The sequence below is a fragment of the Micromonospora sp. NPDC006766 genome (genome assembly GCF_040636055.1).
Classification (GTDB): domain Bacteria; phylum Actinomycetota; class Actinomycetes; order Mycobacteriales; family Micromonosporaceae; genus Micromonospora.
The window spans coordinates 211,518-266,951 of record NZ_JBEYIX010000001.1; the positions used below are offsets into that span (position 1 = coordinate 211,518).

General features: G+C 70.7%; 56 protein-coding genes, 1 tRNA gene, 4 pseudogenes and 1 riboswitch (2 of these 62 running past the window's edge). Of the genes and pseudogenes, 34 read left to right on the forward strand and 27 right to left on the reverse strand.

The features are described 5' to 3' along the window. The 17 genes from ABZ671_RS01585 to ABZ671_RS01665 form a co-directional block, all read left to right on the forward strand. Positions 1 to 455: the 3' end of a DUF6884 domain-containing protein gene (locus tag ABZ671_RS01585; RefSeq protein ID WP_357849451.1), read on the forward strand. Its footprint begins 802 nt before the window's first position; the window shows 455 of its 1,257 coding nt (coding positions 803-1,257); the start codon falls outside the window, past its left edge; it ends in the stop codon at positions 453 to 455. Between the two features lie 136 nt (positions 456 to 591). Further along, a complete protein-coding gene (locus ABZ671_RS01590; protein ID WP_357849454.1) occupies positions 592 to 1,086 on the forward strand; it encodes a hypothetical protein in 495 nt (164 codons plus the stop codon). A gap of 9 nt (positions 1,087 to 1,095) precedes the next feature. Further along, the gene (locus tag ABZ671_RS01595; RefSeq protein WP_357849457.1) at positions 1,096 to 1,395 is read left to right on the forward strand and encodes a hypothetical protein; all 300 of its coding nucleotides are present in this window, start codon (positions 1,096 to 1,098) and stop codon (positions 1,393 to 1,395) included. Further along, the gene (locus tag ABZ671_RS01600; RefSeq protein ID WP_357849460.1) at positions 1,392 to 1,877 is read left to right on the forward strand and encodes a hypothetical protein; all 486 of its coding nucleotides are present in this window, start codon (positions 1,392 to 1,394) and stop codon (positions 1,875 to 1,877) included. Before ABZ671_RS01595 ends, ABZ671_RS01600 begins: the two co-directional genes overlap by 4 nt. Continuing rightward, entirely contained in the window at positions 1,874 to 2,395 is a 522-nt protein-coding gene (locus ABZ671_RS01605) for an AAA family ATPase (protein WP_357849462.1), read from the forward strand. The genes ABZ671_RS01600 and ABZ671_RS01605 overlap by 4 nt, the downstream gene beginning before the upstream one ends. 40 nt (positions 2,396 to 2,435) lie before the next feature. After that, entirely contained in the window at positions 2,436 to 2,822 is a 387-nt protein-coding gene (locus tag ABZ671_RS01610) for a hypothetical protein (protein ID WP_357849465.1), read from the forward strand. Next, the gene (locus tag ABZ671_RS01615; RefSeq protein WP_357849468.1) at positions 2,819 to 3,046 is read left to right on the forward strand and encodes a hypothetical protein; all 228 of its coding nucleotides are present in this window, start codon (positions 2,819 to 2,821) and stop codon (positions 3,044 to 3,046) included. Before ABZ671_RS01610 ends, ABZ671_RS01615 begins: the two co-directional genes overlap by 4 nt. A 7-nt stretch (positions 3,047 to 3,053) precedes the next feature. Then, positions 3,054 to 3,584, forward strand: coding sequence for a hypothetical protein (locus tag ABZ671_RS01620; protein ID WP_357849471.1), 531 nt, complete (start codon positions 3,054 to 3,056; stop codon positions 3,582 to 3,584). Further along, positions 3,581 to 4,135: a hypothetical protein gene (locus tag ABZ671_RS01625; protein ID WP_357849473.1), complete on the forward strand. Its 555-nt coding sequence runs from the start codon at positions 3,581 to 3,583 to the stop codon at positions 4,133 to 4,135. The genes ABZ671_RS01620 and ABZ671_RS01625 overlap by 4 nt, the downstream gene beginning before the upstream one ends. Then, positions 4,132 to 4,527 (forward strand): hypothetical protein, encoded by a 396-nt coding sequence (locus ABZ671_RS01630; RefSeq protein WP_357849476.1) that lies wholly within the window; start codon positions 4,132 to 4,134, stop codon positions 4,525 to 4,527. The genes ABZ671_RS01625 and ABZ671_RS01630 overlap by 4 nt, the downstream gene beginning before the upstream one ends. Next, a complete protein-coding gene (locus tag ABZ671_RS01635) occupies positions 4,524 to 5,255 on the forward strand; it encodes a nucleotidyltransferase domain-containing protein (RefSeq protein WP_357849479.1) in 732 nt (243 codons plus the stop codon). Before ABZ671_RS01630 ends, ABZ671_RS01635 begins: the two co-directional genes overlap by 4 nt. Further along, positions 5,252 to 5,464 carry a hypothetical protein gene (locus ABZ671_RS01640; protein WP_357849482.1) on the forward strand — a complete coding sequence of 71 codons (213 nt, stop codon included), beginning with the start codon at positions 5,252 to 5,254 and terminating at the stop codon, positions 5,462 to 5,464. The genes ABZ671_RS01635 and ABZ671_RS01640 overlap by 4 nt, the downstream gene beginning before the upstream one ends. Further along, complete coding sequence (locus tag ABZ671_RS01645) at positions 5,461 to 5,625, forward strand: hypothetical protein (protein ID WP_357849485.1); 165 nt, start codon at positions 5,461 to 5,463, stop codon at positions 5,623 to 5,625. The genes ABZ671_RS01640 and ABZ671_RS01645 overlap by 4 nt, the downstream gene beginning before the upstream one ends. Positions 5,626 to 5,645: 20 nt before the next feature. Beyond that, positions 5,646 to 6,008, forward strand: coding sequence for a hypothetical protein (locus tag ABZ671_RS01650; RefSeq protein WP_357849488.1), 363 nt, complete (start codon positions 5,646 to 5,648; stop codon positions 6,006 to 6,008). Next, entirely contained in the window at positions 6,008 to 6,334 is a 327-nt protein-coding gene (locus ABZ671_RS01655; protein ID WP_357849491.1) for a hypothetical protein, read from the forward strand. The genes ABZ671_RS01650 and ABZ671_RS01655 overlap by 1 nt, the downstream gene beginning before the upstream one ends. Before the next feature lie 657 nt (positions 6,335 to 6,991). Further along, the gene (locus tag ABZ671_RS01660; protein WP_357849494.1) at positions 6,992 to 7,921 is read left to right on the forward strand and encodes a hypothetical protein; all 930 of its coding nucleotides are present in this window, start codon (positions 6,992 to 6,994) and stop codon (positions 7,919 to 7,921) included. 162 nt (positions 7,922 to 8,083) lie between these two features. After that, positions 8,084 to 8,509, forward strand: a complete 426-nt coding sequence (locus ABZ671_RS01665; RefSeq protein WP_357849497.1) for a hypothetical protein — start codon at positions 8,084 to 8,086, stop codon at positions 8,507 to 8,509. Positions 8,510 to 8,634: 125 nt separating this feature from the next. Here the strand turns inward: ABZ671_RS01665 and ABZ671_RS01670 are convergent. The 3 genes and pseudogenes from ABZ671_RS01670 to ABZ671_RS01680 all read right to left on the reverse strand — a co-directional run bounded on the left by ABZ671_RS01670 (position 8,635) and on the right by ABZ671_RS01680 (position 9,381). Beyond that, positions 8,635 to 8,707: transfer RNA gene (locus tag ABZ671_RS01670), tRNA-Arg, on the reverse strand. A gap of 91 nt (positions 8,708 to 8,798) precedes the next feature. Further along, the gene (locus tag ABZ671_RS01675) at positions 8,799 to 9,068 is read right to left on the reverse strand and encodes a hypothetical protein (RefSeq protein WP_357849500.1); all 270 of its coding nucleotides are present in this window, start codon (positions 9,066 to 9,068) and stop codon (positions 8,799 to 8,801) included. Between the two features lie 5 nt (positions 9,069 to 9,073). Further along, positions 9,074 to 9,381, reverse strand: a pseudogene (locus tag ABZ671_RS01680) (DivIVA domain-containing protein). Positions 9,382 to 9,654: 273 nt separating this feature from the next. Between ABZ671_RS01680 and ABZ671_RS01685 the strand changes: the two are divergent. The 3 genes from ABZ671_RS01685 (at position 9,655) to ABZ671_RS01695 (ending at position 14,448) form a co-directional block, all read left to right on the forward strand. Then, on the forward strand, positions 9,655 to 10,491 hold the full coding sequence (locus ABZ671_RS01685) for a helix-turn-helix transcriptional regulator (protein WP_357849502.1): 837 nt from the start codon (positions 9,655 to 9,657) through the stop codon (positions 10,489 to 10,491). Between the two features lie 13 nt (positions 10,492 to 10,504). Next, the gene (locus ABZ671_RS01690) at positions 10,505 to 10,711 is read left to right on the forward strand and encodes a DUF397 domain-containing protein (protein ID WP_357849505.1); all 207 of its coding nucleotides are present in this window, start codon (positions 10,505 to 10,507) and stop codon (positions 10,709 to 10,711) included. 713 nt (positions 10,712 to 11,424) lie between these two features. Further along, on the forward strand, positions 11,425 to 14,448 hold the full coding sequence (locus ABZ671_RS01695) for an ExeM/NucH family extracellular endonuclease (RefSeq protein WP_357849508.1): 3,024 nt from the start codon (positions 11,425 to 11,427) through the stop codon (positions 14,446 to 14,448). 57 nt (positions 14,449 to 14,505) lie between these two features. On the opposite strand, the gene ABZ671_RS01700 is transcribed toward ABZ671_RS01695, so the two are convergent. Further along, a complete protein-coding gene (locus tag ABZ671_RS01700) occupies positions 14,506 to 15,594 on the reverse strand; it encodes a glycoside hydrolase family 11 protein (RefSeq protein WP_357849511.1) in 1,089 nt (362 codons plus the stop codon). 16 nt (positions 15,595 to 15,610) lie between these two features. Next, positions 15,611 to 16,105 carry a hypothetical protein gene (locus ABZ671_RS01705; RefSeq protein ID WP_357849513.1) on the reverse strand — a complete coding sequence of 165 codons (495 nt, stop codon included), beginning with the start codon at positions 16,103 to 16,105 and terminating at the stop codon, positions 15,611 to 15,613. A 14-nt stretch (positions 16,106 to 16,119) separates the two neighbouring features. Here ABZ671_RS01705 and ABZ671_RS01710 point away from each other — a divergent pair, with 14 nt between their 5' ends. After that, on the forward strand, positions 16,120 to 17,538 hold the full coding sequence (locus ABZ671_RS01710; RefSeq protein ID WP_357849516.1) for a M14 family zinc carboxypeptidase: 1,419 nt from the start codon (positions 16,120 to 16,122) through the stop codon (positions 17,536 to 17,538). A 76-nt stretch (positions 17,539 to 17,614) separates the two neighbouring features. Here the strand turns inward: ABZ671_RS01710 and ABZ671_RS01715 are convergent, their stop codons facing one another. From ABZ671_RS01715 to ABZ671_RS01735, 5 genes are all read right to left on the reverse strand, one after another. Next, positions 17,615 to 18,475: a hypothetical protein gene (locus ABZ671_RS01715; RefSeq protein WP_357849519.1), complete on the reverse strand. Its 861-nt coding sequence runs from the start codon at positions 18,473 to 18,475 to the stop codon at positions 17,615 to 17,617. A gap of 178 nt (positions 18,476 to 18,653) precedes the next feature. Further along, positions 18,654 to 19,511 (reverse strand): hypothetical protein, encoded by an 858-nt coding sequence (locus ABZ671_RS01720; protein ID WP_357849522.1) that lies wholly within the window; start codon positions 19,509 to 19,511, stop codon positions 18,654 to 18,656. A 62-nt stretch (positions 19,512 to 19,573) separates the two neighbouring features. After that, positions 19,574 to 20,653: a DUF916 domain-containing protein gene (locus tag ABZ671_RS01725; RefSeq protein ID WP_357849525.1), complete on the reverse strand. Its 1,080-nt coding sequence runs from the start codon at positions 20,651 to 20,653 to the stop codon at positions 19,574 to 19,576. A 92-nt stretch (positions 20,654 to 20,745) separates the two neighbouring features. Further along, the gene (locus ABZ671_RS01730; protein WP_357849528.1) at positions 20,746 to 22,722 is read right to left on the reverse strand and encodes an FN3 domain-containing metallophosphoesterase family protein; all 1,977 of its coding nucleotides are present in this window, start codon (positions 22,720 to 22,722) and stop codon (positions 20,746 to 20,748) included. A 124-nt stretch (positions 22,723 to 22,846) separates the two neighbouring features. Then, positions 22,847 to 24,064, reverse strand: coding sequence for a HupE/UreJ family protein (locus tag ABZ671_RS01735; RefSeq protein ID WP_357849531.1), 1,218 nt, complete (start codon positions 24,062 to 24,064; stop codon positions 22,847 to 22,849). Positions 24,065 to 24,238: 174 nt separating this feature from the next. On the opposite strand from ABZ671_RS01735, the gene ABZ671_RS01740 reads away from it, so the two are divergent. Then, positions 24,239 to 24,910 carry a hypothetical protein gene (locus ABZ671_RS01740; protein WP_357849534.1) on the forward strand — a complete coding sequence of 224 codons (672 nt, stop codon included), beginning with the start codon at positions 24,239 to 24,241 and terminating at the stop codon, positions 24,908 to 24,910. A 99-nt stretch (positions 24,911 to 25,009) separates the two neighbouring features. Here the strand turns inward: ABZ671_RS01740 and ABZ671_RS01745 are convergent, their stop codons facing one another. The 3 genes and pseudogenes from ABZ671_RS01745 to ABZ671_RS01755 all read right to left on the reverse strand — a co-directional run. Continuing rightward, the gene (locus ABZ671_RS01745; protein ID WP_357849537.1) at positions 25,010 to 28,900 is read right to left on the reverse strand and encodes an ExeM/NucH family extracellular endonuclease; all 3,891 of its coding nucleotides are present in this window, start codon (positions 28,898 to 28,900) and stop codon (positions 25,010 to 25,012) included. 260 nt (positions 28,901 to 29,160) lie between these two features. Next, positions 29,161 to 29,340 (reverse strand): hypothetical protein, encoded by a 180-nt coding sequence (locus ABZ671_RS01750; protein WP_357850657.1) that lies wholly within the window; start codon positions 29,338 to 29,340, stop codon positions 29,161 to 29,163. 190 nt (positions 29,341 to 29,530) lie between these two features. Further along, positions 29,531 to 29,822: pseudogene (locus ABZ671_RS01755) on the reverse strand (ATP-binding cassette domain-containing protein); the annotation flags it as partial. A gap of 163 nt (positions 29,823 to 29,985) precedes the next feature. On the opposite strand from ABZ671_RS01755, the gene ABZ671_RS01760 reads away from it, so the two are divergent. The 3 genes from ABZ671_RS01760 (at position 29,986) to ABZ671_RS01770 (ending at position 31,900) form a co-directional block, all read left to right on the forward strand. After that, positions 29,986 to 30,552 (forward strand): sigma-70 family RNA polymerase sigma factor, encoded by a 567-nt coding sequence (locus tag ABZ671_RS01760; protein ID WP_357849540.1) that lies wholly within the window; start codon positions 29,986 to 29,988, stop codon positions 30,550 to 30,552. An 87-nt stretch (positions 30,553 to 30,639) separates the two neighbouring features. Next, positions 30,640 to 31,398, forward strand: a complete 759-nt coding sequence (locus ABZ671_RS01765) for a zf-HC2 domain-containing protein (RefSeq protein WP_357849543.1) — start codon at positions 30,640 to 30,642, stop codon at positions 31,396 to 31,398. Positions 31,399 to 31,474: 76 nt separating this feature from the next. Beyond that, positions 31,475 to 31,900 carry an ATP-binding protein gene (locus ABZ671_RS01770; RefSeq protein ID WP_357849546.1) on the forward strand — a complete coding sequence of 142 codons (426 nt, stop codon included), beginning with the start codon at positions 31,475 to 31,477 and terminating at the stop codon, positions 31,898 to 31,900. Between the two features lie 26 nt (positions 31,901 to 31,926). On the opposite strand, the gene ABZ671_RS01775 is transcribed toward ABZ671_RS01770, so the two are convergent. Further along, positions 31,927 to 32,718 carry a DUF3152 domain-containing protein gene (locus ABZ671_RS01775; protein WP_357850581.1) on the reverse strand — a complete coding sequence of 264 codons (792 nt, stop codon included), beginning with the start codon at positions 32,716 to 32,718 and terminating at the stop codon, positions 31,927 to 31,929. Between the two features lie 338 nt (positions 32,719 to 33,056). Here ABZ671_RS01775 and ABZ671_RS01780 point away from each other — a divergent pair, with 338 nt between their 5' ends. Beyond that, complete coding sequence (locus ABZ671_RS01780; protein WP_357849549.1) at positions 33,057 to 34,283, forward strand: DUF2786 domain-containing protein; 1,227 nt, start codon at positions 33,057 to 33,059, stop codon at positions 34,281 to 34,283. 21 nt (positions 34,284 to 34,304) lie between these two features. Further along, positions 34,305 to 35,010 (forward strand): annotated as a pseudogene (locus tag ABZ671_RS01785) (DUF6596 domain-containing protein); the annotation flags it as partial. A gap of 129 nt (positions 35,011 to 35,139) precedes the next feature. Here ABZ671_RS01785 and ABZ671_RS01790 read toward each other — a convergent pair. From ABZ671_RS01790 to ABZ671_RS01800, 3 genes and pseudogenes are all read right to left on the reverse strand, one after another. Then, a pseudogene (locus tag ABZ671_RS01790) lies at positions 35,140 to 35,364 on the reverse strand (YbaB/EbfC family nucleoid-associated protein); the annotation flags it as partial. Positions 35,365 to 35,480: 116 nt separating this feature from the next. Beyond that, entirely contained in the window at positions 35,481 to 35,654 is a 174-nt protein-coding gene (locus tag ABZ671_RS01795; RefSeq protein WP_357849552.1) for a CsbD family protein, read from the reverse strand. A gap of 290 nt (positions 35,655 to 35,944) precedes the next feature. After that, on the reverse strand, positions 35,945 to 36,094 hold the full coding sequence (locus tag ABZ671_RS01800; RefSeq protein WP_357849554.1) for a hypothetical protein: 150 nt from the start codon (positions 36,092 to 36,094) through the stop codon (positions 35,945 to 35,947). Between the two features lie 78 nt (positions 36,095 to 36,172). Here ABZ671_RS01800 and ABZ671_RS01805 point away from each other — a divergent pair, with 78 nt between their 5' ends. After that, complete coding sequence (locus tag ABZ671_RS01805) at positions 36,173 to 36,727, forward strand: DUF5753 domain-containing protein (RefSeq protein WP_357849557.1); 555 nt, start codon at positions 36,173 to 36,175, stop codon at positions 36,725 to 36,727. Between the two features lie 196 nt (positions 36,728 to 36,923). Here the strand turns inward: ABZ671_RS01805 and ABZ671_RS01810 are convergent, their stop codons facing one another. Further along, complete coding sequence (locus ABZ671_RS01810; protein WP_357849559.1) at positions 36,924 to 39,182, reverse strand: heavy metal translocating P-type ATPase; 2,259 nt, start codon at positions 39,180 to 39,182, stop codon at positions 36,924 to 36,926. A gap of 44 nt (positions 39,183 to 39,226) precedes the next feature. Then, positions 39,227 to 39,430 (reverse strand): cation transporter, encoded by a 204-nt coding sequence (locus ABZ671_RS01815; RefSeq protein ID WP_357849562.1) that lies wholly within the window; start codon positions 39,428 to 39,430, stop codon positions 39,227 to 39,229. Between the two features lie 83 nt (positions 39,431 to 39,513). Between ABZ671_RS01815 and ABZ671_RS01820 the strand changes: the two genes are divergently transcribed. Both ABZ671_RS01820 and ABZ671_RS01825 read left to right on the forward strand, forming a co-directional pair. Then, positions 39,514 to 39,813 (forward strand): metal-sensitive transcriptional regulator, encoded by a 300-nt coding sequence (locus tag ABZ671_RS01820; protein ID WP_357539804.1) that lies wholly within the window; start codon positions 39,514 to 39,516, stop codon positions 39,811 to 39,813. A 206-nt stretch (positions 39,814 to 40,019) separates the two neighbouring features. Then, a riboswitch (cyclic di-AMP (ydaO/yuaA leader) is annotated at positions 40,020 to 40,151 on the forward strand. Positions 40,152 to 40,154: 3 nt separating this feature from the next. Then, complete coding sequence (locus tag ABZ671_RS01825; protein ID WP_357849565.1) at positions 40,155 to 41,174, forward strand: hypothetical protein; 1,020 nt, start codon at positions 40,155 to 40,157, stop codon at positions 41,172 to 41,174. On the opposite strand, the gene ABZ671_RS01830 is transcribed toward ABZ671_RS01825, so the two are convergent. Continuing rightward, positions 41,171 to 41,788 (reverse strand): carbonic anhydrase, encoded by a 618-nt coding sequence (locus tag ABZ671_RS01830; protein WP_357849568.1) that lies wholly within the window; start codon positions 41,786 to 41,788, stop codon positions 41,171 to 41,173. The two genes, ABZ671_RS01825 and ABZ671_RS01830, sit on opposite strands and share 4 nt — an antisense overlap. Before the next feature lie 178 nt (positions 41,789 to 41,966). Here ABZ671_RS01830 and ABZ671_RS01835 point away from each other — a divergent pair, with 178 nt between their 5' ends. Together ABZ671_RS01835 and mycP (ABZ671_RS01840) are read left to right on the forward strand one after the other, a co-directional pair. Beyond that, on the forward strand, positions 41,967 to 42,299 hold the full coding sequence (locus ABZ671_RS01835) for a helix-turn-helix domain-containing protein (protein WP_357849571.1): 333 nt from the start codon (positions 41,967 to 41,969) through the stop codon (positions 42,297 to 42,299). 64 nt (positions 42,300 to 42,363) lie between these two features. Beyond that, on the forward strand, positions 42,364 to 43,596 hold the full coding sequence (gene mycP, locus ABZ671_RS01840; protein ID WP_357849574.1) for a type VII secretion-associated serine protease mycosin: 1,233 nt from the start codon (positions 42,364 to 42,366) through the stop codon (positions 43,594 to 43,596). Between the two features lie 255 nt (positions 43,597 to 43,851). On the opposite strand, the gene ABZ671_RS01845 is transcribed toward mycP (ABZ671_RS01840), so the two are convergent. The 6 genes from ABZ671_RS01845 to eccCa form a co-directional block, all read right to left on the reverse strand. Continuing rightward, entirely contained in the window at positions 43,852 to 45,198 is a 1,347-nt protein-coding gene (locus ABZ671_RS01845; protein WP_357849576.1) for a hypothetical protein, read from the reverse strand. A gap of 17 nt (positions 45,199 to 45,215) precedes the next feature. Continuing rightward, positions 45,216 to 45,779 (reverse strand): hypothetical protein, encoded by a 564-nt coding sequence (locus ABZ671_RS01850; protein ID WP_357849579.1) that lies wholly within the window; start codon positions 45,777 to 45,779, stop codon positions 45,216 to 45,218. Between the two features lie 40 nt (positions 45,780 to 45,819). Then, the gene (gene mycP, locus ABZ671_RS01855) at positions 45,820 to 47,289 is read right to left on the reverse strand and encodes a type VII secretion-associated serine protease mycosin (RefSeq protein ID WP_357849582.1); all 1,470 of its coding nucleotides are present in this window, start codon (positions 47,287 to 47,289) and stop codon (positions 45,820 to 45,822) included. A 76-nt stretch (positions 47,290 to 47,365) separates the two neighbouring features. Beyond that, positions 47,366 to 47,644, reverse strand: coding sequence for a WXG100 family type VII secretion target (locus ABZ671_RS01860; RefSeq protein ID WP_357539820.1), 279 nt, complete (start codon positions 47,642 to 47,644; stop codon positions 47,366 to 47,368). Between the two features lie 28 nt (positions 47,645 to 47,672). Beyond that, a complete protein-coding gene (locus ABZ671_RS01865; RefSeq protein ID WP_357849585.1) occupies positions 47,673 to 47,981 on the reverse strand; it encodes a WXG100 family type VII secretion target in 309 nt (102 codons plus the stop codon). Positions 47,982 to 48,265: 284 nt separating this feature from the next. Continuing rightward, positions 48,266 to 52,231 (reverse strand): type VII secretion protein EccCa, encoded by a 3,966-nt coding sequence (eccCa, locus tag ABZ671_RS01870; protein WP_357849588.1) that lies wholly within the window; start codon positions 52,229 to 52,231, stop codon positions 48,266 to 48,268. Between the two features lie 169 nt (positions 52,232 to 52,400). On the opposite strand from eccCa, the gene eccD reads away from it, so the two are divergent. Beyond that, complete coding sequence (eccD, locus tag ABZ671_RS01875) at positions 52,401 to 53,798, forward strand: type VII secretion integral membrane protein EccD (RefSeq protein WP_357849591.1); 1,398 nt, start codon at positions 52,401 to 52,403, stop codon at positions 53,796 to 53,798. Here the strand turns inward: eccD and ABZ671_RS01880 are convergent. Continuing rightward, positions 53,782 to 54,954 (reverse strand): type VII secretion protein EccE, encoded by a 1,173-nt coding sequence (locus ABZ671_RS01880; protein WP_357849593.1) that lies wholly within the window; start codon positions 54,952 to 54,954, stop codon positions 53,782 to 53,784. The two genes, eccD and ABZ671_RS01880, sit on opposite strands and share 17 nt — an antisense overlap. A 163-nt stretch (positions 54,955 to 55,117) precedes the next feature. Here ABZ671_RS01880 and eccB point away from each other — a divergent pair, with 163 nt between their 5' ends. Continuing rightward, on the forward strand, positions 55,118 to 55,434 hold the 5' portion of the coding sequence (gene eccB, locus ABZ671_RS01885) for a type VII secretion protein EccB (protein WP_357849596.1). Its footprint extends 1,150 nt past the window's final position; 317 of the gene's 1,467 nt are visible here — the first part of the coding sequence; its start codon is at positions 55,118 to 55,120; the stop codon falls past the right edge of the window.

The window sequence follows — 55,434 nt, forward strand, 5'->3', positions numbered from 1 at the left end:
TCGCGTCGGTGGAGGAGCTGCGGGCCGCCGACACGGGGGTGCACATCGCTGCCCTGCTGACCGGTACAACACCGGACGGGTATCTGCGGCACGCCGACATGTACGCCCGCGCGGGTATCGACCTGCGGGCGGAACCGGTGGAGGCGGTGGGTGCGCTGCTGCGCCGCCCGGTCACCGAGGCGGCCGAGATTGTGCGGCTGTTGCACGCGGCCGGGCTGACCCGGCTGCACACCCTGGGCGGGAAAGGCCCGCTGCTGGATTTGGTGGGCGGGTTGATCGCCTCGACGGATTCGGCGGACTGGTCGGGCAACGCACGCCGGCATGTTGGTCGCTGCCCGCATGGCCTGGTCGCGTGGGAGGCGAACTGTCCGGTGGCGGCGCGGGAGTGGGGTGTGCGACAGCGGGAGCGGGCGGCCCGGTCTGTGGTGCAGCCGATGTTGCCGTTGGCGTGTTGAGGCGAATTTGGTAGATGTCGTGGACGGCGGGGTGCCCGTGGCCTACATTAGTAGATGTAACCGCTACCAAAATTCAGGGGGATGACATGACAAACCCGGTCCGGCAGGCCAAGAAGCCGAACAGCGTGGCATCCCGGTGAGCCTCCCCACCTTCCCGACCATCCAGCTCGGCGACCTCACCGACACCGACCTGTCCACCCTCGCCGAATGGCTCACCACCTCAGCCGCCACCATCGCCGCCGAGCAGGCACGCCGCGCCGCCGTCCGCGACCGGGCACTACGCGCCGCCGCTTGGAAGATCACCGCCGCCGGACCGGACGACCCCCGATGGACGCCACAGGACTGGGACGCCGCGCGGATCGCCGCCGGCCCGAACATCGGCAAACGCGGGTTCATCGTCGGCCGCTGCCGCGACGGCTGCGAGCAGGTCGACGGGCGTCCCCGCTGGGAGTTGTACGGGGTCGGCGGCGGCCCCGTCTGGACGTGCCTGGCCCGCGAGCACCTGCGGCCGGTGCCGGCCGTCCGCCGAGCCGGGTTCGGGCGTGCCCGCTGCGACTACGACTGCCTGTGCTGCATGGGCGACCCCCGCCGACACCTGACCACCACCGGCGGCACGCCGGCCAACCACTGAGGAGCCGCCATGTACTACGACGATCTGCCTGACGCCGGCCCAACCGACGCCGACTACATCCACTGGAACGAGGCCAACGACCACGCCGACGACTACGACCCGGCCGATGGCGAGCTGGACGAGATGGGCCAGGCCATCGCCGCCGTCTACGAGCGGGTCGCCCCGGAACTGGCCGCCTGTGAGGCCGCAGCGAAGCGTGCCCGGGACACCGCCAACTCCGGCAGCGACTACGAGCTGGCCGTCCGCTTCGACGCCCTGCACGCCAAGCTGCGGGAGGTCACCCACCAGACGGCCGGGGCGGACGGGTGAGCGTCTTGCGTGGGATGCGGGAGCTTGCCGTCCTCCTCAACCGCACCCCGGTTCCGGCGCCCCACGGCATCCACGCCGCCTACCCGCCCAGGGATGAGGAGTTGGTCCGCAGGCTCGCCGCTGATAAGGACATCGCCGGGAGGGTCGGGTTGACTCCACGCCTGGCTGTCGGCGCGGCCCGCACCGGTGAGGGGGTCGACGTGCGCCTGTCGTGGCTCAACGGCGAGGAGCCGATCGGCCGGCGGCGGGCCGCCCTCGCGGTACGGACTCTGTACGACCTGGCGACAGCGGGGGTCATGCCGGAACCGTGCCGGGTGAACGTCTTGTGCGCGCTGCGGGAGATCGGCGACCCCGCCCGGCTGCTGGTAGGGCAGGCCGCCACGCTGCTCGGCGTCCGGCCGGTCGAGGTGGATGGGCAGGTGTTGGTGACACGGGATGTCGGGCCGGGGGTGTCGTACACCGTGCACGGGTTCCTCTCATGAGCGACGACCTGGTGATGTGGGCGACCCGCGGCCTTCCCGGCTGCGGGAAGACGACGTGGGCTCGGGGGTGGGTGGACATCGACCCGGCGTGGCGGGCGCGGGTGTCCCGCGACGATGAGCGGAAGGCGATGCACGGCCGCCGGCTGGGCACCCCAGGGCAGGAGCGGTTGGTGACGATCGCCTGCCACGGGAAGATCCTCGACCTGCTGCGGGCCGGGGTGTCGGTGGTGGAGGACGGCACGAACCTGCCGGATGAGCACCTGGTGGCGTTGTGGGATATCGCCGACCGGGCGGGGGCACGGTTCCGGGTCGCGGACTTCACTCGGGTCCCGTTCAAGACGTGTGTGGCTCGGGACGTGGGCCGTGAGGGTGAGGCGCGGTTGGGTCGTGAGCGGATTTTGGCGATGCATCAGGAGTTTGTGCAGGGGAGGCGTACCCCGTTGCGGTTGCCGACGATGGCCGGGATGCGTCGGGGGAATTCGGTAGAAGTCGTGGACATGGCCCGACTCTTGAAGTAGGTTGATAGTTGTAACCGCTATCGAGATGCCGGAGGGTGTCATGAGCACCGAAACCCTGACCCGCACCACCAGCGGTGTTGCCCTAAACCTCACGTACGCCTACCCGCTCGACGACGGCAGGTTCGCCGTCACCAAGGTCCCCGGCGGCTTCTGGGCGGTCAAACTCCGCCAACGCGGCAGCCAGTGGATCGCCTTCGCAGTCCCCCGCCACACCACGCCCGGCGACCCGTTCCTCATCGCCGTAGGCGACGACCAGGACGCCGTCCGCTCGGTCGGGATCCGCTGGCGGGACCAGGCCGTCACCCTCGCCGGCCGCTACGACCGCGTCGTGTACGCCGGGGTCGGCAACGCCACCCACGAACGCCTCAACCCCGGCGACACCGACGGCCAGCGGCCCACCATCGACACCCAGGAGCGCCGCTCATGACCGGCCTGACCCCGGCGCAGCCCCGGGTGCTACGGCTGCGTCACAACACCGCCCCACCGCCGAACGGCTGCCGCTGGTGCGGCTACCCCCTCCGCGAATCGCCCGACTACCCGGACGGACATCCGCAACGGTGGGTGCCCGGACACGGCTGGCACGGATGGACGGAGCCAACCCGCGCGCAGATCGCCGCCCGCCTGCGAGCCAAGCTCACTGCTAGGAGGTGAGGCAGCCATGACCAACACCGCCGCTGCCGACTTGCCGCCGGTGTGGCTGCTCGACGTGGACGGGGTTATCAACGCCTCCCGACCCGGCTGGTCCGCCGCCCCCTGGAAGGGCTACGCCTACGAGAACGCCACGGAATACAAGATCCGATGGGCGCCACAGTTGATCGCCCGCATCTACGAGCTGCACCGCAGCGGCCTGGTCGAAGTCCGCTGGTGCACCACCTGGTGCGCCTACGCCTGGCAGCTCGAACGGCTGTTCCGTCTCCCCCCGTTGGGTCGGGCGTTCAACGAGGACGTCCGAGGCCCCGCCGCGTCGGCCGTCAAACTCGCCGCCGCCCGGCAGGTACTCGCCGACGGGCGTCGGCTGATCTGGACCGACGACGACGAGGTCCCAACTGGTGGCCCGCTGCACGACGAGCTGACCGCCGGGCGGGCACTGCTCATCCGGCCGAACAGCAGCCGAGGGCTACGCCCCGAACACCTGGACGCCATCGAGGCGTTCGCCCGCAACCACACACCCACGCAGGAGACCCGATGACCAACCCCACCACCGGCGGGCTGATCGGCCCGCTGACCGCCGACGAATGGTGCTCGCTGCGCCTCGGCGACGACGATGACCCGTTGCAGTGCTGCGGGGAGACCTCCGACCTGCGGGACGCGATCTTCCACGTCCTGCGCATGGGCGCCCAGGAGCACGAAGGGATCGCCCTGCGGGCCGCCTGGCACATCGTGGAGGAACACGGTGACCTCGGCGACCACCCGATCCTGCGGAAGCTGCACGCCTTCTACGTGGAGGGCAAACCGGAGCTGGCACCGGATAGCGCGCTGGCCGAGATGATGGCCGTCACCCCGGAACACGCGGAGCTGTTCATCGCCGCGATCCCCGAGGCGTTCGAGCTGGACAGCGAAGAGGGCAGGATCGTCGCGCTCGGGCGGATCGCGCCGAGGGTCGCCCACGTGCTCGACCGCGACGAGCGGTGCCGGTTGACCGGGCTGCTGGCCGAGACGGTGCGCCTGGACGTGCAGCAGGTGGCGATCGTCGTGGACGCGTGGCGCGGCAACGTCGGTCTCCCGGTCATGCCGCGATGATCTGCCTGAGAGTCGTGGTCGGCTGCGCTGACTGCGAGTCCGACCCGCGAGCCGTCGCCCCGCACGTCTGCGACGACTGGTGCGCCACCGACGGAGAGAGTAAGCGCCGCAGCCCGGAGTACCACCAGCGCCGGCACCAGCCGCACCTGTGCGACCACTGCGGCGCGGTCCTCGACGACCGGCGCGGCAACAACTACGAGACCCGCCGGCTGTGCCCCTACCAGACCTGCACCATCCTGTACTGCCCCGGCTGCCGGCGAGAGACCTACAGCGTCGGCGTGGTCGGCTGCCCCGCCTGCAACGGGCCCGCCGGGCACGGCACCTACGGGGAGCTGCGCCGGCCCGGCGTCGGCCGGTTCGTCAAGCCATCGAAGCGAAGGAGACACCGTTGACCAGGAATGTGCTACTTGCGGGCATCGTCGGCTCAACCGCCTACGGGCTGGCTGGTCCGGACTCTGACGTGGACCGGCTTGGCGTCTTCGCCGCCCCCACCGAGGCGTTCCACGGGCTCACCCCGCCGGAGGAAACGAAGGTCACCAGCAAGCCCGACACCACCATCCACGAAGCAGCCAAGTACGCCAGGCTGGCCCTCGGCGGCAACCCGACTGTGTCCGAGCTGATGTGGCTGCCGGACGACCTGTTCGAGGTGCGCACCCCGCTCGGGGAGGAACTGATCGGCATCAGGTCGGCGTTCCTCAGCGCGAAGCGGGTCCGTGACGCCTACCTCGGTTACGCCACGCAGCAGTTCCGCCGGTTGGAGGCGCGCGGGGACGGCTCGTTCTCGGCGGATACGCGCAGGCGGACCGCGAAACACGCCCGGCATCTACTGAGGCTGTGCCACCAGGGGTTGAGGCTGTACGCGACGGGGGAGCTGGAAATTCGGCTCGCGAACCCGCAGCGGTTCGTCGACTTCGGGGAGCGGGTGGCGTCCGGGGACATCGAGCTGGCCCGAGCGTGGATGGCCGATTACGAGTCGCGGTTCGACGCGGCCCGGTCTGTGTTGCCGGTCGAGCCGGACCGGGCCGCGGTTGAGGCGTGGCTGTTGCGGGTGCGCCACGCCCACCTGGACGCCAATGTACGCCGGCGGTTCCTCGGCGTCCCCGTGGACGGCCCGGCGTGAGCGGGTTGGAGGCAGCGTCCACGGCGACGCTGAGGGTGATTGCCGGCAACCTGCGGCACGGCCTGGATGTGGTTGCCGCCCGGATCGCCGCCGGCACCTTCCACGAGGTCGGGCCGAAGGGCGCCGCACCGCCAGCCCAGTCTGGGCAGCTCACCCTGGCGCTGCTCGACGGCGTGGCGGCGGAGCTGACCCGCAGGGAGGCGTCGTGATCCTGCTGTGCCCCGACCCGTCCGGCTGCCCGGACCGGTTCGAGGTGTCCGAGGAAGACCCGGACGCCACCCTGTCCGACATCGGCTCGCACCTGATGCATCGCCATCGGCACACGCTTGCCGAGGCAATGCGGCTGCTCGCCAACGTCCGTGAAGCATGACCTGAAAGGAAAGGGAACCCGTGGACATCCCTGACTATCTGTTCGGCCTCGCCACCCTGCCTGCGGTCGCCGCCTCCGGTGTGGTCCTGTGGCAGGCTGGCCGGCTCGTGAACCGGGCCGGCGACGCCGTCGTGAAACGGCTACCGCTGACGAAGGTGGAGAACCGGGCCGGGTTCGCGGCCTTCGCCGCCTGTACCCGCCGCTGCCATGTGTTCACCTTTGCTGGGATCGTGGTTGCCGTGGCGGCCGGCTACGACGGCAGCCAGGCCCGGAAGGTGTATGACGTGGTGTACCCGGTGCTGGTCGAGCCGGCGCGGGTGAATCCGCGGTGGCGGGCGGCCGGGCCGCAAGACCCGGGCGTCGAGTTCGGGCCGGAGGACTGATGTCGGACTTCTGGCTCGGGGTGCTGTCTGTGTTCGCCGCCGTTGGCGGCCTGGGTGTGCTGCTCGGGCTCGGCTGGCTGGTGGTGGTGTTCCTGCCCGAAGGGGTGTGGTGGACGGTGAAGCGGTTGCCGCTGCATGACCAGTTCCGCCGGGACCGGGCGGCGGCGGTGTGCGCGTCGGCGCGGCGGGCGTACACGCTGCGTATCCCGTTCGGGGTGCGGCTGGTGTTGACGTTCGGGGAGCACCGTGACCGGGCGGACGAGGTCATGGCGTTGTTGGGGCGTGGCCGGGACCAGGCGGCCACCGAGCGGACGTCAGCCGAATGACTGCCCCCTCTGCCGTGTCTCGGCCGGGGGACCACACCCCCGGCGCTGTTTGTGCCGAGTTCGAGGGCTGGGACAGGGTGCCGCCGCACTGGGTGCGGATGGCCCGGCGTGGCTGCGCCGAGTGCGCCGAGTGGGATGCCGCCCGTGCTCGCTTGTTCGCTATCCACCGGGCCTACCGCCTGCGCGGTGCCCGCAGGAGACCGCGATGAGCGTGCCGAACCCTGGCCTTGACTGCGTCATCGGCCGGCATCTGTTCTTCGAGGTCTGCGACGGCACCTCGCACGTTGGTGGTTGGTGCGTGTGGTGCGGTACCGGCGTTTACGACGGTGACCGGATCACCGACGACGGTCAGGCGGTCGGGTTCACCCCCGTGTATGAGCTGCGCGTGCCGGACGGGTTCCACCGCGACGCGGGGCCTTGGAGGGCGCGGCGAGCGTGCTCGTGTCAGCGCTGTGAGTAGTGAGGGTTGGGGTAGCCGGATGGTTGAACGTCGGTAACGAATTGGTGACCCTGTCGATACGGGCCGTCGCGCGTTTTTCACTATCTGACGGATCGTCGCCGTGGAAGTTGCATATAACATCGACTCCGGCACGATCGACTACTCAACGGAACAACATCAACTACTTACAGCCACAAGATCCAATGGGGAGGATCGAGATGGCTCACCCGACACAGCAGCACGCCACAACCGCAACACGACGCGCGCTGCTGCTACTCGGACTCGCCGCAGCCAGCACCGGCGCCGCCCTGCTGGCCACCAGCGGCCACGCCCACGCGGCCGACCGGCAACCATCCGGGCTGCTCGGCGCCGTCACCGGGACGATCACCGGCACCGTCGAGCAGGTCACCGACACCATCACCCCCGCCCGTGGCAACGGCAAAACCCCGGTGCGGGACCTGCTCAACGACACCACCACCGCCGTCGACACCACCCTCACCGGCGTCGGCCGCACCGTCGAGCAGGTCACCGACACCATCGACCACGTCACCGCGCCCATCCCGGTCGTCGGCGGCGCTGTAGACACGGTCACCGACGTCACTGACCGGCTCGTCGGCACCACCCCACCCACCCCATCCAAGCCGCCCGATCCTGCGCCGCCGCCGGTGACAGACGTGACCACTCCCCCTGACGGTGACGGCGGCACCGCCCCACCGGATACCTCCGCACCGAGTACGACGGTCCCCGAGACCGCGCCCGAGACTGCGCCCGAGACCACGCCCGGGGCGACGGATGAGCAGCCCCCACCCGCCGCCGCAGCCCCGGGCGCACCCATCTACGGCCCCGACACCCCGGGACGCCTAGACGCCCGGCCCGGCGCTAACCGGGCCGCCGCTGCCGGCCACACCAGCCCGCGCATGACGGCAGCCCACATCGACGGGGCGCAACCCCAACCCGCCCCCGGAAACCACCGCGCCACCTGGCCCGGCTGCGACACCGAGGCCACCAACACCATCCGCAGCATCAGCAAGAACCCCTGCGCCCATGCCGGCCGGTGGGCCCAGCAGCCCCGCCGGCAGCAGCGCGTCACCGTGCTTCTCGCCAGCCTCAGCAGCCGCGCCGAACGACCAGCCGCCCCGTCCGGCTAGCCCTGGCACGCCTCCCGCGCGCCTCACCCCACCATCCGTGGGGTGAGGCGCGACCGCCGCACACCCACCGGTCGGTGATGCTGGCGGGGAGACGCAGCCCCCGGCGAGGACACCCCGCCTGCGTCTCCGACCCCTCCCCACAGCAGGAGACGGAGCAAACCCTTGTACGACGACGAGACCAAAGCCCGGCGGACGCGGCGGCGGCAGGACGCCCCCCTCATCATCGCCGGCATCGCTGCGGCCACCCTCGCCATCCTGACCGCATTCGCCTGGGGGTCGATCTACACCGATGCCAGAGATGCAGACGGCGTGGAACCTGTGACGTTCGGAAGCGGGGCGGCTATCGGCTTCGCGATCCTGGTCGGCATTGCCGCAGTCGCCGCCTTCTTTAGCTGCCTGATCATCTGGGACGGGCGTAGCCGAGCTGCCGCCGAGTGTCAGCATCTGGAACAGGTGATCCGCGGGGCGGTCGCGGTGTGCTTCCGTGAGGGTGACGACGCGGCCCGCGAGTTTTTGGGCGATGCGCAGCGGCTCGTTGACGGTCAAGCAACGGGCTCGGTGCGTCCCCTCCGCGCCAGCCGGGGGTAACGCTGGACTACTGGAAATGGGGGGCCGCCGACACGCCCGGCGGCCCCCCATTTTTCGGGCCGGTGCCCCCACGGTGCCCCCAGGCCCCAAAACCAGCTAGATCGACTAGCGGTGTTTGTGCAGCGTGCCCCCGGCAGGATTCGAACCTGCGACACACGGTTTAGGAAACCGATGCTCTATCCCCTGAGCTACGAGGGCGCGAGGGCCTAGTCTAGCGACCCACGCGTTCACCCGGGGTGGCAGGGAGTGGCCTTCGTTGACCTGCGTTGTCGCGTTCGACTGGCCGGGTTCAGAACCACCACGCTCGGCGCGGCCGGAACCGGCGGGAGCACTCGCCGTCGTGGTCGGGCCGCAGCAGGCAGCGCCGGCCGCCGGGGAGGACCTGGTCGCAAAAGGCCCAGTGGCGTACGTTCTGGTCGTCCTCGGGTGAGACGGTGGTGCCGCCGGGTTCGGTCTGCGGCAGCACCTGCGTCCAGTGCGCCACCACCCGGGCCAGCCGCTGTGCGGCCAGCAGGTCATTGACGACCACCGGCAGGTGGATGACCCAGCGTTCACTCATTGCCACTAGCTCCGCTCGTTGCGGGCGCGAGCCTGCTCGGACTGCCAGCAGCGCAACGCGTCCTTGACCCGATCGGTCTCCCGCCGACTCTGCGCCAGCGCGTCGTACACGGCGGCCAGATCACCGGCGACCCGGTCGAGGAACTCCGACACCTCTCGCGGGTCGAGCCCGCGCCGTCCCAGCGGCGTGGACCGGAACCGTCGCCCCCGCGCACCTGCCACGGCCGCAGCGGATGGTAGGCCGCCGAGCGGTAGCAGGTCGGCCCGCTGGCCGACCGCTGCGGACGCTGGTTACGCCGAAAGAACACGCGCATGGCAGGACCTGCCTCTCACCGTCGAGATTGACCTGTGGAAGGGGCGGGCCCGTCGACCCGCCGCGCACCGGCGGACCCACCCCGGCACCTGCCACCGCAGCCTGACGATCAGCAGTACGACAGCAGGGCCGCTTCATCGACTTTCGGGCCGCCATGATCACTCAGACGATCCGTAGCCTCACTCATCGCGCAACGGTCTTATCCCTTTGCGCAACTCCCGATTTGGGTTGGGGTCATTGCGTGTCGCGTTCTCTTCGGTCCACACTGGTCACCATGGCTGGAAGCCCGACCGTCCGTCGGCGGCGTCTGGCCGCCGCCCTGCGCCGGCTGCGCGAGCAGACCGGACTGACCGCCGACCAGGCGGCGAAGGAAATCGGCATCTCGAAGTCCGCGCTGAGCCGGGTCGAGAATGCCCAGGTCTCCGTGCTGCCACCGGTCGCCCGCAGCCTCCTTGAGCTGTACGGCGTCGAGGGCGAGGAGGTCGCGGCCCTCGTCCAGGTGGCCCGGGACGCGCGCAAGCGCGGCTGGTGGCAGGCGTACGACGATGTGCTGCCGGACTGGTTCGAGGTCTACGTCGGGCTGGAGGCCGAGGCGTCGGAGATCCGCGCCTTCCAGCCGCAACTGGTCCCCGGCCTGCTTCAGACCGCCGACTACGCCCGTACGGTCATCCGGGCCGAACACCCAGACGCGCCGAAGGAGGAGGTCGAGCGCCGGGTCGAGCTACGGATGCGCCGCCAGACGAGCGACACGCCGCCGAAGCTCTGGGTGGTGTTGGACGAGGCGGCCCTGCGGCGGCCGGTCGGCGGAGTCGAGGCGTACAAGGCGCAGTTGAAGCGGCTGGCCGAGGAGTCGGAGCAGCCCCGCCGCACCATCCAGATCCTGACCTTCGGCGCTGGTGAGTATGGCTCGATGGGCAGCGCGTTCAGCGTGCTGGCCTTCCCGGAGCCGGCCGATCCGGGGATCGTCTACATCGAAACCCGCGCCGGTAGCCTCTATCTCGAAGGCCAACAGGTCAGGGAGTACAGCCGGGTTTTTGAGCACCTGGTCGCCACGGCGGCGAGCGCTCGGGAGTCGCGCGACCTGATCCAGGGGGCGATCGACGAGCTATGAGAGGACGGGCGCGGTGACGGAGCTCAGCACGACCCCCGTGACCTGGCGGAAGAGCACCCGCAGCAACGGATCCGGCGACTGCGTCGAGGTCGCGGACAACCTGGCCGGCAGGGTCGCTGTACGGGACAGCAAGGACGTGAGCGGCCCGGTCCTCGCGTTCAGCCAGGCGGCATGGTCACACTTCGTCAACGGCCTGAAGCACCAAACGTCAACCAACTGAGTTTCGGACCACGGGGTGCTGTCTCTTGTCGGACAGCACCCCGTGGTTCCCGGGAATCAGCGCGATGCATGGACAAGTTTCCTGACGGCGCGAGGATGACTTCTCCCGGCGGCTGGTGATCGGCGCGTCGGTCACCAACGCAGGGGCCCCACCGGTTCCGCCGGGTCGGCGCGCTGCTCGGCCGCCAACTCCCCCTCTACCGAACCGGGCGGAGGCCGGCGGGCCGGCGGCATCATCGTTGGACGCTACGAACTTGATGACGTCGATGCATCACCTGCCCGCTAGAGGACGCGCGCTCGCACCGGCGCAGCCTTCGGCGGACACAACACCGTGGACCGGCCATCGGTTGAGTCGTTCACGTCATCAAGTTCGTAGCAGCTGCACCACCCTCCGCCCGCCCAGCGCCGTCCGCCACCAGGCACGCCGCAGCCGGGGCCCGGCGTGCCCGTTCGCCGCCGTACAGGCCGGGCTGTGGTGCACGGTCTCCTCACGTAGGACCGCATCAATTCCGCGAAGGTGCCTGAGGCTGTCACCTGGCGTTCAGCCTCCATCCGCCGACGGGTCGCCGTCAGACGCCTAGCGTCCACGTGGGCCGACCCGCAGAATGTCGGAGCCGAATCACCACCCCTAGGAGGTCCACGCCCATGCCCCGTGCGGTCATACGGCGAGTCATCGTCGCCTTGTCGTTGTCCACAGCTGGCTTAGCCAGCCCATTGCTCGCCACCCCGGCATCCGCCAATCCGGACGGTACGGGTCTGGTCATCAGCGAGGCGTACGTCAACGGCGGCTCGGCTGGCGCGAGCCTCCTCAACAAGTTCATCGAGCTCTACAACCCGACGTCGAGGGCCATCTCCCTCACCGGCGACACCCTGCAGTATCGCGCGCCCACGAGCACGGTTGTGCCGAGTGGTGCGCAGGTGTTCGCGCTGTCGGGGACGGTGGCCGCGCACGGCCACTTCCTCATCCAGCTGCCGAGCAACGGCACCGGCGGCGAGGCGCTGCCGGCACCGGACCTGAGCACCGGCGGCAGCATCAACCCGGGCGCGGGCGGTGGCACGCTCTTCATCGCGGCCAGCACCTCGGGTGTGCTGCCCACCGACGCCTCCGTCATCGACAAGATCGGCTGGGGGAACAGCAACTCCCCGGAGGGGACCGCCGCGACCGGCAACTCGGTCGTTCTGAGCTATCAGCGCGCGGCCGGTACGGACACGGACAACAACGCCGCTGACTTCCGCGTCGCCACCCCGACGCCGCAGAACTCGACGTCCGACGGTGGCACGGCGGCCGTCACGGTGACGAACCCCGGCAGCCAGAACGCGACAGTCGGCGCCCCGATCCCGCCACTGACCCTCAGCGCCTCGGGCGGCACCACGCCGTACACGTGGACGGCGGCCGGACTGCCCGCGGGCCTGGCGATCTCCTCGGCCGGGGTCGTCTCCGGCACCCCGACCGCGGCCGGCACCTCCTCGGTGACGGTCACCGCGACCGACTCGACCGGCGCGAGCGGGTCGACGTCCTTCAGCTACTACGTCGTGGCCGTGACGAAGGTCCTGCCGATCGCCGAGATCCGGGGCACGAACACCGACACGTCGCCGTACCTCAACAGGACCGTGACGACCGACGGCGTCGTGACCGCTGTCTACGCCACCGGCGGGTTCAACGGCTTCTTCCTGCAGACCGGCGGCGCCGGCGGCACCGAGGCGGAGGACGCCACGCCGGGCGCCTCCGACGCGGTCTTCGTGTTCGGCTCCGACGCGGCCGGCAAGGTCAGCATCGGCGAGAGTGTCCAGGTCACCGGCACGGTGCAGGAGTACCAGGGCAAGACCGAGATCAGCTTCCCGACGGTCACGAAGCTCGCCACGGCGCTGCCCCCCGTCAAGCCGCTCGTGATCCCGTGGTCCCACCTCACGACGGATGCTCAGAAGGTGGCGCACGAGGGCGAGCTGATCGCGCCCCAGGGCAATTTCACCGTGGCGGACAACTACAACGCGAACTGGTACGGCACCTTCACCCTCGCCGCTGGTGACACCCCGCTGCGCCAGCCCACCGACGCCGGCCCCGCTGGCAGCGCCCAGGCGCACGCCGTGGTCGCCGACAACGCCGCCCGGATGGTCACCCTGGACGACGGCTCGAGCTGGAACTACAGCACCAGCACGTACACCGGCACGCCGCTGCCGTGGTTCACGCGGAACAACCCCGTCCGCATCGGTTCGAAGGTCACCTTCCACCAGCCGCTGATCCTCGACTACCGGTTTTCACTGTGGAACTTCCAGCCGACCCAGCAGGTGACCGATGACGGCCACGCGGTCGCGACCTTCAGTGACACCCGGGCCGAAAACCAGCGGCCGGCCGCCGTCGGTGGCAGCGTCCGCCTGGCGACGTTCAACGTCCAGAACTACTTCCCGACGACCGGGCAGGTGTACGTCGCCAAGGGGCTGGGCACCTGCACCTACTACACGGACCGGGCCGGCAACCGCATCACCGTGAAGACCTGCTCCGGCCCCGGCAACAGCGCCGGCCCGCGCGGCGCCGCCGACGACGCCAACTTCCAGCGGCAGCAGGCGAAGATCGTTGTCGGTATCGACCGGCTCGGTGCCAGCATCGTGTCGTTGGAGGAGGTCGAGAACTCCGTCAAGTTCGGCCAGCCGCGGGACACCGCGCTCGCCGGCCTCGTCGACGCGCTCAACGCCGCCGCCGGCTCGAACGTGTGGGCGTACGTGCCCTCCCCCGCCGACGACAAGCTGCCGCCGCTCTCCCAGCAGGACGTGATCCGTACGGCGTTCATCTACAAGCCGGCGGAGGTCGCGCTCGTCGGGTCGTCGGTGGTGCTCACCGGTGACTCGGGCCCCGGCCAGCCGTTCTCGATCGCTCGCCAGCCGCTGGCTCAGGGCTTCAAGAAGGTTGGTGCGACCGACACCGACGCGTTCGTGGTCGTCGCCAACCACTGGAAGTCCAAGGGCAGCGGGACCCCGCTGTACGACGGCGACGCCCAGGACACCTCCTCGCCGGCGGTGGACCAGGGTGCGTTCAATGCGACCCGGGTGCGCCAGGCGCAGGACACGAGCGCCTTCGCCGCGCAGGTGGCGGCGGGCCTGGGCACGAACCGGATCTTCCTGGTCGGCGACTTCAACGCCTACACCCAGGAGGACCCGATGCAGGTCCTGTACGCCAACGGCTACACCGACCTGGGCGCCACCTTCGACCCGTCGGAGGCGACCTACTCCTACAACGGCATGCAGGGCTCGCTCGACCACGTGTTGGCCAACCCGGCCGCCCGCGCGCTGGTCACCGGGGCCGACGTGTGGCAGATCAACGCCCAGGAGGCGGTGGCCTACGGCTACAGCCGCTACAACTACAACGCCACGCTGCTGTTCAACGGCAGCGACCCGTTCTCGGCGTCGGACCACAACCCGGTCGTCGTCGGGCTGAACCCGCCGGTGACGCCGACCGTGCCGGCCTGGGACAAGTCGAAGGTGTACAACACCGGCGACCAGGTTTCCTACCAGGGTTCCACCTGGCAGTCGCTCTGGTGGACCCAGAACCAGACCCCGGGCGACCCCTACGGCCCGTGGCAGGAGATGGCGACCGCCGCCGACGGCACCGCCGTCTGGACCGCGTCGCGCATCTTCGACACCGGGGACATCGTCGTCTACCAGGGCAAGAAGTACGTTGCCCAGTGGTGGACCCGCAACCAGGTCCCCGGCCAGCCCTACGGCCCGTGGAAGATCATCGGCTGATCCGACGGTAGAGCTATCGGGGCCGCCTTCTCCGCGAAGGCGGCCCCGATCGTTGTCTCAGCTGCAGGCGGTGCCGTTGAGGCTGAACCCGCTCGGCGCGGCGCCGTTGCCGTTATGGGTGGCTTGGAAGCCGATCTGCGTGGAGCCGCCCGGTGGTATGGCGGCGTTGTAGCTGACGTTGGTCGCGGTCACCTGGCCGCTGGTGGGCGAGTAGTTGGCGTTCCAGCCGGAGGTGATGTTCTGCCCGGACGCGAGGTTGAACTTCAGCGACCAGCCGTTGATGGCGGCCGTACCGGTGTTGGTGATGGTGATGTTGTCGGTGAGGCCGTTGTTCCACGCGTTGACGTCGTTTGTCACTCGGCAGGTCTTGCTGCCGCCCGACGGCGGGCTCGTCGTGGGCGGGGCCGGCGTGGTCGGGCCGCTCGACGGGCCACCGCCAGCGCCCTCACTCACGGTGATGTTGGAGCTCCCGCTGCTCTGGTAGCCCTCGGTGGCGAGGATCTGGTAGTTGTGGGTGCCGAGGTTCAGGCCGAGGCTGGCCCACGCGTTGAAGTGGTTGGCGGTGGTGATGGTGCCGCCGGTCCGCTTCTGCTGCCGGACACTCCAGTACTGGTAGAACGTCGCCGTGCCGATGATGGACGGCTGGTTGACGCGCTGGGTGCGGTAGATGTCGTACGTGCTGCCGTCGGTGGTGACGGAACCCAGCCGGGTGGCGCCTGAGCTGGGGTTGTAGCTGCCGAAGTTCTCGACGACGTAGTACTCGATGAGTGGGTTGGTCGTCCACCCGTACAGCGCCAGGTAGCCGTTGCCGTTCGGGCTGAAGCTGCCCGAATAGTTCACCGTGTGGCTGGAGCCGGGGTTCCAGCCCTTGCCGACGACCATGTTGTTCATGTTGCTCCACTGGACGCTGTACTGGCCGCCGGCACCCATGGTCATGGTGACGTTGCCGTTGTCCTTCCAGTACGAGTAGAAGTAGCCGTTGTGGGTGCCGGTCGAGTTCGAGGTGAGGGTCCGGTCGGCCTCGGCGTGGGCGGTGCCGGCCAGGGTCACCGAGGCGGCGGCCAGCACGACGGCGCAGGCGCTGCCGATGAGCATCCTGACGCGGTCGCGCCCGTGACGCTTCGGGCGGGTGAGGGATTCGTTCATGGGGCGCGTCCTCTCGTTAAGACCGGCCCGGGGGCCAGGACTGCGTGACAGGTGTGGGTTGCCAGCTCGCAGCCACATCGTCGTGGCCCGGCAGCGCCAGCCGTTGAGGCTCGTCGATGCTCGCAGTATTGGTCAGCCCCACCGGGCTGTCAACGATTTCCGGAAGGGCCGCGAAAGGGGCGATCGCGACCCACGCCTCCCTGATGACGCACCTGGCCTCGCACTTTGGGCCCACCATGTCGACAGTGATCGAGACATTCGCCGACGAACACTTCCCCCGCCGATCGAAATCCGCGGCGATGCCGTCGAAAATTTCGGGCCCGATCCGATACTGCTCACCGTCCGGATCGGACAGGCCGATCGCGTGCCGGCCAGACCACCCGCACCCGACCATCGGGAGGGGTGCGGCGCGGACGGGTGCCAGCACGATCGTCTCGACGTACGGCAGTAGATGTTGAAGTTCTTCGATGGTAGCCTGCGTCCACCCCAACCCGGGCACTACCTCCATCACAGGGAGATGGGCCGATGTCACTACACCGCAACGCACTAGCCACCACCGGGGCGACGGTGCTCCTCGCGGCAGGACTTCTCTTCGGCGTCACACCGCCCACGTCGGTGACAGCGGCCTCGCCGAAGCCGAGTCCCGCCGTGGTCTACCGCGTCAACGCGCCGCTGGGCGCAAGCACCACCAAGCTGCTCGACCTCGGCTTGGACGTGCTGGAGGGTCGCGACGGCAACGACCTCTTCGTGATGGGCGATCGCGAGGTCGGACGGACGCTGCGCAAGGCCGGCTTCACCGCCACGACCGAACAGGTGCTCGATGTCCCGCAGTGGGCGCCCGTCACCCGCCGGTGGCAGGCCGACGACCGGACGCTGGCCGCCGAGGCGGTCGCGCCGCTCGCGGCCGAGGAGACCTTCTACGGCGGCTACCGCACGGTCAACGCCCAGTACGCCCACCTGACAGCGGTCGCCACCGCCCACCCGGATCTCGCCAAGGTCTACACGTACGGGCAGTCGTGGCGCAAAACGATGAACCGCGGCGGGTACGACCTGAGGGTCATCTGCATCACGAAGCTCAACAATGGCGACTGCGCCCGAGCGACGAGCGCGCCCAAGCCGCGGTTCCTCCTCATGGCCCAGATCCATGCCCGCGAGATCACCACCGGCGAGATCGCATACCGGTGGATCGACTACCTGGTCAACGGCTACGGCGTGGACTCCACGATCACCAACCTGCTCAACACGACCGAGCTGTGGGTCATCCCGATCGCCAACCCCGACGGGGTCGACATCGTCCAGCAGGGTGGCAACTCGCCGTACTACCACCGCAAGAACGGTGACGACGTCGGCGGCACCGGCTGCGGCGAGACCTCATCCAGCCACTCGGGCGTCGACCTGAACCGCAACCACGGTTCGCACTACGGCGGCGCCAGCACGTCGACGAGCAAGTGCGCGCAGACGTACCGGGGGACCGCCGCGGACTCGGAGGTCGAGACCCAGGCCCTCGAGGCGCTGCAACGGCAGCTCTTCGCCGCGACGCGTGGCACCGGCGACACGGCGGCCGCCTCGGCCAACACCAAGGGCATGTTCGTCACGATGCATTCCTACGCCAACCTGGTGCTCTACCCGTGGGGCTTCAGCTCGAAGGTGAAGACGGGCAACGACGCCAAGCTGCGCGCCATGGGCCAGCAGATGGCGCAGCTCGCGGGCAGCGGCTGGCAGTACGGCCAGCCAGGACAGGTGCTCTACGACGCCTCGGGCACCAGCGACGACTGGCTCTACGACAAGCTCGGCACCCCCAGCTTCACCTGGGAGATCGGACCTAACAGCGGCAGCTGCAGCGGCTTCCTGCCCGCCTACTCGTGCCAGACCGGCACCTTCTGGCCCAAGCTCCAGCCGATGCTGATGTACGCGGCGAGCAAGGCAGCGGCACCGTACGCGTAAACCACGACCACCTGACCCGCCGCCCAGCCCGGGGCGGTGTCCACCACGGACGCCGCCCCGGCTGGGCACACAAGGACTACGCGCCGGTAGGCCCGGGGCAGCCCTTCACTCGCACCCGGGTGCCGAGGTTAGTGCTGTTGTAAAAAATCGGATCAGGAAGGGCCATGGTCCATCCGACGCCGCCCGACCCCTGACTCTTGTCGCAGCCGGTCACCTTGACCTTGACACTGACCACCCGGGTCTGCCCGACGGCGAGGTTTGCGATGTCGCAGGTGAACTTGCGACTGGTGGTGGTGCAACCGGTGCCGCCAACGAACTTCGTGCCGAGCTGAGCGTCGCCAAGAAGCGACAACCAGGGTTCCTTCGAGGGCCCGCGGTTGATCACCGTGTGCTTGATGGTGACCGTCTGCCCGATCCGCGCGACCGGCACCGTCGAGGTCATGGCCAGGTCAGCGACCTCGGACCACACGTAAACCGTGCCGCCGACGCTGCTGATGTTCGGCCGAGGGCTGGCGGTCAACTTGAGGCGTACGTTGCCCGCCCGAGTGCTGGGCGCACCCGCCTTTCCCCGCAGCGACAGCGAGGCACCGACCTTCCCGCCACCCTTTTTGATCTTCAACGTGCCGAAGTTGCAGGTGACCTTCGATCCGGACCGCTTGCAGGGCTTACTGACCCCGACGATGTCAACCCTCTTCGTGATCCCCGACAGGTCGACGGTGAGTTTCACGCCCTTCGCGGTGCCCTTGCCCCAGGTCATCACACCGATCGGGATGGTGGTGGTCCCGCTCTTGCCGACAGTGGTGGACATTGGGCCGCCGTACTGGATGAAGTATGGCGCAAGGCCCACCCCCGCCGCCTGCGCGACGCCGGGCATGGCGAACAAAGCGACGATTGCGCCGGTCACGATGCCCGCTAAACAACGGGAAATCAAAGACATGACCATCGATTGTACGGCCGCGGGTAGCGGATGGCAGCACGGCCAGCCGGGCAGTCATTGCTGATGTACGCGGCGAGCAAGGCAGCGGCACCGTACGCGTAAACCACGACCACCTGACCCGCCGCCCAGCCCGGGACGGTGTCCACCACGGACGCCGCCCCGGGCTGGCACACAAGGACTACGCGCCGGTAAGCCCGGGGCAGCCCTTCACTCGAACGCGGGTGCCGAACTTGTCGCTGTTGTAGAAGATCGGATCGGCCAGTGCCATGGTCCATCCGACGCTGCCCGCCATCTGCGTCTTGTCACAGCCGGTCACCTTGACCTTGACGCTGACCACCCGGCTTTGCCCAACCGCGAGGTTCGTGAAGTCGCAGGTGAACTTTCGACTGGTGGTGGTGCAGCCGGTGCCGCCGACATACTTCGTGCCGAGTTGGGCGTCGCCAAAGAGCGTCAGCCAGGACTCCTTCGAGGGCCCATGATTGACCACCTTGTGAGAGATGGTCACCGTCTGCCCGATTCGCGCGACCGGCACCGTCGAGGTGATGGCCAGGTCCGCGACCTCGGGCTGCACGTGGACCGTGCCACGGACGTTACTGTCGATCGACCGCGGGCTGGAGGCCAGTTTGAGACGGACGGTGCCCGCCCGGGCGATGGGCGCATCCGCCTTCCCCCGCAGCGACAACGTGACGCGGAGTTTCTTCGACCCCTTGACCTTTACCGTGCCGAACTTGCAGGTCACCTTCGACCCGGACCGCTTGCAGGGCTTACTGACCCCGAGGATGTCCACTCTCTTCGTGATCCCCGACAGGTCGATGGTGAGTTTCACGCCCTTCGCGGTGCCCCGGCCCCAGAGCAGCACGCCGGCAGGGATTTTGGTGGTCCCACTTTTACCAACAAAGGTGGACATGCCGTTGCCGTACTCGATGAAGTACGGCGCGATACCCACCCCCGCCGCCTGCGCGGCACCGGGCGTGGCGAACAAGACGATGAGTGTTCCGGTCAGAACGGCCGCGAGGCAGCGAGAGAGACGGGACATGACCATCGATTGTACGGCCGTGAATCGGTCGCTGCTAAATCAATTGGTGAGCCATTCGAAGGTCAGCGCGCCGACGTCTCCTGCTCCCGAAGCGCCTGCTCCACGGCCTGGTGCACGCGGGCGTCCTCGCGCTGCTTGCGCCGTACGCGGTTGCGACGGGCGAGCAGGAGCGCCCCGACGATGCCGGCGATCAGCACGGCGACCAGGAGCAACAGGGTCCACGGGAGGGCCCAGCCGTGCGCGGTGGCCGAGATCGGGTCGCGCGAGGTGGTGGAGCCGGAGGCGTCGGTGAGCAGGGGCGTGAGGGTCACGGTCGCGGCCAGCCTGAGTGCGGGCGCCACGTCGTGGACGGGCACCGTCACCTGCCAGCTCTCACCTGGGAGCAGTTCCGGCGGCGATGCGATCTCGCCGGCGTCGGCCCGCAGCCAGCCGAACGGCCCCGAGATCGACACCGCCTGCTGGCCGGACAGAATCGCGTTGCCGGTGTTGTGGATCCGGTACGTGATGGTGGCATCGCCCGTGCCGAACGGGTTGGCCGTGCCGGCGTAGTCGACGTGCAGGTCCTCGATCGCCAGATTCGGCTGGAGCGTGCCACCGACCCGCAGCTTGATCCGGATGCCGAGGCGTCGGTCCACGTTGATGCCCTCGGCCTCGTCGGCCTGGGTCAGCGAGGTGATGATGCCGCCCGCGTAGTCGCCGGGCGTGGCGTTGTCCGGGATGGTGGCTTCGAAGGGAACCTCAACGGTCTTCCCCGGCTGGAGCACCACGCGGTCGCGGTCGGCGTGGATCCAGGCGCCGATGCCGACGGATTTCTTGTCCCTGGTGAGCAGGTCGAGCTGACCCGTGTCGGTGGTGAAGCCGTCCGCGGTGTAGACGGCCAGGTCGAGTGGCACCGTGCCACGGTTGGCCACGATCAGGGCGTCCTTGACCGAGCCACCCGGGTTGATGGCGTAGCTGAAGCTCGATCGGTCGACGCCGTAGCTGTTCGACGCCGTCCGGACCGTCCAGGTGACGTCGCCACCCTGGGCCAGCGCGGGATCGGCGCCCAGTCCGACCGCCGCGACGGTGGCGAGCAGGGCCAGGACGGCGGTACGGACGAGAGCGACGGTGGTGTTCTTTCGGCGCGGTGTGGGCGCGTACATCACTGCTTCCTCAGGCGATCTGGGGCGGATCGGGAAGGCCCGACGGGGCGGGCACCCGAAGGCGCTCACCCCGTCGGGTGGAACGGGTCCGATCAGCTGCTCAGCGCAGTGATCGTGAGGGTGGCGCGGTAGCTGCCCTTGTCCACGCTGCCCGGGATCTTCAGGTCCAGGTCAGCGCCGAGCTTGGCCGTACCCCGGGGGTGGCCCTGGGCGGCCCAGCCGAGGCCGCGCGATACGGACAGGCCCGCACCGTGGTCGTCGTAGGCCGAGGACACTGCCCCGCTGGCCTGGGCCCCGGCACCGGCCTCCAGCACCGTCGGCGTCCAGCCGAGGTAGGCGCCGGAGAACGACTTGTCGCCGTCGCGGAAGTCACCCACGCTGGCCGAGATCGACCACGGGGCGAGCGAGCGGCGGCTGTCCGACACGGCGATCGGGTTGATCTGGCCGGTCGCCGAGAAGTAGTCGCCGTTGTGCTCCTCGGCGGTGCCGAGGTCCACCAGGCCGTTGTAGCCGTCGATCGTCCAGCCGAACTCGCCCGGAGCGGCGTTGGGCACGTTGACCTGGATGTTCTGGCCGTCACCCTGGTACGGGTGCACGGTGACCTTGTCGGTGATCGAGCCGACCGGCTGGCCGTCCGGCGTGTTGGTGCACTTGAGGCCCTTCTCCACGGCCGCGTTCGGCGCCGCGCAGGTGCCGCTGCGCACGTTCTCAACGACGAGCTTGTCGCTGCGCACCTGGACCTTGACGTAGCTGCGGACGTGCTCCTGGTTCTGCGACGAGTTGTACCAGTAGCTGTCCGGGTTCAACGGGTCGGCGCCGTTGCCGGTGCCGCTCGTGCCGCTGTTGTCCGGCTTGGTGATGTCGTAGTACTTCGAGCCGGAGGCCGAGTTGGCCGTCACGTAGAGCACGCCGCCCGGGCCGGCGACCACGTCAGCCGCACCGGGCTGCTCGTCCGGGTTCGCCTTCTCGCCGTTCTTGATCAGGTAGCTGCGGGAGTACGCGTGGTCGTGGCCCGCCATCACCATGTCAACGCCGAGGTTGGAGAAGACGGTCGGGAAGTCGACCCGGCGCACCTTGGCGTCGGAGTCCTTGGCGTGGCTGGCCGGCGAGTACATCGCGTGGTGGAAGACGAGCACCTTCCACTTGGCCTTGGCCCCGTGCTTGTTGATGACATCCGTGACGTAGGCGACGTGCGCCTCGTCACCGCCACCACCCGAGGCGGTGCGGTAGCTGTTGCTGTTGATGTCGATGAACAGCACGTCCTTGTAGATGAACCAGTAGTCACCGCCCGACGTGTTGGAGGCCGGGTCCCCGTTGGCGTACAGCGAGCCCGACCGGTCGGTGTTCGGGGTGAAGTGGTGCTGCTCGAAGGCCTTCGCGCCGACGTCGTGGTTGCCGATGGTCGCGGCGACCGGGACCTGACGCAGCTGGTCGGGAGCGAGGAACGCGTTCCACTGGGTCTCGGTGCCGGCGGTCTCGACGTGGTCGCCGCCCGACACCAGCAGCTCGGCGTTCGGGTTGGCCGCCGTGGCGACCTTCAGGGTCTCCTCCCAGCCGGCCTGGTCCTTCGGCACGTCGCCGGACGAGCCGATCTGCGGGTCACCGAAGAACAGGAAGTCGTAGTCGCCCTCGAAGTCCTGCGTCTTGAAGGAGTACGTCGGGGACCAGTTGCCCTCGGCGCCGACCCGGTAGGAGTATCCGGTGTGCTCCCGCAGGTTGGTGATCGTCGCGTGGCGGTTGAAGCCGCTGCTGGAGACGAAGTTCGCCCCGCCGGTGGCGGCGAAGGTGACGGCGTCGGCCGGGAACTCGCCGTTGACGAGCGAGGCGGTCGGGGCGAGCTGGACCATCTGCGCGGTGTCGGCCGAGGAGTACCAGGTCACGATGCGCTGGGACTCGTCAGCGCCCACGCCGAGGATGATGCCGGTGAGGGCACTGCTCTCGGCGGCGCTGGCGCTGACGGCCAGGCTGCTGCCGACGGCTGCGGCGAGGCCCAGGACCGCCGCCGTGGCCCCGGCGGCCACGCGACGTCGCACAAGCCCGGAGGCCTGCGCTGGGGTGCTCAATCTCATCGATTCCGTCCCTTTTCTGGAAGGAGAGGTGCGGACATGCGGACTCAAGGTGTCGTTGCCTGATGAACCGGCCGTGAATCCAACGGGGCGGGGTGGTTGCCCGTCCCGGAAACCTGCAGCTCTTTCAGGACTCGAGGACTCGCTGCACGAACCAGATCAGCCCCATGACGGAAACGGCCGCGGAAATCAGGCCAGTCGCCCAGAGCCCGACCTTCGGGGCGCGGTGTCGCAACACGACCAGCAGCGGGAACACGACCGCGATGATCGCCAACTGCACGGCCTCGAGCCCGACGTTGAACACCAGCAGGGACCACAGCAGGGTCCACGACCACGCCTCGTTGATCCCCAGCGCGCCGGCGAAGCCCAGGCCGTGCACGAGGCCGAAGCAAAACACCACCCCGAGGCGGGTCCAGCCCGCGCGGTCCAGGCGGAAGTGACCGCCGCCCGACGTCTCGAGGTCGGCCGCGTGGTCGCCGCGCCGCCAGAGCCGCCACAGGTACCAGCCGGCGACCACGGCGATCGACAGTGCGATCACCGGCTCCACGATCGCCGCCGACACGTCGACCAGGCCGAGCGCGGCGAGCATGAACGTCACCGAGTGCGCCAGGGTGAAGCTCGTGGCGGCGAGCACGACCTCGCGCAGGCGCCGTGACCCGGCGATGAGCGCCAGCAGGAACAGGATGTGGTCGAGCCCGGTCAGCAGGTGCTCCCCGCCCAGGCTGAAGAACTCCCAGAACCGCTCGTACCAGGCCTGGCCGGTCGAGAAGACCGGTCGGTCGGCGTCGAGCGCGGCGCTGCCCGACCGGCCGTCGATGTCGTAGGTGACGATCGTCTTGGTGCCCTTGACATAGCCCTCGGCGTCGGGGAACAGCTCGCTGCGCACCTCGTGCTCGTCGCCGCGCTCGGCGCAGGCCCAGTCGAGCAGCAGTTCGGCGTACGGCACGTCCTCCCGCTCGCCCATGATGAAGCCGCCGACCTGGCTCGCCGTGCAGGGCCGGCCGCCGGAGGTGACGTTGAAGCGCTCGGTGACGTACCCGATGGCCGACGTCGCGTGCGCGGTGAGCGCCGCGGCCTGCCCGGCGGTGTCACCAGCGTCGAAGGCGGCGATTCCCGCCTTGAAGAGGGGATCGTCGCGCTGATAGTCCGCGGCGGACACGACGAAGAGGTCGTACTCAAGCTCCAGCTTCGTCCGTACGCGACCCTCGTCACCCTCGGTGACGTGGACGTACACGGTCGACGTGAACCCGTGGGCGGACGCCGGCCCGGCGCTCAGGACGGCGGACACTGCCGCGATGACCCCGACCACGACGGCGACGGCGGCCCGGCGGACACGTGTTGACATGGCACTCCTTTGCTTGGCGAGTGCACCGTGCACGCCGGGGCTGAACATCGGTCGGACCGCCGGCGAACCGTTGAAGAACAGTCCGTCGAAACGAGGGCGAGCGGATTGACCTCGGCCGGAACTGGGATAGGAAGGAGCCGCCCACCACCTGCGAGCACCCGAAAGGACGATCGCTTGCGCCCCCCGCTGAGAGCCGTTGCCGTGCTGGCCACGGCCGCCGCGCTGGCCGCCGGATGCAGCTCCGGCGACGACTGGTCCCGGCCACACCCCAAGCCCATCGCCGTCGGCGCCCTCGGCCCGGGGTTCATCGACCCCGCCGCCCCGCCCACCCCGGAGGGGACCGTCACGCCCCGGCCCGGCTCCTGGGCCGGGGTCCGCCCGTCGAAGGGCTACCGGGTGGTGCTGCTCACCGAAGGTGACGACCGCCCGACCCGGGCGCTCGTAACCGCAGTGCAGGAGTGGGCCGAGCAGGAGCACGTCGACCTGAGGACGGTGGTCGCCGAAGACGGCCACGACCTCGTGCCCAGCATCATCCGGGCCATCGAGATGGGTCCGGACCTCATCGTCAGCGCGGGCAACGAGCTCGTCGACCCCCTCACGTTGGTCACCGCCAGCCACCTGTCGCAGCAGTTCCTGGTGGTGGGTGCGGAACTGGCCGAGCCCACCCACAACGTCACAGCGGTCGACTGGGCCGGCGCGTCGTTCCGTGGTGAAGGGCTCGGCATGTCCTCGACGTACGACCCCGACTCGTTCACCGCGGAACGCTGCGCGGCCGCCATCAGGGCCGGCGTCGCGGCCGTGCTCAACGACCTGACCGGCATCGTGATCTGGCTCGACCAGATCTGACGCGCGGTCGGCGGGCACACAGAAGATGACGGCCACCCAAAATGGGTCCGCGGCCGGAGCCTGTGAGGCTCCGGCCGCGGACCGGCATTCACATCCGGGCTACAGCTTCGCGCACTGACCCGAAGCCGGGCCCTTCACGCTGTTCGGCCGGCTCTCGTTCACCGGCGCCGGGGTGTTACCGGAGCAGGCCAGCGGCCCGCTGACGGTGTTCGCGGCGACGACCACCGGCTGGCTGCCGGTGTTGCCGGTGACGGTGACCGGACCACTGATGGTGACCGCGTCGATCCGAACCCCGCCGGTGCTGTTGGTGATCGACACCGGGCCGCTCACCTTGCCCTTGGTGATGCTCAGCCCGCCGGTCGCGCCGGTGACGGTGACCGGGCCGGAGACCGTGGTGCCGGCGAACTCGAAGAGCACCGGGCGGGTGGCGGACACCGGGCCGCTGATGGTGCCCCCGGTGACGACCAGCGAAGCACCCGGGTTGACCGTGACCGGGCCGGAGACCGTGGCGTTCTCCAGGCAGACCAGGCCCGCGCTGACCACCAGCGGCTTGCTGTACTTGCCGGTGATCGTCGTGGTGCACTGCGGCCCGGCCTGGCCGATGGTCGACCGCGGCTGAGCGTCCGGGGTGACCGGCGAGTTCGCCGCCAGGTAGCTCACCAGCATGGTGAGGTCGTTGTCGCCGGTGGTCGCCGGGTTCGTGCCCTTGCCGAGGGTGGTGAAGTTGTCACCACCGGCGGCGAGGAACGAGTTCATCGTGACCCGGTACGTGCCCGACAGGTTGAGCGGCGTGCCGTTGAGCTTCACCGAGGTAATCCGCGAACCCTTGGGCGCCTCGGGGTTGTAGGTGTAGCTGAACCCCTTCGACACACCCAGCCACAGCACCGGGCGGGACGCGCCCTCCGGCTGCCACTGCTCCTCCAGTACCTGCTTGATCTGGGCGCCGGTGTAGCTCTTGGTGACCACGTCGTTGGCGAACGGCTGGACCGCGAAGGCGTCGGCGTAGGTGACCGTGCCGTTGGTCCGGTAGAGCAGGTCCGACCGCAGGCCGCCGGCGTTCATGAACGCGATCTGCGCCCCGCCCCGGCCGGCGTCCTTGGTGCCGGCGAGCTGCACGTCGGCGATGAGGTTGCCCAGCGCCGACTCCTTGCCCCGGTCCTCGTTGCCGTTGGTGTAGGCCCGCGTGATGTCCGCGGTGATCGAACCGAGCTGCTGCTTGCCCAGCTCAGCCGCCGTGGCCTTGGCGGCGGTGACGATGTCGGCCACCGCCGGGTCCTGCGGCGCGCCGACCACGTCGAGCAGTTGCGCGTCGGCAGCGGTCACCGACTTCGTGTTCGCGTCGAAGGTGAGGTTGACCTTGCCCAGCCGCACGCCGTAGTCCTCGGCCTGCACCACCGGACGCAGCTTGCTCGTCCCGGGCACCGGCATCATGAAGGCGTACGGCTGGTGGGTGTGGCCGCTGAAGATCGCGTCGATGGTGGCGTCAACCCGGGTGTACTTGCCGAAGACCGGGTCGTTGGCCAGCGCCTCGGCGGAGGTGATGTTCTCCGTCGCGGCGCCCTCGTGCGCGAGCAGCACCACCACGTCGGCCTCGCCGTTGTCCGGGTTGCCGTCCTTGAGCTGGCGGGCCACCAGGTTGGCCTCGACCACCGGGTCGCGGAAGGTCAGGCCGGCGATGCCGTCCGGGCTGACCAGCGATCCGGTCTGCTCGGTCACCACGCCGACGAAGCCGACCCGGACCCCACCGATTGTGCTGACCGAGTACGCGGGCAGCGCCCGGTTGTTGCCGCGGTAGACGTTGGCACCCAGGTACGGGAACTTGGCGCGGTCGAACACCCGGCCGGTGAGGTCGGCGACGCCCTTGTCGAACTCGTGGTTACCCACCGCCGAGGCGACCAGACCCATCGCGTTCAACGCGTCGATCGTCGGGGTGTCCCCGTCGATCGCCGAGATGAAGGTGGACGCGCCGATGTTGTCACCGGCGGAGAAGAACGCGGTGTTCGGGTTCTGCGCCCGCAGCTGGCCGACCAGTCCGGCGAGCTGGGCGGCGCCGCCGACCGGCTTGCCGTCCACGGTGGCCGGGGACTCCAGCCGGCCGTGGAAGTCGTTGATGCCCAGCAGCTGCAGGTTGACCGGCTTCGCGCTGGTGCTGATGCCCACCACGACCGGGTTGTGGTCGCTGGCCCGGTAGGGGGTCGGCTCGTAGAAGGCGGCCAGCCCGTCGTACTCGAAGGCGAACGACTCGACCGCGTTGATCTGCCACACGTCGACCCCGGTGATCCGCGACGCCAGCGACGGCGAGGCGAGAGCGTGGTCGAGCGAGCCGGACTCGCCACCGAAGACGTAGGTGGCCTTGCCGGTGTTGTTCAGGTCCTTGAACGTGGCCTGGTAGAGGACCTGCATCGGGTCCTCCTGCGTGTAGGCGTTGAAGTCACCCAGCAGGAGCACGTCCTCGGAGCCGCTGTCGGCCTTGACCCGGTCGACGAAGGAGGTCAGCGCCTTGGCCTGCCGGACCCGGTCGCCGTTCCAGCTGCCCTGGCCGGTGTCGGCGTTGTCGCCGGTCCCGGTGCCGCTCTTGGACTTGAGGTGGTTGACGACCACGGTGAAGGTGATCTTCCCCGCGGTGAAGGTCTGCGCGATCGGCTCGCGGGCGTTGAACCAGACGGTCTCGTCGTTGACCGAGCGGCCCGGGCCCTTCGGCTGGACCTTTGCCGGCTTGAAGATGATCGCCGTGGTGATGAAGTCCTGCTCGGCGGGGCTGGGCAGCTCGGCCGGGGTGCGGACGTAGTCCCAGGTCCCCGCGCCGTCCTTGGCGTTGAGCGCGTTCACCAGCCGCTTCAGCGCCTGCTGCGGGTCGTTGGCGTCGAACCGGACCGAGTTCTCGATCTCCTCAAGCCCGACCACGTCGGCACCCAGGGCGGTGATCGCCGCGACGATCTTCGCCTCCTGCTTGGCCAGCGCGGCCTCGTCCTTGGCGCCGCGGGCGTCGCCGCCGAAGTGCACGAAGTAGTTGAGGACGTTGAAGCTGGCCACCCGGATGTCGCCGCCGACGTTCGCCGGGGCCGGGGTACGCGGGTTGGTGGCCTTGAAGCTGGTCCGGTCGTACGACGGGGTGTCCGCGCTGACCGGGGTGGTCGGCTGCAGACGCCACTCGTTCAAGCCGTACGACAGCACGACCGGGCCGAACGCCTCGACGGAGTCGCCGACCCGCAGCGGGTTCTCCTTGGACAGGTACGGCGGCAGCAGCCCGGCGGTGGACAGGTTGGTGCTCTTGCCGTCGTCGAGCAGGATCCGGCGGAGCTTGTTGTCGGCGATCACCTGCTTGGCGGCGTCCGAGCCCGGGCGGGTGAGGTCGGTCGCGTTCGGGGCCGGGCGGTCACCGGCGGCGAGCACCACCTCGCCGTACCGGTTGGTGTTGTACACCTCGGAGACGGTGAACTGGCCGACCGGCGCCACCAGCATCGACTCGACCGACTCGCGGGCGTCGTCGGACAGCGGCGGGCTGACCGGCACCGGGGCGGGCAGGGTCGCGTCGTGCTCGCAGACCTGCACGTCGGCCTTGGCGGCGATGTTCAGCTGGGTGAGGCCGTTGTACTCGCTCGCGGTGCCGCTGACCCGGACCCGGTCGCCGATCGTGACCGACGGGTGGTTGGCCGCGTTCGTGGTGAGGAAGACGAAGATGCCGTCGGACGCGGTGCCGGCGGCCACCGGACGGTCCCCACCGCTGCCAGCGGTCTGCACGTAGAGCCCGTTGTAGCCACCGGTGCGGTGGTCGGCGGTCACCACGCCCTCGACGGTGACCCGCTTGCCGGCCAGCGGCGTGGCGGTGCCGGGGCCCTGGACCTCCGCGATGGTGTGGTCGACGGTGACGGTGCAGCCCGGGGCCGGGTCGGAGCTGCTGATGGACAGGTTCGCCGCACTCATGGTGGCGAGGGCGGGTGCACCGCTGGTCAGGGCGAGGGCACCGCTTGTGGCGAGTACGCCCAGCACGCTGAGGGGGTGTCTGCTTCGGAGCTTCAAAGCTTCGCCTCCGATTGGGGGGATGGACTGGTGGAACCTAAACGCAAATCGGTGACTGCGCAGAAGCCGTCAGATGTACGGATCGGGTTGACCGGTCGGCCGGTTTGCAACGTAGATCAGACAAAGGTGCAGTGAGCCAGAAAGGCCCCAATTTGCAGTCGTAGGTCGCCACGATCGGCAGCAGCTTACGTCGCCCCTGGCAGTCGATTCGCAGCTGGCCGCGCTGATGATCAGCTGGTCGGGTCCCGGCGGTTGAAAGCTCTGGCGGCGATGGCCAGGAGAAGCGCGGTGGCCCCGGCGAGGGCAGCGAGGTGTGCCCACTGAAAGCCGTGGCGCAAGGGTTCCCCGCCGTCGTAGTAGTGGAATGGGGACAGATAGCGAAGGCCACCGACTCCGGTCGGACCGGCCATGCTGCGTATGACGTAGGTGAGGACGGCGATGCCGGCGGTCGCGCCGAGGGTGGCCGCCCGGCGTCCGGTGATGGCACCGAGTGTCAGCGCGATCGCGCCAAAGGTGACGGTGAGCAGGGCAAGCGCGACGCACTGTGCGGCGAACTGGGCGATGCTGATGGTCCGCAGCTCGGCTCCAAGGCGAATGGCGGTCGAGAAAGGTCTGCTGGACCAGCGGGTCGAGGCCGGAGGTCGGCTCGTCGAGGATGAGCAGGTCCGGCCGGTGCATGAACGCCTGCACCAGGCCGACCTTCTGCCGGTTGCCCTTCGACAGCGCCTTGATCCGGGCGGTGAGGTCCAGGTCCAGTCGCTCCGCCAGTTCGGTGATCCGGGCCGGTGGGACACCGCCGCGTAGCCGCCCGAGGAAGGACAGGCACTCGCAGTCTGATCAGGTCGAGCAGCAGGCGGATGGTGGTCGACTTTCCCGCGCCGTTGGGGCCGAGGTCAAGTTCGTAGTCACCGAAGACACTTGCCTTCACCCCAGACGGCGACCGGCGGGACGGCGACCAGCAACGATTGCGGTACGCTGTCAATCGGTCACTACTACAGCTTGTCGTGTCTGCGGTCCGGTGCGTATCCTCCAGCAGCCCGACTCGGAGGTGTTGGATGGCGGACGACGACGCGGAGGTCACCACGTGGGCGTTGGCCGCCGGTCGAGGTGACCGGGAGGCGACCACCCGGTTCGTCCGCGCGACGCAGCAGCAGGTCCGCCGGTTCCTCGCCGCGCTGACCTCCCCGTCCGAGGCCGAGGACCTGGCCCAGGAGACCTTCCTGCGCGCGGTGCGGTCGCTCCCGTCGTTCGCCGGGCGCTCCTCGGCGCGGACCTGGCTGCTCGCCATCGCCCGCCGAGTCGCGGTGGATCACGTACGGGCTGCGGCGTCGCGCCCGCGGACGGTGCCGATGGTCGACGGGTACGACGCCCCCGACACGCGCCGCGGCGACTTCGACCGGCAGGTGGTGCTGGAGCGACTCATCGCCGCGCTGCCGGCAGAGCGCCGCGAGGCGTTCGTCGCCACCCAGGTCCTCGGCATGTCCTACGCAGAGGCGGCGGAGGTGTGCGGCTGCCCGGTCGGCACCATCCGCTCCCGGGTGGCCCGGGCCCGCGAGGACCTCGTCGCCGCAGCGAGCCACCCCACCACGGGCGCGCGGCGCGGCGGCAACGCGGCCGGCTGACCGGACACCCCGGGTGACCTACGCCAAACCGACGACTCAGCAAAAATACGCGGGAACCGACAACACCCCCGGACCGACTACCGGTACATGGGGTGTGACCAGTGGCGTGAAGTGCTGTCGGCGCAGTTGGACGGGGAGGAGACCCCCGCCGAGCGGGTGGCCGCGGAGGCCCACCTGAGCGGATGCGGTGACTGCCGGACCTGGTACGACCAGGCCGCCGCGGTGACCCGCCGGGCCCGGTTGTCGGTCACCGTGGCCGGCGACGACCTCACCGACGTCATCCTCGCCGCGCTGCCCACGCCGGCTCCGGCTCCGAGCCGGCGGGCCCGGTTCGCGCTCACCCTGCGGGCCGGGCTGGGGCTGATCGGCGCGCTGCAAGTCGTCCTCGGCCTGTCACAGATCGGTCGGGGGGCGAACGGCGTCCATGTCCACGCGGCGGCCGGCGCGCTGGCGTCGGGGCACCTGTGGCACGAGGCGGCGGCCTGGAACGTCGCCGTCGGCGCCGGTTTCCTGTTCGTCGCGGCGCGACGCACAGCGCCGACGGGGCTGGTGCCGATGCTGTCGGCGTTCGTCGGCACGCTGGTGCTGCTCTCGGTCAACGACCTGGCCACCGAGCGGGTGGAGATCGCCCGGCTGGTCAGCCACGGGTTCCTGGTCGCCGGCTACCTGGTCGTCGTCGCGCTGTCCCGTACCCTGCCCCGGCCCGGCGGCCCGGCGAACCGCGACCGCCCGGCGGGGCCGCGCTGGCGCCTGCCCGCCGAGGAGCAGCCGGAGTCCCCGGGGCTGCGGCTGCTCCCGCCGCCGTATCCCGGCTCCGCCCGGGCCGCCGACCGCTGGGCGGCCTGACCCGCGTCGTCAACAACTGGGGGCCATGTACCCAGCGGTGCGGTTGGCGGGCGGCCACCCAGGGTAAGGCAGGATCATGGGACAGCTACGCACGTCGCTGCCACCGCCACAGGCCACCGAGCTGGAGCGGTGGCGCCTCGGCACCCCGGCCGAGCTACGCGACCTGCGGGCCTCGCTGCGTGACGCGCTGACCCGGCACGGCCTCACTCAGGGGAAAGATCTCGATGAGGTCCCGCACCTGGTAGTTCTGGTCGCCACCGAGCTGGCGACCAACGCGCTGCGGCACGGCATTCCGCCGACCATCGTCACCCTGCTCGCCGCCGACGCCTGCTTCCTCCTCGACGTGGCCGACCACGACCTCCGCACCATTCCCGAACTGGCCGACACCGGCCCACTCGACTCGGGCGGTCGGGGGCTGCTGCTGGCCCAGTCGGTCACCCTCGCCGTCGGTTGGTACGCGACGAAAGACACCAAGAACATCTGGGCTTCCTTTCCCCGCTGACCTCTCCGGCGACCGGCCCGCCCGGCTCAGTCCTCGGCCGGGATCCGATCGGCGTACTGGCCGCTCGGGCCGGTGTGCGGCGCGCCGTCGACGCGGGGCCAGGCGTTCGGGGTGCAGCCGTGCAGGCCGAGCGTCTGCTGCTGCATCACCGGTGCCGGGCCGCCGGCCCGGGGGCAGAGTTCGTGGCCGTGGCCCAGCCGGTGCCCGACCTCGTGGTTAATCAGGTACTGGCGGTACTGGCCAAGATCGGGAAAGTACGGCACGCCGTGCGCCCAGCGGGCCACGTTGACCACCACCCGGTCACCCGCCCGGCATGAGGTGTAGTGGTCGGTGGTGTCGGCGCAGAGCCGTCCCCGGGTCACCGGGGTCGCCAGCAGCACGGTGAAATCGGTCGGGTCGTCCCGACCGACCCGTTGCAGCCGCCACTCGCCGCCGCCGGTCCAGCCGCGCGGATCGGCCAGGATCGTCTCCACCTCTCGGGCGAAGGACTCGACGTCGACGTTGCGGATGCCTCCCTCCACCGCCACCCGGTAGCGGAGCAGCCGGCCGCCACGCCCCGCCACCTTGCCGGCGCTGGTGGCGGTGCGGAAGCCGCCCGTACCCTGGAGCGGGTAGGTGATCTTCGGCGCGGGGGCGGCCCGACCGGCGGCCGGGACGGGCGCGGTCGCCGTCGGACGCGAAGCCTTCGATCGAGTGGCGGCGGAGGTCTCCCGGGACGACGACGCGGTGGTCGGGGTGCCTGCGCTGGCCAGCAGGTCGGCGGCGCCGCGCCGGACGGCGTACGCGCCACCGGCGGCCAGTCCGACCGCGATCACCAGCGTCAGCAGTGTCAGGGAGCCCGCGCGGGACGCTCGACGCCGGTGCAGACCCCGGTCCGGCCTTGCCCGCCTGCCCACGCCGATCTCCGATCCGTTTCGCCTCGGTCTGCCGGGAGTACGAACGCCGGCCCGGGCGGTTGATCGCCCGAGGTGACGGCGCTCACCACCGGCAGTGTCCGGCCCGCCGGTACCGTTCCTTGTGGGGCGGCCCGCAGCGGCCGGCACCATCTCGCGGCGTCCCATTTTGCACGACAACCCGAATTGCCGCACCCCTAGCGGATCATGGTGGCCTCGCCTGACGGCCCGGTCGAACGAGACAGACAGCGGAGGAACCACCCGTGCCGGACGCGGAGCAACTGCTCGCCGACGCTCTCGCGGCGGCGCGCGCCACCGACGTACGCCAGGCCGAGCGAGCCCTGGACCGGCTGGTGGTCGCCGACGGCCCGGCGGTGGACGCGGCGCTGCTCACCCGCCTGATCCGCGACCTGGGGCGACTCTGGCCGCGAGGCTGGCAGCCGATCGACCTGGACCGCATCGCGGCCCGACGGCTGGCGCCACGCGGCGCGCGGCTGCTGCGGGACGGGCTGGCCGCCCAGCGCCGGGAGCAGCCCGATCCGGTTCCGCCGTGGTTCGACGACCAGCTCGCCGAGCTCGGCGCGCGGTGGGGCGGCGACGCCGGCTGGCTGGACAGGCGGGCCGAGGGCGACCGGATCAGCGCACTGCGGGACGCCGTCGACGCGCTGGTGCTCGTCGAGGGGTTGCCGCCGATCGCGGTGCTCCGCCCGCCACCCGGCCGCCCGGCCGTCGCTTCGCGGCCCGTCACGCCGACCGGGTCGCGGATGCTGGACCGGGTACGCGCGCTGCTGGCCAAGGCCGAGTCGACCACCTTCCCGGCCGAGGCGGAGGCGCTCACCGGTAAGGCGCAGGAACTGATGGCCCGGCACAGCATCGACACGGCGCTGCTCGACGCGGCCGCCGAACGGCCGGATCAGCCGAGTGGCGTCCGGCTCGGCACCGACGCCCCGTACGCGGCGGCTAAGGCGTTGCTGATCCAGGAGGTGGCGGCAGCGAACCGGTGCGAGTCGGTGTGGTCGGACGACCTCGGCTTCGCCACCGTGCTCGGCTTCCCCGCCGACCTGGCGGCGGTCGAGCTGCTGCACACCTCGCTACTGGTGCAGGCCACCGCGGCGATGCTGCGCGGCCGGGCCGAGCGCCACGCCGGCAGCGGCCGGGCGGAGCGCCGCCCGGGCAGCGGCCGGCGGACCAAGGCGTACGACGAGTCGTTCCTCAACGCGTTCGCGCTGCGGATCGGGGAACGGCTGCGGGCGGCCACCGCGACAGCGGACCAGGAGGCGGCTCAGGAGCGCGGCGACGACCGGCTGCTTCCTGTGCTCGCCGCCCGATCCGACGCCGTCCGGGAACGCGTCGACCAACTCTTTCCCGGCGTCACCCGGCACCGGCTCCAGGCGCGCGACGCCGCAGGCTGGAGCTCAGGCACCTCGGCCGCCGACCGGGCCTCGCTCGACGTCGGCGCGGCGCCACGCGCGGTGCGTCGCGGTCGCTGACTTCTCCCGGGAAAATGTCGGATCGGCGAGGCGCTGACCCACGGCCAGTTCTACGCGTGCGAGGACGCCGTCCAGGAGGCGCTGCTCGCCGCCGCCCTTCAGTGGCCGGAGCAGGGCGTCCTGGACCATCCCCGCTCGTGGTTGGTCACCGTGGCGACCCGCCGGCTCACCGACGAGTGGCGCAGTGAGCGGGCCCGCCGTAACCGCGAGGTCGCGGTGGCGATCCGGGAGCCGGCGTACGCAGCCGTCGCACCGCCCGCCGACGAGGAGCCACCGAGCGGAGACGACACGCTGCACCGGGCGGAGCTGACCGGCGAGGCGATCCGGCTGGCCCGGGAGCTGCACCGGCTACTTCCGGACGACGGCGAGGTCACCGGGCTGCTGGCGTTGATGCTGCTCACCGACGCGCACCGGGCCGCCCGGACCGGTCCGAGCGGGGACCTGGCCCCCCTGTCCGAGCAGGACCGCACGCGCTGGGACCGGAAGGAGATCGAGGAGGGAATCGCCCTGGTGACCGCGGCGGTGCACGCCGAGGCGCCGACGGCGGCGGAGACCGACTGGCCGCAGATCGTAAGGCTCTACCGAGTGCTCGCCCGGATCGCGCCGAACCCGATCGTCACCCTCAACCAGGCCGCCGCGGTGGCCATGGTGGATGGTCCCCGGGGCCGGGCTCGCCCTGCTGACACCGCTGACCGCCGACGAGCGCATCGCCGGGCACCACCGGCTGGCGGCCAGCATCCTCCTGGATCCGGCGTAGCTGCTCGCCCAGCGACCCGAGGTCGACTTCTCCGGGCACTGCCTCGGTGGCCTTCTCCTGAAGGTCGGCGAACGCCGCGTTGACCGCCTGGGTGATTTCCTCGGCAAGCGTCTCGCTCGCCATGCGCAGTGCACGCGGATTGAGCGTAAGCGCGGTGATCCGACCGGACGGGCCGACCGTCACCTCGATCAGCCCGTCGGCCGCCTCACCATGCTCCTCGGGCGGTGGCGCGTCGGCGTTGGGGGTGCCGGTGAACTGATCGATCGCGAACATCGTCTCGGACAGCACACGACCGAGACCGGACGGGTCGACAGGATGGGCCATGCCGCGGTTTCCTCCTGGGGTCGAACGACGGTGACCCAAGAGGCACCCCAAGCCGGAATCCCGACATGAACGCCGGGCCGGCGAGGTGCCGGCCCGGCGATCCAGTACGAGGGTCGTCAGCTCTTGAAGGCGTCCTTGATCTTCTCGCCGGCCTGCTTGAGGTTCGCCTTGGTCTGGTCGGTGCGCCCTTCGGCCTCCAAGCGCTTGTCGTCGGTAGCCCGGCCGGCACCCTCCTTGATCTTGCCGGCGGTCTCCTCGGCCGTGTTGTTGATCTTGTCGTCCATGCCCATGGGAACCTCCACTCAAGCGGCTTCCGTGACGCGATGGAGATACCCCGCCGTCCGGCCGCTCAATCCACCGGGCAGCCAAACCTCCCCGAACGGGACGCGGCACCCCAGTCCCGACCCGCTCCCCCGGCCCTTACTTCCGCGCCGACGTGACCTAACCGCACCCGACCGGACGATCGATGGACACCCCCACACCCCCACACCCCCACACCCCCGCACCCCGCGTCGATCATGGAGTTGAGGTTCCCGGTTTGCCCGTTTCGCGCCTTTCGTTCACCGCCACAACTCCATGATCAACGAGAGCGGGGCGGGCGGCGGGGGTGGGTGGGTGGGTGGGTGGGTGGGGGTGGGGGTGGGGCGGTTTGGTGGTTGCGGAGGGCAGCTCGGGCGGTGAGGATCAGCCGGTTGCGGATCTGGGTCAATGGCAGGAGCGGCGCGGTCATGGTCAGGTCACCCCGAGGGTGCGGGACCTCGCCCGCGCTGGTAGGCAGCGGGGGCGGTGGAGCGGGTACCGGAACGTGGTGCCGGACTGGTTCCGGCAGCACCTCGACCTGGAGGCCGACGCGGCGGAAATCCGCTGGTACCAATCCGAGGTCATCCCCGGCATCCTCCAGACCGAGCCCTACATCCGGGCGATCATCGACAGGGAGGACGTGGAGCAGCAGGTCGAAGTGCGCCTCGAACGACAAAAGGCCATCGATCGCCCGGACGGACCGGAGCTGAACTTCATCCTCAGCGAGTCCGCGCTACGCCGTAACCTCGGCGACCGGCTGACAATGCGGGAGCATCTGTCCCATATCGCTGCTATCGCCAACCGGCTGAACATCACCATCCAGGTGGTTCCGCTGGATGCCGAGACGTACGTGGTTTCCTCGTTCAACTTCATCATCCTCCGGCTCGGGGAGGAGGTCGCGTCGGATGTCGTCTACCTGGAGACGTTCACGGACGCGGATTACCTCGACAGTCCCGAGGCGGTCCGAGCCTACAACCGGCACTGGAACCGTCTCCGGGGTGCGGCGTTGTGGCCGGCGGAGTCGCGCAGGCTCATCCTGCGCATCGCCGACGAGATGAAGTAGAGGCTGACATGATCCCGCGAGACGCCGAGGCCGACAGCCGCCGAGTCGCGAAAATCGGCCTTGAATACTGAGGGTAGTGCTTGCCCTCCGAAGAACAGGCAAGACCGATATGCCACCGCGACATGCCCGCGACGCGCAAGAACATGCCGACCAGTTGGATATGGGCGGGGCGGACGCGGTGGTCCGCCCCGCCGCCTCAGGCGACCGGGCGGAACCGGCGCAGCCGGAGGCTGTTCGCCACCACGAAGACCGACGAGAAGGCCATCGCGGCACCGGCAATCATCGGGTTGAGCAGGCCGGCGGCGGCCAGCGGCAGGGCCGCCACGTTGTAGGCGAAGGCCCAGAACAGGTTGCTCTTGATGATGCGCAGCGTGCGCCGGGAGAGCCGGATGGCGTCCACCGCGGCCGTCAGGTCGCCCCGAACCAGCGTCAGGTCGGACGCCTCGATCGCCACGTCGGCGCCGGTACCCATGGCCAGCCCGAGATCGGCCTGGGCCAGCGCGGCGGCGTCGTTGATCCCGTCGCCGACCATCGCGACCGTCCGCCCCTCGGCCTGGAGGCGCCGCACCACGTCCATCTTGTCGGCGGGCAGCACCTCGGCGATCACCTGGTCGATGCCGACCTCGGCGGCCACCGCCCGGGCGACCGTGGTGTTGTCGCCGGTGAGCAGCACCGGGGTGAGCCCCAGCTCGCGCAGCCGCGCGACGGCGGCTCGGCTGGTCGGTTTCACCACGTCGGCCACCGCGAGCACCCCCCGGGCCCGGCCGTCCCAGCCGGCCAGGACCGCCGTTCGGCCGCCGGCCTCCGCCTCGGTCGCGGCCCGCGCGACCTCCTCGGGTACGTCGAGGCCCCGTTCCCGAAGCAGCCGGAGCCGCCCGACCACCAGGTCCTGGCCGTCGACCGACCCGGTCACACCGAGCCCTTCGACGTTGGCGAAGCCGGTGACCGCCGGCAGCGGGCCGGCCTGTGCCGCGCCTTCGGCGACCGCCCGGGCGATCGGATGCTCGGAGGCGGCCTCCAGCGCGCCGGCCAGCCGCAGCAGCTCGTCGGTGTCCTGACTGGCGGCGGGAAGCACGTCGACCAGGGTCATCCGCCCGGTGGTGACCGTACCGGTCTTGTCCAGCAGCACGGTGTCGACCTGGCGGGTCGACTCCAGCACCTCCGGCCCCTTGATCAGGATGCCGAGCTGGGCGCCCCGCCCGGTGCCGACCAGCAGTGCGGTCGGGGTGGCCAGGCCGAGGGCGCACGGGCAGGCGATGATCAACACGGCTACCGCTGCGGTGAACGCGGCCGTCGCGCCGGCCCCGGTGCCGAGCCACCAGGCCAGCGTGCCGACGGCCAGCGCGATCACGATCGGCACGAAGACCCCGGAGATCCGGTCGGCGAGCCGCTGCACGGCCGCCTTGCCGGTCTGCGCCTGCTCCACCAGCTTCGCCATCTGGGCGAGCTGGGTGTCGCCGCCGATCCGGGTGGCCCGGACGACCAGCCGGCCGCCGGCGTTGACGGTGGCCCCGACGACGGTGTCACCGGGCCCGACCTCGACCGGCACGGACTCGCCGGTGAGCATGCTGGCGTCCACCGCCGAGGTGCCCTCCTCGACGGCGCCGTCGGTGGCGATCTTCTCGCCCGGCCGGACCACGAACCGGTCGCCGACCGCGAGCTGGTCGACCGGGATGCGGGTCTCCTGCCCGCTGCGGAGCACCGCGACGTTCTTGGCGCCCAGTTCGAGGAGGGCCCGCAGGGCGGCCCCGGCGGTCCGCTTGGACCGGGCCTCGAAATAGCGCCCGGCCAGGATGAAAACGGTCACCCCGGCCGCTGCCTCCAGGTAGATGTTGCCGGCGCCGTCGGTGCGGGTGATGTCGAGGCGGAACGGATGGGTCATTCCGGGCATCCCAGCGTCACCGAGGAAGAGCGCCCAGAGCGACCAGCCGAACGCGGCGAGCGTGCCGAGCGACACCAGGGTGTCCATGGTCGCCGCGGCGTGCCGCAGGTTGATCCAGGCGGCCCGGTGAAACGGCAGCCCGCCGTAGACCACGACCGGCGCGGCCAGGGTCAGCGATGCCCACTGCCAGTAGTTGAACTGCCAGGCCGGCACCATGGCGAGCAGGATCACCGGCACGGACAGCACGACCGACACCCAGAGCCGGGTACGCAGCCCGCGCAGTTCGTCCTCCGGCTCGGCGGTCACCTCGGCCGGGGCCTGGGCGGCGGGCGGCGGTGGCACGACGGCCGTGTAGCCGGTCTTTTCCACCGTGGCGACCAGGTCGGCCGGGGTGACGTCGTCGGCGTACCGGATGGTGGCCTTCTCGGTGGCGTAGTTGACCGTGGCCTCGACGCCGTCCATCCGGTTGAGCTTCTTCTCGATCCGGGCGGCGCAGGAGGCGCAGGTCATGCCGCCGATCGCGAGCTCGATCACGTTCGGCGCGAGCGGCAGGGACGAAGCGGTTGAGGTCATCGCGGCACCTCCGGTCAATTGTGCGCCCGCCGTCGCCGCCGTGTTCATCGGAGGTCGTAGCCGGCCTCGTCCACGGCGGCGCGAACGGTGTCGGTGTCCAGCGGGCTCGCGCTGGTGACGGTGACCTGGCCGGTGGCCAGGTCTACCTGGACGTCGCTGACGCCCGGGATCGCGCCCACTTCGGCGCTGACCGCGCTGACGCAGTGCCCACAGGTCATGCCCTGCACCTGGTACGTGGTGGTGATCATCGCGAATCCTCCTCCTGCTACCCCGTGGGGGTATGCCTCAGGGAACGTATCATACCCCCTAGGGGTACGCTATCCTCGACGGCATGACCGCACCGACGACCCCGACCCGGGGCTACACCGCCAGCAAGGAACAGCTGCTCGCGCGGCTCCGCCGTATCGAGGGCCAGGTCCGCGGTATCGAGAAGATGGTGGAAGACGACCGCTACTGCATCGACGTGCTGACCCAGATCTCGGCCATTCAGGCCGCCCTGGACAAGGTCGGCCTCGGGCTGCTCGACGGGCACGCCCGACACTGCATGCGGGAGGGCGCCGCCGAGGGGCGCGCCGACGAAATGGCCACCGAAATGATGGCCGCCGTCGGTCGGCTGATGAAACGCGGCTGACGCCCAGGAGCCGGGCCGAGGTCCGGACGGGAGCACGCAGATCGCATGGTGACGCTGCGCAGCGTCACCGCCGGCTTCATGCGCGATGCCGGTCACGCAGGGCTACGAGGAAATCGCGCTATTGGTCGGCTTCCGGACGTAGCTCGCCGCAGGGGCTCTCATGTAACGTCGCTGCCGGTCATCGCCGAAGGCGCGCATCGGCGCCTGCGGTGCCGCCGCCCAATCGCCCGAGGGCGAGCCGGGGAACCAGGTACCTGGGGTGAATCCGCGCGAGCGGTAGGGGCCGCTTCCGTCCCGAACCCGGCAGCTAACCCGGTCGGCGGCCGAAGGAAGGAACGATTGTGACGGCACCCCTACGCCGCTGGTTGACACCCGTGGTGGCCGTGCTCGCCGTGTTTGCCATCGTCGCCGGGCCGACCCCGGCCATGGCCGCGCCGCCCGCCAACCCCCCGTCCGGGCACCACGAGGACGACGACCCTCCGCTCATCACCGAAGTCCTCGATGCCGCGAACCGCGCCTACATCCAGGCCAAGGCGAAGCTGAAGGCCTCGGAGAAGCGTCAGCTTCAACTGGCGCTCGAGGTGACCGCGGCGCAGGCGGAACTCGACGCGCTGCGCCCACAGGTCGGCCAGATCGCCGCGCAGTCCTACCGCACCGGTCGGATCGGCGTACTGGCCGTGCTGCTGGAGAGCAACTCACCCGACGCGTTCGTCCGGCGGGCCGCCACCCTCGATGAGCTGAACCTCGTCAACGAGCAGAAGCTCGCCGCAATCAACGCGGCGAAGACCCGCGCGGAGCAGGCCAAGATCGCGCTCGACGCCGAGGTACGCGAGCAGCAGAAGCAGACCAAGGCGATGGCCCGCGCGAAGGCCGAGGCGGAGAAGTCGCTGGCGCTGGTCGGCGGCAAGGGCTTCACCGGCGGCCTGGTCTCAGCCACTTCGCCGGTCGCCCGGATCGGCCCCGGGCGCAACGCCGACGGGACGTGGAAGTCCGAGTCGTGCAGCGAGAAGGACCCCACCACCTCGGGCTGCATCACCCCGCGCACCCTGCATGCGTACAAGGAGGTCAAGCGGGCCGGCTTCAACCGCTTCGTCGGCTGCTACCGGCCAGGCGGGCCGTGGGAGCACCCGAAGGGCCGGGCCTGCGACTGGTCGCTGCAGAAGAGCGGCTTCGCGCCCTGGCACAACAACGACACCCGGATGTACGGCAACAACGTCGCCGCCTTCCTCATCCGCAACGCGGACCGACTGGGTATCTACTACGTGATCTGGAACCGCCAGATCTGGTTCCCGGCGACCGGCTGGAAGTCCTACAGCGGGCCCTCCGACCACACCGACCACGTACACATGTCGCTGCTCTAGGGCGTGCCGACCGACCTCTCGGCCACCGTCCGCACCTCGCCCGCGCTGAGCCGGTACGACATGCCGACCACCGCGCAGTGGCCGGCGGACACCCGCTCGGCGAGCACGGCGGACCCGGCCAGCAGCGTCTCCACGGTCTGCGCGATGTGGATGTCGACGATCCCGTCCACGTCCTCGATGCCCTGCCCGGCCGCCCGTCGCAGGCTGGGCACGACGGCCTCCACCAGCGCACCGAGGTGCCCCGCGGGAGAGGTGCCGGTGGCGACGGCCTCCCGGGCGGCCTGCACCGCCCCGCAGGAGTCGTGGCCGAGCACCACGACCAGCGGGGTGCCGAGCACGGTGACCGCGTACTCGACGCTGCCGAGCACCTCGGGGCCGACGGTGTGGCCGGCGGTCCGCACCACGAAGAGGTCCCCGAGACCGCGATCGAAGATGATCTCGGCGGCGAGCCGGGAGTCGGAGCAGCCGACGATCACCGCGAAGGGGTGCTGACCGTCGGCGACGGCAGCCCGGTGGTCGGCATCCTGGTTCGGGTGACGGGGTACGCCGGCGACGAAGCGACGGTTGCCGGCGTACAGCTCGGCGAGCGCATTTTCGGGAGTGGCCAGCGTCACAACAGTCACCTCGTCCTGGCGCGATACGACCGAGGCGAGCCCGATCGGCGGCGGAGAGGGCCGCGCAACCCACGGTCACACCCGGGCCCAAGATGCGTCAAGATTTGCGTGATACAGATTTCATGTGTTGGCCGACGCAGGAGCGGGTGACCCGGGCCGGGGCCATACCATAGCCACCATGGCGACGACAACGAGCGAGAACGGGAGCGGCCGGAACTGGACCTTCCTCACCAACCACGGGCACGTGCTGCTGGCCATCGCGCGCAATCCGACCGCGCGGCTGCGGGACGTGGCCGACGAGGTGGGGGTGACCGAGCGGGCCGCCCAGGCGATCGTCGCCGACCTGGAAGCCGGTGGTTACCTGCGCCGCACCCGGGTAGGTCGGCGCAACGAATACACGATCAACCCGAGCGGCCACTTCCGTCACCCCGCAGAGGCCGACCAGCAGGTCGGTGCCCTGCTCGCCCTCTTCACGACCGAATCCTCCACCGAGCCCGCCACCGGTTCCTGACGCCCGCACCGGCGGACCACGCTCCTGTCCTCCGCGTCGGAGGCGGCGACGGTAATCTCAGCGGGTGCGCGACAGCTTGCGGCCGGACGGGGCGTCGGTGCGCGTCCGTACCGGACACCGGATCCGGTCCGTCCTGCGTGGAATGACGGCTGGGGTGCTGCTCGGCGGCGTCCTGGCCGCGCCTGCCCCCGCCGTCGCCGCGCCCAGGTGCGGCCCGGCCGGCAACCCCGCCCCGGCCGAGCGGCCGTGGGCGCTGGAACGGCTCGACCCGACCGCCGCCTGGCGGGTCACCCGGGGCGAAGGGGTCACGGTGGCGGTCATCGACTCCGGCGTGTCGCCCAGCCACCCGCTGCTGCGCGGCCGAGTGCTCGACGGCGCGGACTTCAACCACCTGGATTCGCTCAAGGGCCAGTGCGACCTGGTCGGTCACGGCACCCTGATTGCGGGCATCATCGCCGGCCGGGAGGGCACCGGCACGCCGTACAGCGGGATCGCGCCGGAGGCGAAGATCCTGCCGGTACGCGTGCTGGCCGACAACAAACGCACCTTCGACGAGTCGATCCCGGCCCAGATCGGCGAGGCCATCGACTGGGCGGTCGACCACGGGGCCGACGTGATCAACCTGTCCCTGGAGACGCTGGACGACCCCGTCCTGAAGAACGCCGTGAACCACGCCCTCGACCAGGGCGTGATCCTGGTGGCCGCCGCCGGCAACCGGCAGGAGAACCGGCAGGACCAGCCCGGGTACCCGGCCGCCTACCCGGGGGTCATCGCCGTTGCCGGGATCGACGACAAGGGCGGGCACGTCGGCAGTTCGATCGCCGGCAGCTATGTGGACGTCGCCGCGCCCGGGCTGAACATCGTCGGTCCGGCACCCGGCGGGTCCGGGTACCTCTACGAACCCCAGGGCGGCACCAGCTTCGCCACCGCGTACGTTTCCGGGGTGGCCGCCCTGGTCCGCGCCGCCCACCCGGACCTCACGCCGAAGGAGGTCGCCTTCCGGCTGACCCGGACCGCCGACAACCCGCCGGACGGGCACAACGCGGAGGTCGGCTACGGGATGGTCAACCCGTACCGGGCGGTGACCAGCCTGCTGGGCACGCGCACCGACCCGCCGCTCGGCGCGATGCCGGCACCGGCCGCGCCGGCCGACCCGCTCGGCTGGCAGCGGACCGTGGCGGTGTGGGTGGCCGTGGTCGGCGCGGTGCTGGCCCTGGTGTTGCTGATGCTGCGGCCGATCCTCACGCACGGTCGGCGGCGGGGCTGGCGCCCCGGCCGCCGGGCCCTGGACGCCTGACTGCCCGCATACGGGGGTCCGAGTCGCCGTTTACTGGTGATGGCCGCCGGTGCCGGGCGGAGTCGGCGGCGGACACGGGCCGGTGGGCGGCGGTGCGTAGGGCCGGGCCAGGCCGGGGCCCGGCATCGCCGTCCGGCGGATCCGGTTCAATCCAGTCGGACCGGAACCGGATCGGCCGAGCCTGAGGCCCCGGCCCCGCTGTGGGTCCGGACCGAGCGCCGGCCACGATGTTGCGGACGGTGCCCGGTCACCGCTTCAGCGCAGGATGCCCGGCGCTCCGCCGGAGTCCGCGCCCCAGACGTCCTCGTCCTCCTCCAGCCAGTTGTCGCGCGGCGTGTCCTCCTCGCCGTACCCAGCGCCGCCACCATGGCCCATGCCGGCCATGCCGCCCCGGACGCCCGCGCCCCGAGCGCCCGCACCGCCCCGGGCATCGCCGGCGCCGCGCCGGCCACCGCCGCCCGCCATGCCCCCCATACCGGGCATGCCGGCCTTTCCGCCACCCATCCGGCCGCCCGCACCGCGACCTCCCGCGCCCGCCATGCCGCCGCCCATCATCGGCGGCAGTCCGGGACTCACCGGCTTGCCGATGCCGGCACCACCGCCCAGGCCCGCTGTCCCACCGCCACCCAGGCCACCGCCACCGGACAGGCCACCGCCCGAGCCGAGGCCGGAACCGATCCCGGGCGAGGTTGGGGTGCCGGCACCGGCCAGCCCGGTGCCGTAGCTGCCGCCGGAGCCCACCGTGCCGGTGGACGGGGTATAACCGGTGCCGGTTGAGGGGGTGTAACCGGTGGACGGGTTGTAGCCGGTGCCGGTGGGCGGGTTGTAGCCGGTGCCGTTGGAGAGGTCGGGGTGGGTGCTCGGCCCGATGCTCGGGCGGCCCGGATCAGCGGTGGGTATCTTGCCCGGGTCGATGCTCGGCTTGCCGGTCGTGTCGGGCACGGAGGGCCGACCCAGGTCGGGGACATTGGGCCGGCCGGGCTTCGGCTGGTCGAGATCCGGGGTCGCCGGCGGTTCCGTCGTGTAGCTGTCCAGTTTACGGCCTCCGGGCGTCTCCCTGGCCCGATCCTGGAAGTGGTGGTCGACCTCGTTGTAGACCTTCCGCGCCTCGCCCTCCTGGTCGGAGAACCAGCCGCTCACCCAGTCGGTGAGCTGGCCAATCTTCTCCACCGGCCAGCTCGCCATCAGATCGGCCTTCACCCGGGCCTCGAAGATCCCGGCGCCGAGGATGATTTCGCCGTTCCGCGCGGCCATGATGTCCCCGACGCATGCGGCCGGGACGGGCATTTTGCGCTGCGCCTCCTGGAGCTGCGCGGCCGCCTTCTCCAGGGTGGTCACGATGTTGACCCGACCGTGCCCGGGCTTCTCTGCCGCGTCCACGAGCCCGCCGGCCTGCTTGGCCAGCTCTTCAATGCGCGTCTTGAAAGCCCCGTACGCCGGCCCCTTCCAGACCGCGCCGAGGTCCTTCACGTTCTGCCGGAGGCTATCCTCGACCGACCCGATGTTCTTGAGCATTTCCTTCCAGCCCAGCGCGGCGTTATTCACCTTGTCCGGGCGGCCCGCCACCAGCACCTCGCGGGCCATCTGCTCCCAATCCGCCATCTCCCCGTTCTCCCCGCTCAGTCGTGGCCGCTGTCACCGCGAGCGGCCTTGGCGAAGGCCTGCTGCATCTCCTGCGCCGACATGGTGTTGGCGTGCTCGGCATCCTCGTACTTCCGCTTGACCTCGCGCAGCGCGTCGGCCGCGGTGTACAGGCTCTCGGAGAGCGAGCGCAGCCCTTGCTCGGTGCTGCCGTAGAGCTTGTTGTGCTCCTGAGCCAGCAGTTTGGCGTTTGCGAAACCGCCGAGCGAACCGTCACCGCCCAGGGCCGCATCTCCGCCGAGCTCCGTCTTGATGGCGGCCATGTCGTAGGAGAGCTTGTTCAGGTAGAAGGCGTGCGCCTCGAGCCAGTCGACCGCCGAGTCGAGGCTGTCCGCGTCCCACTCCGTCCGCACCCCCTGCTCGTTCTCGCCGGCGACCAGCGCGGAAGGGGTGTGGGACTGCTCAACCCCGACCCGGTCGAGGCTGACCCCCCGCACGTCGCCGGCGAACGGCAGAAGCGGATTCACCGGCATCGGAACGGCGTACCGTTGCTCGACCCGGTCCGGATCCTTGCTGACGTTGTGGCTTAGTTCCCAGCTCATTTCCGTCCTCCTCCCCTGGTGATGCTTCGTGGCGCCGGCGTCAGCGCTGGTCGGGCCCGGTCGGCGGCGCGGCCTGCTGCGGTGCGTTCGGCTGGCCCTGCGGCCGAGGCGGGTACGAATACGGTTGGGCGGGCGGGTAGCCCGGTGGTGGCCCGAAGCTTGGCGCTCCGGCATTCGGCGGCTGAGCGGTGCCGTAGCCGGGCGGCGGAGGGTATCCCGGCGGCGGGCCATAGCCGGGCGGCGGAGCGTGCCCCGGCGGGGGACCATAGCCGGGCGGCACCTGCCCAGGGCCGAACTGCGGGCCGGGTGGGGTCCGTGCCGCCCGGCGACGGCGCCGACTGACCAGGAACAGCGCCACCACGAGCCCCACGACCGCCAGCAGGCAGATTACGGTCTGGATGATCGGGCCGACGCCCTTGGCGAGACCGAAGGTGACCATCGGCTCGTCGTCCGTTTGGGCACCGCCCTTGTCGGCGGCTGCGGACGGCTCCGGTGCCGCATCCGCGACGAGCGGATTCTCGGTCACGGTCGGCACCGATCGGGTCAGCGCCGCGACCGGGTCGACCAGCCCGAAGCCGAAGTCGGAGTCCCGTCCGGGCGACCCGGCATCCCGCGCGGTGCGGATCAGCCGGTTCACCACGTTGGCCGCGTCGAGGTCGGGATAACGGGCCCGCACCAGCGCCGCGACCCCGGAGACGAGCGCGGTGGCCAGGCTGGTGCCGTCGGAGACCCCGTACCCGTTCGACGAGACGCCCGGAGGTGTGGTGCTGATGATCTGCTCGGCGGGAGCGCTGAGCACCGTCTCGGGGCCGAAGGTCGACCCGGACCAGAAGCCCCCGCGACGATCGGTGCCACCGACCGCGATAACGCCCGGAATGCTGGCCGGCGACTGCACGCCACGCGCGCCCTGGCCCACGTTACCGACGGCGGCGACCACCACCGCGTCCTTGCTGAACGCGTAACGCACCGCCTCCAAGGTGTCGGGATAGGCGGTCAACCCCTCGCCGACCGAAAGGTTGATCACGTCGGCGCCATGGTCGGCCGCCCAGCGGATGCCCCCGGCGATGTCCCGGTCGCCTCGCCCGGCACCGAGGCCGACGGGCAGGACCTTGGCGTCGGGGGCGATGCCCAACAGGTGCATGCTGCCACCCCCGCGGCCAGCGATGACGCCGGCCATCATGGTGCCGTGGCCCGCCGTCTGGTCGGGGTCGCCGCGGCCGTCGGCGGGGACGCCCGGGCCCAGCGACTTTCCGGGCAACACCTGGCCCTTCAGGTCGGGATGAGCGGCATACACCCCACTGTCGACCACCGCCACCACGGCGCCCTTGCCGCGGCTGAGCTTGTGTGCCTGCGAGATCTTCAGCGTGTCGAGATACCACTGGAGACCGCGTACGGTGTCCGCCCGGGCCGGTGCCGGGGCGAGCAGCACACCGGCGCCGATGGTGACGACCAACGCCAGCGCCCCGGCGGCGGAACGCAGCAGTGATCGGCGGTGCTTCCCCGTACTCATGGCACTCCCAAGATCTCGATCGCACTTCGGCTCCGGCCCGGTCGAGCCGGACCGGAGCCGAGTCGGCCGAATTATCTCAGCCCCACACCTTGGCGTTGCTCATCTCGGTGGAGACGTAGTTCTCGCGCGCAATGCCGACGGCGCCACCGATCTCGTTGAGAACCCGGTTGATGTCCCGCACGGCGGCGTCCCACTGGGCCTGGTGCTGCTCGTACGCGGCCCGGTCCTGGCCGTCCCACTCGAGCCTGGTGAGCATCGAGCGAAGCGTGTCGAGCTTCTCGTCAATCGTGCGCGAGATCGACTGCATCTGCTGGTTGGCGCTCTCGAGGACCGCGTAATCAACCTTGATGGTCATGAATTCCTCCCCTGCTCGTCTCGGCTGGTCACGGGTTCAAAGCAGCGTGGAACTTGTCCAGCATCTGCTGCTGCTCTTCGTCGTTGACCTGGTGCGTCGTGCCCGACTTGTCGAGCAGGTCGGCGATGTTGTCCATGGCCGTGAGCAGCTTGACCGTGTCCTCGTTCCAGCGCTGCATGAGGTTCTGGAAACCCGTGGACGCCTGACCCTTCCAGGCCATCGCCAGGTCGTCGACCACGTTCCAGAGCTTCTTGAGCTCGCCGTCGACGTCGCTGCGCGTGGACCGCACGTCACTCGCGGCGGTGTGCAGAGTCGCTGCACTGACCTCGAACGCCATGCTTCACACCCTTCCGTCATTCGTGGCGGCGGATCCGCCGCGCCCTCCCCCGCGGCAAGGCTGGCACACCCCACCGACGGACACTTTTATAAAACCGTAGCCGAAGACGGCCAATCCGCGCAGCCCTCACCAGTTGCCACCGACCACAGTGGAAATGGCTCAGGCGAACGGGCACCCATCGCTCGGGCGGCGTCGTCCTCGGATGGACCGAGGACGATCATTGACCCCTCCGTGAAGAGCACCGCGAGCCGGCCGAGTTGGTTGCCGGGCAACGCGTCCGTACCTCAGCTCGGCTCGGACCAAGCGGTCTGAATCAGCTGCTGGCCGTCCTGACGGCGGACCAGAGTGCCCCGGCCCGGCGGCTGCGGGCTCGGCCGCAGGTTGCCGAAGACCGCACCCTCCTCGCGGTTGCCGGACATCAGCAGGCCCGGCGAGTCCAGCTCGCGCAGGCGTTGCAGCACCGGCTCGTAGAGGGCGCGGGCCAGGCCACCGGCCCGCCGGGCGATGATCAGATGCAGGCCAACGTCGCGGGCCTGCGGCAGCAGCTCGTGCAGCGCGCTGAGCGGGTTGCTGCCGCCGGAGGCGACCAGGTCGTAGTCGTCGACCAGGACGTAGAGGTCCGGGCCCTTCCACCAGCTCCGGTCGCGCAGCTGGGCGGTGGTCACGTCCGGGCCGGGCAACCTGTTCTGCAGGGCGCTGCGAATCGAACCCAACCCCTGGCTGAACACCTGGTTGGACGGCGCGTAGTCGAGCAGGTGGTCACCCTCCACCGCGCCGAGCAGGCCGCGCCGGTAGTCGGCGATGACCAGCCGGGCCTGGGCCGGGGTGTACCGTTCGGCGATGCCCCGCGCAATCAGCCGCAGCAGGTTGGTCTTGCCGCACTCGGCGTCACCGAACACGGTCAGGTGCGGCTCGTTGACCAGGTCCAGGTAGACCGGGGCGAGTGCCGACTCGTTGACGCCGATCGGGATGCCGGGCGCCGACCGGTCGATGACCTTCGCCAGCTCGGCGACGGGCAGCTTGCGCGGCAGCAGCCGCACCTTCGGCGCCGGGCGACCCGGCCAGTTGGTCGCCACATGCCCGGCGAGGGCCACCGACGCCTCGGTCAGGTCGTCGATGTCACGCTTGCCGTCGATCCGCGAGATCGCGGTGAGGAAGTGCAGCTTGTCGCGGGTCAGACCGCGGCCGGGCACGCCGGACGGCACGTTCTGCGCGGCCCGCCGGTCGATCTCCGACTCGGCAGGCTCGCCGAGCCGCAGCTCCAGCTTCGTGCCGAGCAGGTCCCGCATGTTGATCCGGATCTCCGCCCACCGCACAGCCGTGATGATCACGTGTACGCCGAAACCCAGCCCTCGGTTGGCCAGGTTGGTGATGGTCTGCTCCAGCTCCTCGTAATCCTGGCGCAGGGTGTTCCAACCGTCGACCACGAGGAAGACGTCGCCGAACGGGTCGTCGGCGAACTCACCGGCCGCGCGCCGACGGCGGTAGCTGGCCACCGAGTCGATGCCGTGCTGGGTGAACCGCAGCTCCCGATCATCGATGATCGCGACCACCTCGGCCACGGTCCGCCGGACCGCCTCGGTGTCTCGCCGGCCGGCCACCCCGGCCGTGTGCGGCAGCCCCTCCAGGCTGCGCAGCGCGCCACCGCCGAAGTCGAGGCAGAAGAACTGCACCTCGCGCGGGGTGTGGGTGAGCGCCAGCGAGGCGAGCATCGAGCGCAGCATGGTGCTCTTGCCGCTCAGCGAGGCGCCGACGATCACCACGTTGCCACCCGCGCCGGACAGATCCACCATCATCGGGTCACGCCGCTGCTCGTACGGGCGGTCGACGATGCCGACCGGCGCGGCGAGCCGGCCACGTCCCGGCCAGTTGGCGGTGCACAGGCCGAACGTCGGGTGCACGCTCAACGGCGGCAGCAGCTCGCCCAGGCTCGGCGGCTCGGCCAGCGGCGGCAGCCAGACCTGATGGGCCGGGCGACCCCGCCCCTTGAGCCGGTCGATAAGCACGTCCAGCATGGCCACGGCCTTGCCGTCGGCCGCCTGCTCCGGCTCCGGGGCGGTCTCCGCCGGGCTCGGCAGGGCCGGCGCCGGCACGTAGTCGATGCTGTACGGGACGAGTCGCCGCTGCACCTGCGCCCGGGTGGACCGCTGCACCTGGCCCGGTGCCCGGTACGGCCCGGAGACGTACGCGGCCCGGAACCGGAGCATGGTAGTGGTGTCGGTCTTGAGGTAACCGTGCCCCGGCGCGTTCGGCAGCTCGTACGCGTCCGGCACGCCGAGCACGATTCGGCTCTCGACGGCGGAGAAGGTTCGCAGACCGATCCGGTACGACAGGTGGGTGTCGAGCCCTCGAAGCTTCCCCTCCTCCAGCCGCTGCGAGGCCAGCAGCAGGTGCACGCCGAGCGACCGGCCGAGCCGGCCGATCATCACGAACAGGTCGATGAAGTCCGGCTTGGCGGCGAGCAGCTCGCTGAACTCGTCGCAGATGATGAGCAGGCTGGGCATCGGCTCCAGCGGCTCGCCGGCCGCCCGGGCCTTCTCGTAGTCGTAACGGGACACGTAGTTGCCGGCCGCCCGAAGCACCTCCTGGCGGCGGTTCATCTCGCCGGCCAGCGCGTCGCGCATGCGGTCGACCAGCGGCAGCTCGTCGGAAAGGTTGGTGATCACCGCGCTGGTGTGCGGCAACGCGTCCAGCGAGGCGAAGGTGGCGCCACCCTTGAAGTCGACCAGGACGAAGTTGAGCTCCTCGGAGGAGTGCGTCACGGCCAGCGCCCCGACGACCGTACGCAGCAGCTCGCTCTTGCCGGACCCGGTCGCGCCGATCACCAGGCCGTGCGGTCCCATGCCCTCATGCGCGGACTCCTTGAAGTCCAGCTCGACCACCTGGCCGTCCGGCCCGAGGCCAAGCGGAATGCGCAGCCGGTCCCGGTGGCTGCGCGGCCGCCAGGTCTGTTGTACGTCCACGGTGGCCGCGTCGCCGACACCCAGCAGGTCCGGCAGCTCCATGCTGCGGGCGAGCGGCTCCTCCGTGCTGGCCCCCTGCTGTTGGGAAAGCCGGTAGGGGGCGATCTGCCGGGCCAGTCCCTCAACCGCCGCCGCGCTGAGCCGATCCGGCCTGCCGAGCCGGGATGACTTCGCGCCTCGGACCAGGTCCAGCCCATCGCCGTCGCCGACGTCGAGGCAGAGCAGCCAGCGACCGGCGTCGCGGGGCACGGTGCCGGAGAGGTCGATCATCGTGGTGCCGAGCAGGCCCGAGCCCATCAGCGCACAGGTCGGTGCGACCTCCCCGCCGTCGAGGACCACGACCAGGTGCGGGGCGGTGGTGAGCGGCTTCGCCTCCGGCGCGAACCGGGGGCGGCCGGCCAACTCGTTGGCGAGCGCCGCCTCCGCCTCGGCGAGGCTGGCGAAGACCAACCGGCGGGCACCCGCCGCGTCCGTGACCCCCGGATGCTGGCCGTGCGGCAGCCACTTCACCCAGTCCCACACCGACTGCCGGTCGGGCGCGGCCACCACCGCCACCATCAGATCGTCCGGGGCGTGGAAGGTGACCAGCTGGCCCAGCGCGGCCCGGGTCAGGTCGAGCACCGGCTCCCGGTCGCCGCGCAGCGCGATCCGGCTGAACGCGCGCAGCGACAGCGCGGTGGGCAGGTCCGGCACGCTGGAGTGAGCCCGGACGAACCGGCGCAGCGCGATCGCGCTCATCGGCTCAAGGTCCTCCACCGGCTTGGTCTCCGGCGGCACGATCTGCACCGCGAGCTGCTGCGGGCCGAGCGCGATCCGGGCCTCGCCGAAGTCGTCCTCGGTGATCCGCCGCTCCCACAGCCGCCGTGACGAGGCGATCGACCAGAGCGCGTCCGGCTCCGGATGGCGCCAGGTCATCGCCGCCCGCTGCTGCTCGGCGGCCCGGCGGGTGCGCTTGCGCATCTGGGCCAGATAGCGCATGTAGTCGCGCCGCTCAGCGTTCAACTCCGCCTTGTCGTTGCCGCCGTTGCTGAGCGTGCCGATCGCCATGCCCAGCATGGACACGCCGAAGAGGCCGCCGGCGACGTACGTCATCATGCCGCCGCCGCGGCCGGCGTAGAGGAAGGCCATCGCGCCGACGCCGCAGAGCATCGGCAGAATCATCAACACCTGGCCCATGCCGCGCGGCTGCTGCTCGGGCAGTTCGGGCGGGGACTCCAGCACCACCTCGCCGCGCGGCAGCGCGGGCCCCGGTTGACGCGGAAGCCGGCGGAACACCACCGTGCTCACGGTCTCTCCTCCCCAGAAGCAACCCTGATCGCGGTCCGGTCACTCACCCGGGGTCGGGTGGGCAACCTGCGCCACGCCATCGTAGGTAATCTCCCGGAGGCGTCGTGGACCCGTGTCGCGGCGGCGCCGCCGGCCGAGGTGGATCGTAGGCGAGCACGAGGAGGCCCCAGTGGCGACGAAGACCGCGACCGGCGGGCTGAGCCGGATCACCATCGTGGCACCGCGGACCAGAATGGACCTGGCGGTGCCGTCGGACGTTCCGCTGGCCGACCTGCTGCCCACGCTGCTGCGGTACGCCGGTGAGGACCTCGCCGACGAGGGCGTGCGGCACGGCGGATGGAGTCTCTCCCGGCTTGGCGGACAGCCGCTGGACGGTGGCCGTACCCCGGCGCAGCTCGGCGTGCGCGACGGCGAGGTGCTCTACTTCAACCCCCGGGCCGCCGCCGCCCCGGAGATCGTCTTCGACGACGTGGTGGACGCCGTCGCCACCGCCACCAACCAGCGCCCCGGCACCTGGCAGGTCGGCACCACCCGCGGCTTCGCGGTGCTCTTCGCCGGGGCGGCCCTGGCGGCCGGTGCGGCGGCGGCGCTCTTCGCTGGTCCGCCGCAGCTGCCCGGCGCGCTGGCCGCACTCGTGGTCGCGGTCGCCCTGGTGGTGAGCGCAGCGGTGCTGTCCCGGGCGGCCGGCGACAGCCGGACCGGCGCGGTGCTGGCCATGGGCGGCCTCGGCTACGCGGCGATCGGCGGCCTGTTGGTCCTCGCCGGAGACCGGAAGCTGACCGACCTGGCCAGCCCGCACGTGCTGCTGGCCGCGACCGCGGTGGTGCTCTTCGGCGCGGTGGCCGCGCTCGCCGTCGGGGATCGGCTGCCGCTGTTCCTCGGGACGGTGGGCGTGGGCGCGGCGGTCGGCTTCGGCGCGGTGCTCTGCATGGCCTTCAGTATCGGCGCGGCGGCCGCCGCGGGAGTGGTCGCGACCGTCGCGTTCGGGGCCCTGCCGGCGCTGCCGATGGTCGCCTACCGGCTGGCCCGGCTGCCGGTGCCGTCGATTCCGACCGGACCGGACGACCTGAAGACCGACACGGAGTCGGTCGACGGCCCGCAGGTGCTGCGCAAGAGCGAGCGCGCGGACGCGTTCCTCACCGGTCTGCTGTGGATGGTGACGCTGGTGGCGCTCGGCGGTCAGGTGGTGCTCGCCGACAACGGTCGGCTGCCGGCGGTGCTGCTCTGCCTGCTGCTGGCTCTGTTGTCGCTGCTGCGGGCCCGGCCGTTCACCGGCCGCGCCCAGCGCACCCCGATGCTCCTCGCCGGCACCCTCGGGCTGGGGCTGACCGCCGCGGCCACCTTCTGCGCCGGGCAGCTGCCGGTTCGGCTCGGGATCGTTCTCGGCGGCCTGCTGCTGGCGGCGGTGATCAGCCTGATCTACGGCCTCACCGTGGCGGGCAAACGGATCTCACCGGTCTGGGGCCGGCTCCTCGACATCATCGAGATCCTGCTTATCGTCGCGCTGGTGCCGATGGCCGCCTGGGTCTGCGGCCTCTACGGCTGGATCGTCAGCCTTCGGCCGTGACCGTGCCCATGGCGGTGGCGACCGGCGCGGTGGCGTAGACGCCCGGTCCGTGCTGCCCGTCCAGCGGGCGGGCCGGCACGCCGCTGCGCTTGGCCACGTCCCGGACGACCTTGACCAGTGCCTCGGCGTGACCGTCCATCGCCGCCACCCGCAGCAGCGGTGGTACCCGCCGGCCGCCGGGCAGCACCATCGCCGCGACGGTGTGCGACGGCGCCGAGGTGGCCGTCACCGCGTCCACCAGCGCGCCCAGCGACCCGTTGGGGCGTACCCGCAGCGCCAGGCAGCGCTGGGTCCAGCCGCCGCCGCGCAGGCTCGTCCAGCTCTCGACCGGTGACTCGGGCGCCAGGTCGAGACCGGCTCCCGAGACCACCGCCGCGTGCAGCTCGTCGCGGCCCAGGACGCGGTGGCCGAGGCCGGCGGCGTTCAGCGCCTTGCCGAGCCGGCCGATCCCGGCGGCGACGGTACGGTGCACCCCACGCAGTCCACCGCCCCGGCTCACCGTCTCGGCGCGGGCGTCGGAGACCGAGAGCCGCAGCGCCACCCAGACCGTGCGGTGGGCGGCCGGCGGCGCACCCGGCGCCGGGTACCAGACCAGGGTGTGCGACACGACCTGGGTCTGGGTGACCGGACCGGCGAAGTCGGCGAGCACCGCGAGGGCACGGTCCACCATCGCCGCCTCGACGGATCCGGCGGGCGCGCCGGGCCGGCCGGTCAGCGCGACCGCGGCGAACCAGCCCCGGTCGTCCTGACCGATGCCGAGCCGGGTGCCGCGCTCGGTCAGCTCGACGACGGACAGATCCGGGGCGAGCGCGGCCAGCCGCGGGTCGCCGGAGGGGGCCGCACCCCGCGCGCGGTCCCGCCGCCGGCGCAGCCGGCGGCGCAGCACCAGGTCCTCGTACCACCAGCGGCCGCCCCGGCGGGCGAAGGCGGCGGCGATCGCCGCCCCGGCCAGCGACGTGACGGCGGCGAGCACCCAGGCCGGACCGGCGGTGGCGAACCAGACGGCCAGCGCGGCGCACTCCAGCAGCACGAGCTGACCGACGACGACCGGACCGAGCCGGCCGCGCCGACGCCGGTCGGCCGGGGTGACCGGCCGATCCTCGGGCACGGCGGAGGCGGTGGCCGTACGACCGGTTGGCGCCTGGACCTCAGTCATCGGTGAGCGTCCCTTCTGGACATTCTGGGCATCCGCCGGTTCGGTGCGTCGCCGGAGCCCGGGCGGGGTCCCGGTGAACCGTCGACGGCCCCTTATCGTAGGGAAGCCCGCGGCGGAGTATCGGACCTGATCGTCGCGGACCCACCCCTGCCGGAGGTTTTTCATGCGGACCCGCCGCGATCAGGTGCAGGCGTACCGCTTCGTCACCCGCCGGATCGTCTCGGCGCTGCTCTCCGGCGACCCGGAGACCAACGACCTGCCGATGCGGCGGCTCGGCCTGGCGGTGTTGGGCAGCGTGATCGCCGCGTCCGTCGTGCTCGGTGGTGCCGGCGCGTACGGGCAGCTCACCGGCCACGCCGCGCCGCTGGAGACGAACACGTTGGTGATCGAGCGGGAGACCGGCGCCACGTACATCTTCAGCGACGGGGTGCTGCACCCGACACTCAACTACGCCTCGGCCCGGCTGATCCTCGACGAGGC

Coding starts and splice junctions, on each gene's coding strand:
- ABZ671_RS01620 (WP_357849471.1), top strand. CDS start 3,054: ATGACCAACACCGCCGCTGCCGACTTGCCGCCGGTGTGGCTGCTCGAC.
- ABZ671_RS01660 (WP_357849494.1), top strand. CDS start 6,992: ATGGCTCACCCGACACAGCAGCACGCCACAACCGCAACACGACGCGCG.
- ABZ671_RS01735 (WP_357849531.1), bottom strand. CDS start 24,064: ATGTCAACACGTGTCCGCCGGGCCGCCGTCGCCGTCGTGGTCGGGGTC.
- ABZ671_RS01595 (WP_357849457.1), top strand. CDS start 1,096: ATGTACTACGACGATCTGCCTGACGCCGGCCCAACCGACGCCGACTAC.
- ABZ671_RS01795 (WP_357849552.1), bottom strand. CDS start 35,654: ATGGGCATGGACGACAAGATCAACAACACGGCCGAGGAGACCGCCGGC.
- ABZ671_RS01770 (WP_357849546.1), top strand. CDS start 31,475: ATGGGACAGCTACGCACGTCGCTGCCACCGCCACAGGCCACCGAGCTG.
- ABZ671_RS01750 (WP_357850657.1), bottom strand. CDS start 29,340: ATGGCCGGTCCGACCGGAGTCGGTGGCCTTCGCTATCTGTCCCCATTC.
- ABZ671_RS01610 (WP_357849465.1), top strand. CDS start 2,436: ATGAGCACCGAAACCCTGACCCGCACCACCAGCGGTGTTGCCCTAAAC.
- ABZ671_RS01815 (WP_357849562.1), bottom strand. CDS start 39,430: ATGATCACCACCACGTACCAGGTGCAGGGCATGACCTGTGGGCACTGC.
- ABZ671_RS01625 (WP_357849473.1), top strand. CDS start 3,581: ATGACCAACCCCACCACCGGCGGGCTGATCGGCCCGCTGACCGCCGAC.
- ABZ671_RS01820 (WP_357539804.1), top strand. CDS start 39,514: ATGACCGCACCGACGACCCCGACCCGGGGCTACACCGCCAGCAAGGAA.
- ABZ671_RS01880 (WP_357849593.1), bottom strand. CDS start 54,954: ATGACTGAGGTCCAGGCGCCAACCGGTCGTACGGCCACCGCCTCCGCC.
- ABZ671_RS01605 (WP_357849462.1), top strand. CDS start 1,874: ATGAGCGACGACCTGGTGATGTGGGCGACCCGCGGCCTTCCCGGCTGC.
- ABZ671_RS01615 (WP_357849468.1), top strand. CDS start 2,819: ATGACCGGCCTGACCCCGGCGCAGCCCCGGGTGCTACGGCTGCGTCAC.
- ABZ671_RS01675 (WP_357849500.1), bottom strand. CDS start 9,068: ATGAGTGAACGCTGGGTCATCCACCTGCCGGTGGTCGTCAATGACCTG.
- ABZ671_RS01730 (WP_357849528.1), bottom strand. CDS start 22,722: ATGAGATTGAGCACCCCAGCGCAGGCCTCCGGGCTTGTGCGACGTCGC.
- ABZ671_RS01860 (WP_357539820.1), bottom strand. CDS start 47,644: ATGACCATCAAGGTTGATTACGCGGTCCTCGAGAGCGCCAACCAGCAG.
- ABZ671_RS01710 (WP_357849516.1), top strand. CDS start 16,120: ATGTCACTACACCGCAACGCACTAGCCACCACCGGGGCGACGGTGCTC.
- mycP (WP_357849582.1), bottom strand. CDS start 47,289: ATGAGTACGGGGAAGCACCGCCGATCACTGCTGCGTTCCGCCGCCGGG.
- ABZ671_RS01655 (WP_357849491.1), top strand. CDS start 6,008: ATGTCGGACTTCTGGCTCGGGGTGCTGTCTGTGTTCGCCGCCGTTGGC.
- ABZ671_RS01700 (WP_357849511.1), bottom strand. CDS start 15,594: ATGAACGAATCCCTCACCCGCCCGAAGCGTCACGGGCGCGACCGCGTC.
- ABZ671_RS01715 (WP_357849519.1), bottom strand. CDS start 18,475: ATGTCTTTGATTTCCCGTTGTTTAGCGGGCATCGTGACCGGCGCAATC.
- ABZ671_RS01845 (WP_357849576.1), bottom strand. CDS start 45,198: ATGGCGGATTGGGAGCAGATGGCCCGCGAGGTGCTGGTGGCGGGCCGC.
- ABZ671_RS01865 (WP_357849585.1), bottom strand. CDS start 47,981: ATGGCGTTCGAGGTCAGTGCAGCGACTCTGCACACCGCCGCGAGTGAC.
- ABZ671_RS01850 (WP_357849579.1), bottom strand. CDS start 45,779: ATGAGCTGGGAACTAAGCCACAACGTCAGCAAGGATCCGGACCGGGTC.
- ABZ671_RS01765 (WP_357849543.1), top strand. CDS start 30,640: ATGGGGTGTGACCAGTGGCGTGAAGTGCTGTCGGCGCAGTTGGACGGG.
- ABZ671_RS01835 (WP_357849571.1), top strand. CDS start 41,967: ATGGCGACGACAACGAGCGAGAACGGGAGCGGCCGGAACTGGACCTTC.
- ABZ671_RS01810 (WP_357849559.1), bottom strand. CDS start 39,182: ATGACCTCAACCGCTTCGTCCCTGCCGCTCGCGCCGAACGTGATCGAG.
- ABZ671_RS01760 (WP_357849540.1), top strand. CDS start 29,986: ATGGCGGACGACGACGCGGAGGTCACCACGTGGGCGTTGGCCGCCGGT.
- ABZ671_RS01685 (WP_357849502.1), top strand. CDS start 9,655: ATGGCTGGAAGCCCGACCGTCCGTCGGCGGCGTCTGGCCGCCGCCCTG.
- ABZ671_RS01800 (WP_357849554.1), bottom strand. CDS start 36,094: ATGACCGCGCCGCTCCTGCCATTGACCCAGATCCGCAACCGGCTGATC.
- ABZ671_RS01720 (WP_357849522.1), bottom strand. CDS start 19,511: ATGTCCCGTCTCTCTCGCTGCCTCGCGGCCGTTCTGACCGGAACACTC.
- ABZ671_RS01725 (WP_357849525.1), bottom strand. CDS start 20,653: ATGTACGCGCCCACACCGCGCCGAAAGAACACCACCGTCGCTCTCGTC.
- ABZ671_RS01630 (WP_357849476.1), top strand. CDS start 4,132: ATGATCTGCCTGAGAGTCGTGGTCGGCTGCGCTGACTGCGAGTCCGAC.